The 57,671-nt window shown below is 42.5% G+C and carries 62 protein-coding genes (2 of these 62 running past the window's edge); 60 read left to right on the plus strand and 2 right to left on the minus strand.

Features of this window, described 5'->3' with window-relative positions; all coding sequences use genetic code 11:
• From DWB64_RS08100 to DWB64_RS08110, 3 genes are all read left to right on the plus strand, one after another.
• On the plus strand, nt 1–994 hold the 3' portion of the coding sequence (locus DWB64_RS08100; RefSeq protein WP_129487717.1) for an MATE family efflux transporter. The gene continues 371 nt to the left of window position 1, outside the view; the window shows 994 of its 1,365 coding nt (coding positions 372–1,365); the start codon falls outside the window, past its left edge; its stop codon occupies nt 992–994.
• A 341-nt stretch (nt 995–1,335) separates the two neighbouring features.
• On the plus strand, nt 1,336–2,250 hold the full coding sequence (locus DWB64_RS08105; RefSeq protein WP_129487718.1) for a phosphotransferase: 915 nt from the start codon (nt 1,336–1,338) through the stop codon (nt 2,248–2,250).
• 61 nt (nt 2,251–2,311) lie between these two features.
• Complete coding sequence (locus DWB64_RS08110) at nt 2,312–3,058, plus strand: GNAT family N-acetyltransferase (RefSeq protein WP_129487719.1); 747 nt, start codon at nt 2,312–2,314, stop codon at nt 3,056–3,058.
• A gap of 339 nt (nt 3,059–3,397) precedes the next feature.
• On the opposite strand, the gene DWB64_RS08115 is transcribed toward DWB64_RS08110, so the two are convergent.
• Entirely contained in the window at nt 3,398–4,690 is a 1,293-nt protein-coding gene (locus tag DWB64_RS08115) for a type II toxin-antitoxin system HipA family toxin (protein WP_129487720.1), read from the minus strand.
• A complete protein-coding gene (locus DWB64_RS08120) occupies nt 4,687–5,031 on the minus strand; it encodes a helix-turn-helix domain-containing protein (protein ID WP_129487721.1) in 345 nt (114 codons plus the stop codon). The genes DWB64_RS08115 and DWB64_RS08120 overlap by 4 nt, the downstream gene beginning before the upstream one ends.
• A gap of 434 nt (nt 5,032–5,465) precedes the next feature.
• On the opposite strand from DWB64_RS08120, the gene DWB64_RS08125 reads away from it, so the two are divergent.
• The 57 genes from DWB64_RS08125 to DWB64_RS08405 form a co-directional block, all read left to right on the plus strand.
• Nucleotides 5,466–6,326, plus strand: coding sequence for an RHS repeat-associated core domain-containing protein (locus DWB64_RS08125; protein ID WP_129487722.1), 861 nt, complete (start codon nt 5,466–5,468; stop codon nt 6,324–6,326).
• A 12-nt stretch (nt 6,327–6,338) separates the two neighbouring features.
• Entirely contained in the window at nt 6,339–6,704 is a 366-nt protein-coding gene (locus tag DWB64_RS08130; protein WP_129487723.1) for a hypothetical protein, read from the plus strand.
• 743 nt (nt 6,705–7,447) lie between these two features.
• Nucleotides 7,448–8,377: an adenosine deaminase gene (locus DWB64_RS08135; protein WP_129487724.1), complete on the plus strand. Its 930-nt coding sequence runs from the start codon at nt 7,448–7,450 to the stop codon at nt 8,375–8,377.
• Nucleotides 8,378–8,526: 149 nt separating this feature from the next.
• Complete coding sequence (locus DWB64_RS08140; protein ID WP_129487725.1) at nt 8,527–9,000, plus strand: NUDIX domain-containing protein; 474 nt, start codon at nt 8,527–8,529, stop codon at nt 8,998–9,000.
• Between the two features lie 173 nt (nt 9,001–9,173).
• Entirely contained in the window at nt 9,174–9,704 is a 531-nt protein-coding gene (locus tag DWB64_RS08145; RefSeq protein ID WP_129487726.1) for a 2-oxoacid:acceptor oxidoreductase family protein, read from the plus strand.
• Complete coding sequence (locus DWB64_RS08150; protein ID WP_129487727.1) at nt 9,704–10,003, plus strand: 4Fe-4S binding protein; 300 nt, start codon at nt 9,704–9,706, stop codon at nt 10,001–10,003. The genes DWB64_RS08145 and DWB64_RS08150 overlap by 1 nt, the downstream gene beginning before the upstream one ends.
• Before the next feature lies 1 nt (nt 10,004).
• Nucleotides 10,005–11,177 (plus strand): transketolase C-terminal domain-containing protein, encoded by a 1,173-nt coding sequence (locus tag DWB64_RS08155; protein ID WP_129487728.1) that lies wholly within the window; start codon nt 10,005–10,007, stop codon nt 11,175–11,177.
• Nucleotides 11,174–12,067, plus strand: coding sequence for a thiamine pyrophosphate-dependent enzyme (locus DWB64_RS08160; protein WP_129487729.1), 894 nt, complete (start codon nt 11,174–11,176; stop codon nt 12,065–12,067). The genes DWB64_RS08155 and DWB64_RS08160 overlap by 4 nt, the downstream gene beginning before the upstream one ends.
• A gap of 113 nt (nt 12,068–12,180) precedes the next feature.
• The gene (locus DWB64_RS08165) at nt 12,181–12,816 is read left to right on the plus strand and encodes a GntR family transcriptional regulator (RefSeq protein WP_164980313.1); all 636 of its coding nucleotides are present in this window, start codon (nt 12,181–12,183) and stop codon (nt 12,814–12,816) included.
• Between the two features lie 57 nt (nt 12,817–12,873).
• Nucleotides 12,874–14,058, plus strand: a complete 1,185-nt coding sequence (locus DWB64_RS08170; RefSeq protein WP_129487731.1) for a PLP-dependent aminotransferase family protein — start codon at nt 12,874–12,876, stop codon at nt 14,056–14,058.
• A gap of 106 nt (nt 14,059–14,164) precedes the next feature.
• The gene (locus tag DWB64_RS08175) at nt 14,165–14,881 is read left to right on the plus strand and encodes a gamma-glutamyl-gamma-aminobutyrate hydrolase family protein (RefSeq protein WP_129487732.1); all 717 of its coding nucleotides are present in this window, start codon (nt 14,165–14,167) and stop codon (nt 14,879–14,881) included.
• Nucleotides 14,882–16,804 (plus strand): RsiV family protein, encoded by a 1,923-nt coding sequence (locus DWB64_RS08180; protein ID WP_129487733.1) that lies wholly within the window; start codon nt 14,882–14,884, stop codon nt 16,802–16,804.
• 16 nt (nt 16,805–16,820) lie between these two features.
• Nucleotides 16,821–17,027 carry a hypothetical protein gene (locus DWB64_RS08185; RefSeq protein WP_129487734.1) on the plus strand — a complete coding sequence of 69 codons (207 nt, stop codon included), beginning with the start codon at nt 16,821–16,823 and terminating at the stop codon, nt 17,025–17,027.
• Nucleotides 17,028–17,116: 89 nt separating this feature from the next.
• Nucleotides 17,117–18,121 (plus strand): fatty acid desaturase, encoded by a 1,005-nt coding sequence (locus DWB64_RS08190; RefSeq protein ID WP_129487735.1) that lies wholly within the window; start codon nt 17,117–17,119, stop codon nt 18,119–18,121.
• A 150-nt stretch (nt 18,122–18,271) separates the two neighbouring features.
• Nucleotides 18,272–19,195: an FtsH protease activity modulator HflK gene (gene hflK / locus DWB64_RS08195; RefSeq protein WP_129487736.1), complete on the plus strand. Its 924-nt coding sequence runs from the start codon at nt 18,272–18,274 to the stop codon at nt 19,193–19,195.
• A complete protein-coding gene (gene hflC / locus DWB64_RS08200; protein ID WP_129487737.1) occupies nt 19,195–20,262 on the plus strand; it encodes a protease modulator HflC in 1,068 nt (355 codons plus the stop codon). Before hflK ends, hflC begins: the two co-directional genes overlap by 1 nt.
• A gap of 53 nt (nt 20,263–20,315) precedes the next feature.
• Nucleotides 20,316–21,368: a GNAT family N-acetyltransferase gene (locus tag DWB64_RS08205; protein WP_129487738.1), complete on the plus strand. Its 1,053-nt coding sequence runs from the start codon at nt 20,316–20,318 to the stop codon at nt 21,366–21,368.
• A gap of 108 nt (nt 21,369–21,476) precedes the next feature.
• A complete protein-coding gene (locus DWB64_RS08210) occupies nt 21,477–22,997 on the plus strand; it encodes a YifB family Mg chelatase-like AAA ATPase (protein ID WP_164980314.1) in 1,521 nt (506 codons plus the stop codon).
• Nucleotides 22,990–24,006: a DNA-processing protein DprA gene (dprA, locus tag DWB64_RS08215; protein WP_243118968.1), complete on the plus strand. Its 1,017-nt coding sequence runs from the start codon at nt 22,990–22,992 to the stop codon at nt 24,004–24,006. The genes DWB64_RS08210 and dprA overlap by 8 nt, the downstream gene beginning before the upstream one ends.
• 74 nt (nt 24,007–24,080) lie before the next feature.
• Nucleotides 24,081–24,620, plus strand: coding sequence for a cob(I)yrinic acid a,c-diamide adenosyltransferase (locus DWB64_RS08220; RefSeq protein ID WP_129487741.1), 540 nt, complete (start codon nt 24,081–24,083; stop codon nt 24,618–24,620).
• A 322-nt stretch (nt 24,621–24,942) separates the two neighbouring features.
• On the plus strand, nt 24,943–27,003 hold the full coding sequence (gene topA / locus DWB64_RS08225) for a type I DNA topoisomerase (protein WP_129487742.1): 2,061 nt from the start codon (nt 24,943–24,945) through the stop codon (nt 27,001–27,003).
• Nucleotides 27,004–27,021: 18 nt separating this feature from the next.
• The gene (gene codY, locus DWB64_RS08230) at nt 27,022–27,801 is read left to right on the plus strand and encodes a GTP-sensing pleiotropic transcriptional regulator CodY (protein WP_129487743.1); all 780 of its coding nucleotides are present in this window, start codon (nt 27,022–27,024) and stop codon (nt 27,799–27,801) included.
• 164 nt (nt 27,802–27,965) lie between these two features.
• Nucleotides 27,966–28,373 carry a flagellar basal body rod protein FlgB gene (gene flgB / locus DWB64_RS08235; protein ID WP_129487744.1) on the plus strand — a complete coding sequence of 136 codons (408 nt, stop codon included), beginning with the start codon at nt 27,966–27,968 and terminating at the stop codon, nt 28,371–28,373.
• Between the two features lie 4 nt (nt 28,374–28,377).
• A complete protein-coding gene (gene flgC, locus DWB64_RS08240; protein WP_129487745.1) occupies nt 28,378–28,818 on the plus strand; it encodes a flagellar basal body rod protein FlgC in 441 nt (146 codons plus the stop codon).
• A gap of 3 nt (nt 28,819–28,821) precedes the next feature.
• Entirely contained in the window at nt 28,822–29,118 is a 297-nt protein-coding gene (gene fliE, locus DWB64_RS08245) for a flagellar hook-basal body complex protein FliE (protein WP_129487746.1), read from the plus strand.
• Nucleotides 29,119–29,130: 12 nt separating this feature from the next.
• Nucleotides 29,131–30,669: a flagellar basal-body MS-ring/collar protein FliF gene (fliF, locus tag DWB64_RS08250; RefSeq protein WP_129487747.1), complete on the plus strand. Its 1,539-nt coding sequence runs from the start codon at nt 29,131–29,133 to the stop codon at nt 30,667–30,669.
• 67 nt (nt 30,670–30,736) lie between these two features.
• Entirely contained in the window at nt 30,737–31,747 is a 1,011-nt protein-coding gene (gene fliG, locus DWB64_RS08255) for a flagellar motor switch protein FliG (protein WP_129487748.1), read from the plus strand.
• Complete coding sequence (locus DWB64_RS08260) at nt 31,740–32,546, plus strand: FliH/SctL family protein (protein ID WP_164980315.1); 807 nt, start codon at nt 31,740–31,742, stop codon at nt 32,544–32,546. Before fliG ends, DWB64_RS08260 begins: the two co-directional genes overlap by 8 nt.
• 1 nt (nt 32,547) lies before the next feature.
• Nucleotides 32,548–33,849: a flagellar protein export ATPase FliI gene (fliI, locus tag DWB64_RS08265; protein WP_171831359.1), complete on the plus strand. Its 1,302-nt coding sequence runs from the start codon at nt 32,548–32,550 to the stop codon at nt 33,847–33,849.
• Nucleotides 33,850–33,866: 17 nt separating this feature from the next.
• A complete protein-coding gene (locus DWB64_RS08270; RefSeq protein ID WP_164980316.1) occupies nt 33,867–34,316 on the plus strand; it encodes a flagellar FliJ family protein in 450 nt (149 codons plus the stop codon).
• A gap of 2 nt (nt 34,317–34,318) precedes the next feature.
• Nucleotides 34,319–35,527 (plus strand): hypothetical protein, encoded by a 1,209-nt coding sequence (locus tag DWB64_RS08275; RefSeq protein ID WP_129487752.1) that lies wholly within the window; start codon nt 34,319–34,321, stop codon nt 35,525–35,527.
• Between the two features lie 9 nt (nt 35,528–35,536).
• Nucleotides 35,537–37,141, plus strand: a complete 1,605-nt coding sequence (locus DWB64_RS08280; RefSeq protein WP_129487753.1) for a flagellar hook-length control protein FliK — start codon at nt 35,537–35,539, stop codon at nt 37,139–37,141.
• Nucleotides 37,142–37,153: 12 nt separating this feature from the next.
• A complete protein-coding gene (locus DWB64_RS08285; RefSeq protein ID WP_129487754.1) occupies nt 37,154–37,606 on the plus strand; it encodes a flagellar hook capping FlgD N-terminal domain-containing protein in 453 nt (150 codons plus the stop codon).
• Nucleotides 37,607–37,614: 8 nt separating this feature from the next.
• Nucleotides 37,615–38,001 carry a TIGR02530 family flagellar biosynthesis protein gene (locus DWB64_RS08290; protein ID WP_129487755.1) on the plus strand — a complete coding sequence of 129 codons (387 nt, stop codon included), beginning with the start codon at nt 37,615–37,617 and terminating at the stop codon, nt 37,999–38,001.
• A 74-nt stretch (nt 38,002–38,075) separates the two neighbouring features.
• The gene (locus tag DWB64_RS08295; RefSeq protein WP_129487756.1) at nt 38,076–39,434 is read left to right on the plus strand and encodes a flagellar hook protein FlgE; all 1,359 of its coding nucleotides are present in this window, start codon (nt 38,076–38,078) and stop codon (nt 39,432–39,434) included.
• Between the two features lie 91 nt (nt 39,435–39,525).
• Nucleotides 39,526–39,744 (plus strand): flagellar FlbD family protein, encoded by a 219-nt coding sequence (locus tag DWB64_RS08300; protein ID WP_129487757.1) that lies wholly within the window; start codon nt 39,526–39,528, stop codon nt 39,742–39,744.
• A gap of 4 nt (nt 39,745–39,748) precedes the next feature.
• Nucleotides 39,749–40,540, plus strand: coding sequence for a motility protein A (locus DWB64_RS08305; RefSeq protein ID WP_129487758.1), 792 nt, complete (start codon nt 39,749–39,751; stop codon nt 40,538–40,540).
• Entirely contained in the window at nt 40,533–41,291 is a 759-nt protein-coding gene (locus DWB64_RS08310) for a flagellar motor protein MotB (protein ID WP_129487759.1), read from the plus strand. The genes DWB64_RS08305 and DWB64_RS08310 overlap by 8 nt, the downstream gene beginning before the upstream one ends.
• Before the next feature lie 12 nt (nt 41,292–41,303).
• Nucleotides 41,304–41,735, plus strand: coding sequence for a flagellar basal body-associated FliL family protein (locus DWB64_RS08315; protein WP_129487760.1), 432 nt, complete (start codon nt 41,304–41,306; stop codon nt 41,733–41,735).
• Between the two features lie 32 nt (nt 41,736–41,767).
• Nucleotides 41,768–42,772: a flagellar motor switch protein FliM gene (gene fliM / locus DWB64_RS08320; RefSeq protein ID WP_129487761.1), complete on the plus strand. Its 1,005-nt coding sequence runs from the start codon at nt 41,768–41,770 to the stop codon at nt 42,770–42,772.
• Complete coding sequence (gene fliY, locus DWB64_RS08325) at nt 42,765–43,982, plus strand: flagellar motor switch phosphatase FliY (protein WP_129487762.1); 1,218 nt, start codon at nt 42,765–42,767, stop codon at nt 43,980–43,982. Before fliM ends, fliY begins: the two co-directional genes overlap by 8 nt.
• Nucleotides 43,983–43,999: 17 nt before the next feature.
• Nucleotides 44,000–44,362 (plus strand): response regulator, encoded by a 363-nt coding sequence (locus DWB64_RS08330; protein WP_129487763.1) that lies wholly within the window; start codon nt 44,000–44,002, stop codon nt 44,360–44,362.
• Complete coding sequence (locus DWB64_RS08335) at nt 44,362–44,727, plus strand: flagellar biosynthetic protein FliO (RefSeq protein ID WP_129487764.1); 366 nt, start codon at nt 44,362–44,364, stop codon at nt 44,725–44,727. The genes DWB64_RS08330 and DWB64_RS08335 overlap by 1 nt, the downstream gene beginning before the upstream one ends.
• Nucleotides 44,724–45,476: a flagellar type III secretion system pore protein FliP gene (gene fliP / locus DWB64_RS08340; RefSeq protein WP_129487765.1), complete on the plus strand. Its 753-nt coding sequence runs from the start codon at nt 44,724–44,726 to the stop codon at nt 45,474–45,476. The genes DWB64_RS08335 and fliP overlap by 4 nt, the downstream gene beginning before the upstream one ends.
• Entirely contained in the window at nt 45,473–45,742 is a 270-nt protein-coding gene (gene fliQ, locus DWB64_RS08345; protein ID WP_129487766.1) for a flagellar biosynthesis protein FliQ, read from the plus strand. Before fliP ends, fliQ begins: the two co-directional genes overlap by 4 nt.
• Nucleotides 45,743–45,755: 13 nt before the next feature.
• The gene (gene fliR / locus DWB64_RS08350; protein ID WP_129487767.1) at nt 45,756–46,529 is read left to right on the plus strand and encodes a flagellar biosynthetic protein FliR; all 774 of its coding nucleotides are present in this window, start codon (nt 45,756–45,758) and stop codon (nt 46,527–46,529) included.
• 4 nt (nt 46,530–46,533) lie between these two features.
• A complete protein-coding gene (flhB, locus tag DWB64_RS08355; RefSeq protein ID WP_129487768.1) occupies nt 46,534–47,625 on the plus strand; it encodes a flagellar biosynthesis protein FlhB in 1,092 nt (363 codons plus the stop codon).
• Entirely contained in the window at nt 47,625–49,661 is a 2,037-nt protein-coding gene (flhA, locus tag DWB64_RS08360; RefSeq protein WP_129487769.1) for a flagellar biosynthesis protein FlhA, read from the plus strand. The genes flhB and flhA overlap by 1 nt, the downstream gene beginning before the upstream one ends.
• Nucleotides 49,661–50,848, plus strand: a complete 1,188-nt coding sequence (gene flhF / locus DWB64_RS08365) for a flagellar biosynthesis protein FlhF (RefSeq protein WP_129487770.1) — start codon at nt 49,661–49,663, stop codon at nt 50,846–50,848. The genes flhA and flhF overlap by 1 nt, the downstream gene beginning before the upstream one ends.
• Nucleotides 50,845–51,735: a MinD/ParA family protein gene (locus DWB64_RS08370; protein ID WP_129487771.1), complete on the plus strand. Its 891-nt coding sequence runs from the start codon at nt 50,845–50,847 to the stop codon at nt 51,733–51,735. The genes flhF and DWB64_RS08370 overlap by 4 nt, the downstream gene beginning before the upstream one ends.
• 15 nt (nt 51,736–51,750) lie before the next feature.
• Nucleotides 51,751–52,461: a flagellar brake protein gene (locus tag DWB64_RS08375; protein ID WP_129487772.1), complete on the plus strand. Its 711-nt coding sequence runs from the start codon at nt 51,751–51,753 to the stop codon at nt 52,459–52,461.
• Nucleotides 52,461–53,510, plus strand: coding sequence for a chemotaxis response regulator protein-glutamate methylesterase (locus DWB64_RS08380; RefSeq protein ID WP_129487773.1), 1,050 nt, complete (start codon nt 52,461–52,463; stop codon nt 53,508–53,510). The genes DWB64_RS08375 and DWB64_RS08380 overlap by 1 nt, the downstream gene beginning before the upstream one ends.
• A gap of 5 nt (nt 53,511–53,515) precedes the next feature.
• A complete protein-coding gene (locus DWB64_RS08385; RefSeq protein WP_129487774.1) occupies nt 53,516–55,603 on the plus strand; it encodes a chemotaxis protein CheA in 2,088 nt (695 codons plus the stop codon).
• 10 nt (nt 55,604–55,613) lie between these two features.
• Nucleotides 55,614–56,051 carry a chemotaxis protein CheW gene (locus DWB64_RS08390; RefSeq protein ID WP_129487775.1) on the plus strand — a complete coding sequence of 146 codons (438 nt, stop codon included), beginning with the start codon at nt 55,614–55,616 and terminating at the stop codon, nt 56,049–56,051.
• A gap of 13 nt (nt 56,052–56,064) precedes the next feature.
• Nucleotides 56,065–56,688, plus strand: a complete 624-nt coding sequence (locus DWB64_RS08395) for a chemotaxis protein CheC (RefSeq protein WP_129487776.1) — start codon at nt 56,065–56,067, stop codon at nt 56,686–56,688.
• Nucleotides 56,685–57,170, plus strand: coding sequence for a chemotaxis protein CheD (locus DWB64_RS08400; RefSeq protein ID WP_129487777.1), 486 nt, complete (start codon nt 56,685–56,687; stop codon nt 57,168–57,170). Before DWB64_RS08395 ends, DWB64_RS08400 begins: the two co-directional genes overlap by 4 nt.
• A 10-nt stretch (nt 57,171–57,180) precedes the next feature.
• A protein-coding gene (locus tag DWB64_RS08405; protein WP_129487778.1) for a sigma-70 family RNA polymerase sigma factor crosses the window boundary here: on the plus strand, nt 57,181–57,671 show its 5' portion. The gene runs 238 nt beyond the window's last position; the window shows 491 of its 729 coding nt (coding positions 1–491); the start codon lies at nt 57,181–57,183; its stop codon lies beyond the right edge, outside the window.

The raw sequence follows: 57,671 nt of genomic DNA on the forward strand, positions 1-57,671 counted from the left end.
TGGACCTATGCTTGATTATGGCTACTTGTACCTTGTAATTGCAGGTCTTGGACTGGGAATCAACCTTGCCATTTTCGTGTTTTCGTCCTACTTCAAGAGCATTGAAAAAACGAAAGTCTTATTCTATGGAACGTTGCTTTCATGTGGTATCAACCTGCTGATCGACTATTTGCTGGTTTTCGGAAAGCTGGGGCTGCCTAGATTAGGTGTGATGGGAGCTGCCATAGGTACTGTCGTGGGGCTGCTTGTCAATCTTTTCATCTTTGGATATGCCTTTGGTAAGTATTCAAGCTTTAAGCTTAGGGTGAGTGTCCACCCTGTGGAACTCAAAGAAATAATTCAAAGTTTTCTACCTCTTTTGGGGCAGGATTTTGCCGAATCAGCAGGCTTCTCGGTGATTGTCATGATGATGATTGCTCGATTAGGTGAAGTAGCCATCGCATCTTACGGTGTCTTGATCGTTCTCTTGCAGGTGCTTACACTTCCCGTATATGCCTATTCGACAGCTCTAATCAGCATCGCGTCGAATGCCATAGGCGCACAGGATTATGATCTGGTTGGAATACTGGCAAAAAAAGTACTGAAAAACCTGTTCCTTGTCTTGCTCCCTGTCGCCAGTCTGGTTTATCTTTTCAGAAATCATATAGGAAAGCTCATTACAGACAGTGGTGTTGTGGTAAACACGGTAGCTCAAGTAGTGGCGGTTGTGATTATCGTACAATTTTTAAATGCGGGTAATCAAATCTACCGGAGCCTGCTGAATGCAGTACAGGATGAAAAATGGCTTATGAATTTTTCTTTTGCTATGAGCATATTCACGCTGCTGTCAATTTATATAGCCTGTATTGCGCTTCGTTTTGGACTGATCGGACTATACGTCGCACTGGGTCTGTCTTATGCGATAAGCCATGTTTGGTGTAGAAGCAGGTATAGAAAAATCGAAAAAAGTTATGGTGAAACTTCTCAAAACACGATTCAATTGAACTCGGTTTAAGGACCAAATAGATCGCGCCAATTTTTAATTAGCGCCCAGGCCGTAGACAAAGTCCAATTTCTGCGTCAATTCAAAAACCCTGCACGCTTACGTATGTCTGTATACGCTGCGCCCGCAGGGTTTTCTTTTTCCTTGAACTTGAACTTTCTCTACAGCCTGCCATCCTGAAGACTTTGTCTTCAGTCTGAGCGTCAATTTTTAATTGGCGCTTTTTTAATTTCTTGACTTATCAAGACTGTACATTGACACCAACACAAAGGAAAAATCAAATTAAATCATATAGTCCCACAGTTAGCCACGCTTCATTGCTATACTAGAGATAAGAAGAAAAGGAGAATACAATGACAGTTCAGGAATATTTTAAACTTAATGAAAACCAAGCTTCTATCTATAAGTACGCACCTGTTTATAAGCACTACCTGAATGATCAGGATGTGATCATAAAAAGGACTAAAAAGCAAAAGGAAAGACTGGAGCCTCTGGTGAAGTGGCAAGAACACTTAGTTGAAAACGGCATTGCCACCCTAACACCTGTTCCTTACAATCATCAGCTGCATCACGCCATTGATAGCGACAATTGGGTGGTTTATCCCTATATTCAGGGTTCCGCTTATTCTGGCGAGAGGGGTCAAATTGAAAAGGCAGGCGAGCTTTTAGGCCGCTTGCACAAATTAGGAGAAGAAGGGTACTTCACCCACGGCTTCAATTGGCACCGCTATGATGATGAATTCTATGCGGATGTGGAAGGGGATATTAAAGGCATCCTCTCTAACTACTCTGACCTAACTGACCATAAGAACTTCAACGCCTTATTCAAAGCCATCAATGGCTTAAACCATAGCAAAAGTGCGAGCCTTCAATCACTTGATTTACCGATGGTTGATGGGCACTGGGACTATAAGGCGAGCAATCTGATTTTTAAAAGTGATGGCATTACACTAATCGACACGGATAATGCAGGTCGTATTCCCAGACTATTCGACCTTGCACTGGCCTTATTGCTCTTTCATACCGAATCAAGTGGCGCTCCCAACCGTGTGTTCACCACTGATGAGTGGCAGGTGTTCTATCATGGATATGCGAGACACGTGTCGTTAACTGAAAAAGAAAAGAACAATTGGCAAGACTTCTTGCTCTTTGTTTACATGGACGAAGTGCTTTGGGCAGTATCTGACCTTGAAGAGGACGAGCCGCAAAGGCAAAAGGACTTTATGAAGTCGCTATTGCTATTTGACTATCAGGCGTATAGCTTATAAATAATCATTCAAGCGGTGATGATATGGTCTTAATAAGCAATGATGATTCAGTGGGGATCTTATGACTAAAAATGAAATTTATAAAACATTATTAGAACAACTCAGCTACGACATGAACTGTTCACAAGATGAGTTGTTGAAAAGTGGCGTTACTCTGGTTGAAGCCGGCAATCATGACAAACGTAGAAAGTTCACGCAAGACCCAATCGTGTTTGGCATGTTAACGCTGGGAGAAGGGGCTGTCATGTCTGCCCGACCTGAACTATTAGCTGATTTAAACCAGTACAAAGCCTTCGAATACCCGCTTAGGTTATTTGAACACTTTAAAATGACTGAGATAGATCAACTCCTTAAAAAGAATGGCTTTAGTATGACGGGCCTATCAGAGTTTTACTTACCTGACCCAAAAAATCTACCGACCTTCACAATCAGTGATGACTATAGAATTGACTGGTATGAAGGGGATCACGTTGCAGAACTCTTTAAACACGAGGGCTTTCATAACGCCTTATCCTATTATATAAAAGGCCTTAGACCCGATGTGATCGCCGTTACTGCGAGCTTAAATAATCAGATTATCGGTATGGCCGGTGCCAGCGCTGACAGTGAGATGATGTGGCAAGTGGGGATTGATGTTTTAAAGGAACACAGGGGCATGGGTATAGGCACATTCTTAGTCAGTGAAATTACCAAACGAATCTTGCTCCTTGACAAGGTGCCTTATTACGGTACTTGGAATGCCAATATCGGTTCAAGAAAGATTGCTCTCAAGTGCGGTTATATGCCTGCTTGGACTGAAGTGTATTAGTAATTGAGTAATCATATAGAATGCTCAGCTAAACGACTGATGGTTTGTTTATTCAATAAAACGGTTATAAAGGTACTTTAATAAATTTAGTGTGAAATCAAAAAATCCATCTCACTTGTGGCGAATTAACATTTTAAAAACAATACGTTAGTTAACCCCCTCTAGTTCCTTATAATGGATTAGAGGGGGTTATGTAGGGATGTACGTACGTTTGCTTTTAACCTCTTTATTCATCTTATCAGTTTAAGAGGTTTGTAAGCCGTTTGAAGTAGCTTTTATATGCGGAACTTAATGAGCATAAATGTTTTATGATCACTTTAATGAGAATTGAGTTGCACATTAAAGTTTTCTAGATTGAATCACGCTCTCAATGGTCTCAATAGTCTTTTCACGAATTCCTACTGAACGAGCAAAGTTTTGAAAGTTCATAACGACACTGCGAACTTCTTCAATGATCTTTTTACACTTTGGTGCTCTTAAATCCATTTTTAAGCCGCACGTCACCAGGTCCTCCATGGTGAAGTCAGAAAGTTTACCATTGATGGTCATCTGGTGGGCTTTGAGCCAACGGTTACCAGGACTATAAGCGAAAGTAATGTCATAAGCAGGGGATAGGGACCATGACCCCTTTCGATCCATCAAGAAGGAAAAGTTCTTCACATGGTCATCCTGGTTAATTGCAATCACATTAAAGACCATTCTTCTGAAAAACTGTTCGATATCACTACTTGCGAGTCCTAGTTGTCTACCAATTAGAGCAGCACGTTCATAACTATGGAGGCCAGGAATATTGTAATCGGTATGTGTCAGAGCGCCTAGAGACTGCATATGCACCTTGGTACCATCTAAACGGTCGAAACGCCTAGTCATAAAGTGGTTCATATGTCCCTCGGAAAGTAACTGGCATTCACTCATAATGATCCCAGCTTCTAAGGCCATTTTGTAATAGGAGAACTCGATCAGAGTGTATTCAGGGACATCTTCTAGATTGTGGTCACCGTTTTTAGAAACCCCATCCAATTTGACCAACCAGTACTCAAACCCCTTGCTCAGGTCCACTTGACCTGACCTGATTTCCTTGGTGGTGGGGTTGTATGCAATAATAGCTTTAGCCCTTGCACCTCCAGCTGAGGTACCAAGCTTTAGAAGCTGTTTATAAGTGATATCGCTTTCTGAAGACAGGAAAATGCATTCTTTCTCCCTTAATATAGCTGAGGCGAAGTTAGACATTTTACTCATGTCAACGGGTTCGTCTATGTCTTTGTATTCGCTATGGTCTGGTTCGTACTCAAGGGCTCCCATACCTCTTTTGCCTGTATAGCACAACCTTTCGACTACATTGAAGGAGTCTGGCAGGCGACCTTGCTCATCGAGCCACTTGTCGATAACGGCGTTACCAAATTTATCGGGTAGAGAGTCTGCGATTAATCCAGGCACTCCGTTGAAGGAGGTTTTAATCAACTCAGGGAACTCATAAACCCTTTTGGAGAGTGGCATCATAATTGGAGAAACCTCTATTCCACTAGTGATAATTTCATCAGAATATTCAAAAGAGAGATAACCTGTTGTTGTATCAAGATGAAAAACACCAATTAGAGTACCCCATAGTTTCACTATTCCAGTTGTTGTCATGATTCATCTCCCCATTTGAAGGTGGTTTTGGCTTCTTTGTTTCTTCTTCCAACACGACTTCTATGGACTCTGATAGACTTGTTGTTCAAGTGGTAAGAAGGCCTTTTGGTCGGATCAGGCACAAGCATGTCTAGGTTTTGGTCAAGTCCAAGTGCCATAAGCACTTTTATGAGGGTGGTTAACTGTACATCCTCACCGTTTTCCATGTTTGTGATACTTCTTCTTGAAATTCCTGCCTTGTCAGCGAGTTCTTGCTGAGATAGAGGATAATCAATTCTAAATGCTTTGAGTCGTTTGCCTACCTCAGAAAGGGCAGCTGATGAAGATAAATACTTGCTCATGAAATCACCTCTCTGCTTCTATCTTCTTATGATCTAATTATACCGCTTCAGTTAATAATGTGCAATGTATTGCTCGTTAATAATATATATCGTCATAAAGAGCAATATAATGCTCATTAAAATGCGTTGGATTTTATGTTTCATCTGTTCTAAAAGCGGTTGAGACAGATAATAATTAAACATAGTAAACTGCATTTAAGAGAAACAGTACGTTCATAGGCAAAAACATTCATTGTTTCTGAAAGCTTTGCTCATAGGAACATTTAGAATAGATCCTTTTATGATTTGGTGCCTAAAAGAGTAAAGCTAGTAGTATCTGGCACCGAGGTGCTCTGAAAGTCTGGTTGCTAGATGATACGTCAAATGGGTATGATAAGAACAATAGGCTCACATGTCCCTTAGTCAACACTGTAAATGCGCAAGAAAACCTACTGATGAAAGTGGTCAGCAGGACAGGCACAAGTCATCCGATCTTCAAGTTCGCAGGACAGATAGGCATCATAGAAGACGCGAACGGTCTTCACTACATGAGAGCAAGGTACTACAACACGGACATCCTGCGCTTTATCAGCAGGGATACCTATGAGGGCATGCTCAGCAAGCCGCTTAGTCTGAACAACTATTCCTATGGGTATAATAATCCGTTTAGATATGTGGACCCTAGCGGTAACACTGCATGGATATTGAAATTAGGTCAATATTCGATAAAGTGTATAGCTGCACTACTGGGTGTATCAACACTAACTGTAACAGGCATCCTAGTAGGCGGATATAGAGCCTATAGAGCTGGAATATATCTAACAGATGGAGTTGCTGATAATGGTAAACCTTCAAATGTTCCAGCAGTAGGTAGAGGTAAATCAAGAAATTCTGGGAATGGCGGACCTCCGTCAGGACCTGATAACTTTATTACGACTATAGATATAGTTGATGCTGCTCATTCTAGAAGAAATGATTTCTTGACTCAGGAAGTTAATCAAATTTTTAACTGGACAGGTGATGATTTTGATGACATTGCAAGAAATGCTTCACCATATGACTTAATCACATCCCTTGAAAATTCAGGATGGCATAAGGTTATTGAAGATGGTGGAAGTAAAAGTGGTCCAGCTACAATTTTGACTGACCCAGTAACTGGTACAATAGTCAGAGTTCATGCAACTCCTGGTGAGGGAGCGCCGTATTTCAGAGTTCAGAATTCTGGTGGTGGTTACTTAGATTCAACAGGCGCCTTCCCAAGCGATGCAACTAGGCAAGAGTTGAGAGACTTGACACATTTCTACTTTGGAAATTAAGGAGTCATAAAAATGTTTAAGAATAATTTATTAAAAATTCTTAGTGAATATGATTTCACTGATAGTATAATAGTTGAAATTTCGACATCTAAATTATTGACAGAGTTAGTACTTGAAATTGATTATTACTGGGACTTACAAGAAGGAAAAAATGAAGCAAGAATGCTATTACTTAAGTTTGAAAACTGCAAGCGTATCGAATCTAGAATTCCAGTAGTAGCAATTGAATCATTGAAAAGCAGAGAAAATGTGGACAGCTATTTTACAATTGTGAAAACTTTGCAAGAGGAAGAAAGCACACTTTCGATATTCAATGGAATTGGTAATGACCCATTCTTAAGAATTGAATTTGGTAGTGTGGAACTATCTGAACAATAACTATACTACGAAGAAAAAATTGCATCGTAATTTTAGTGAAGCCCATGGTTTTGATAATCCAAGCCAGACCATGGGCTTTTAGGTTGTGTAGATATATCAAACTGTATAATCATTGTACACTCTTTGGTTTCACATCTGCTTGTATTTACTACTGCGTATTAAATTATACTTACATATCGCCGTCCAAAAGATCACTACTTGCCCAACTCAGCCTCGCGCGCAGTTGCTTCACCGTCCCTCTCATTTTTCCTGCATCTTTCCACCATCTTTCGAGAAATCGGTAGGGAAGGCGAGTGACCGACCGGATGAAATTCTTTTACTAGTATTATTTAATACGCAGTAGTATGTGGTATTTAAATATTGTAGTACTTCTGGAAAAGAAGGTTAATAAGTCTCGTTAACTACAAATAATAACGATAAATCGGAATTAAAGTATTCATTTCTACTGTTGTATTCACAGTTCCTTATTCAGTTGAATCCATTCCTCTTTTAAAATTACGTAGCTGAGAGAGTCATAATACTCACCTTCCACGATTCTCGCTTTTCCATTTGCTTACTTGAAGCTCTAATTCATCTTCACATAGTTTTTTGTAATACGGACCGTTATATTTATGAAATTCACGTGAAGGATGGTTCCATTGGAGGAAAAGGTATAGTAAAACTTTCCTAAAAACCATTCAAAAGACATGGTATGATTATGTTACGGTTTTAGACGATTAAATGATGGAGATAGGAGTAAATCGGTGGATGAGCTATTTAAAAAGGCACTGCTTGAGAACGATTTAGCACTTTTAATGCAGGTAGATAAGTCGGACCTGCATAACCATAGCACCAGAGGTGGAAACAAACGGTACATTGAACAGTGGACGGGTGCAAGTATTGAGGCGTGTCCTAAAATGAAGAGCCTGGATGAGATGAACGTATGGTATCAGAAAAACATAAAAATCCTATTCTCAGGTAGAATCGGTTATGAGAAACGTATCGATGCTGCGTTTATTCAGGCAGAACAAGACGGAGTCAAGGAACTGCATATGAGCGTGGGTATTGGTGAAGAAGCCATGTATGGCGGTTCGGTTTCCGACTTGGTTGAGAATATGAAAAGAGCTCACCTTCAATATGCTCCGAAAATAAATTTTGCGCCAGAAATCGCTTGGAGCACCTATGATGATTACGATCTATCAAATGAGAAATTGGATGAGTTTTTAGCGACAGGTTACTTCAAATCTTTTGATATGTACGGATGCGAGGAAGAGGTACCGACTTACAAGGAACTTTTCAGAAAGGTAAAAAGAAGCGGGCTTATTTTAAAAGCGCATGTTGGTGAATTTGGTAGTGCCGAGCTTGTGCAAAGAGCGGTGGAGGAACTGGAGCTCGACCAGGTACAGCACGGGATTGCTGTGGCAAATTCCCCAAAAGTGATGAACTGGCTTAGAGACCATAGGATTCAACTGAACGTTTGTCCTACGAGTAATGTACTGCTCTCAAGAGTCGCTGGTTATGAAACGCATCCGATTAAAAAACTATACGAACATGGAGTCAGAGTGACCATCAATTCGGATGATATGCTCATCTTTGACCAAAGTGTTTCTCAGGAGTATCTGAATCTTTACCGATCGGGAAACCTGGATGTGGAAGCGTTGAACCTTATTCGTAAATACGGATTGGGTTACTGATTCAAAAAAGTAAAACGGCTCGCATCTCCAAAGAGATACGAGCCCGCTGTGCAAGCGTTATGTTTCTAGATGAGTATAACACAGAACGGTTCGAAGGGATAGTCTTTAGCATAAGTATTATTTTGATGTATTGAAATAGGGGGGAGCATATGAGTAATTACCGGTTAAGTTCTAGAGGAATCGTCATACATGATGAACATATTCTATTAAATGAGTTTGATCATGGCGCTTATTACAACATACCTGGCGGCGGCGTTGAAGCTGAGGAAACATTACGTGACGCATGTGTTAGGGAACTGCTTGAAGAGAGCGGCTATACTGTTATCACCAAAGAGCTCTTGTATATGTTTGAGTATAATCCCGTCCGTGACGAGTTTTTATATGGATCACGCGGTGGTATTGGTTATGTATTCAGATGTGAGCTCGTTGATCCCACCAAAAGAGTGGAGCCTTCTGTAATAGATGGAGGTCCTGTAGGTTCAACTATTGTTTCTACAGGTGCTAAATGGATTCCACTGGACAAGTTAGGCAGTATTAACCTTGTACCACCGATCGCGCAGAAGATCATAAGCGATTACGAGAAGCAGGTTAGAATCACCCAGTTTTTAGAAGATATCCATTGATTGAGTCAAGCGGTGGCATGATTGGTGAGTGGATAGGAGTTGTTTTAAAAGGGCGTCGTTGTTGGGCGTTCTTTTTTTGTGGGAAAGCAACACGATAAAATAGGGTTGCTTAGCAAACGTTTTCATGATAACATACAAGTATACAACTGATATATCACAAAGGAGGACTTGCTGTGTTTGAGATTAGATGGCATGGCCGTGGGGGCCAAGGTAGTTTTACTGGAGCTAAGCTTTTGGGTGAGGCTGCGGCGATTTTTGACAAGCGTTATGCTCAGGCTTTTCCTTCGTTCGGTCCAGAGCGAAGAGGTGCACCTGTACTAGGATTCAATCGAATTTCGGATGTTCCTGTTACAGACAGAAGTGAACTCAAAGCATGTGATGTGATTGTGTTTTTGGATGACACTTTATGGTCGGAAGCGTATTTGTCGGATTTGAAAGAGGATGCTGTTGTTCTGATGAACACGACTTCTAGTGTGAATGATCCTAGAATCAAAACAATCGATGCGACAGGTATGGCGATCGATATTATTAAAAGACCGATTGGGAATACTGCGATGTTGGGTTTTTTAGCGGCATTGAAACCTGAGATTGTTTCTTATAAGGCATGCGAGGATGCGGTGGCTTCTTCTTTAAAGCCTTCGCTCGCTCAGATGAACATTGAACTGCTGAAAGCTGCTTTTGACTACGGAAAGGAGTACAAATAATGAAAAATTTTAAGATGTCTCCTAAACCTGTGTTAAAGAGTCTGAATGACTATCCGATGGGCTCGAGTATGCCGAGTTTTCACATTACTGAAGGGAATGCCGGTTGGAGGGTATACAGACCTGTGATCAACCATGAAAAATGTGTGAGCTGCTACCGCTGCTACTATGTTTGTCCGGATGGGGCTATCCATAAGGAAGAAGACAATTCCTTTCATGTCGATTACGATTTCTGCAAAGGTTGCGGAGTTTGCGCACATGAATGCAAGTTAAAAGCGATCGATATGGTAAAGGAGGCTTAACATGAACGATAAATTCTTAAATGGTAACGAAGCTGTCGCCTATGGCGTACTGCTTGCAAAGCCGCATGTGGTTGCTGCGTATCCTATTACGCCTCAAACCAAGGCGGTTGAAAAAATATCTCAGTTCGTGCAGGACGGCGATCTTGACTGCGAATACATGCATGTGGAATCTGAACACAGTGCGATGGCTTGTTCTATCGGCGCAAGTTCTGTAGGTGCCAGAACATTCACTGCGACTTCGTCACAAGGACTTTTGTACATGCTTGAGTGTCTTCCTTATGCTTCGGGTGCCAGACTTCCGATTGTCATGATGAACGCCAACCGTGCGATCGCGACTCCTTGGAACATTTATGGTGACCAGATGGACATCATGTACGCCCTCAACAGCGGTTGGGTGCAACTATTTGTAGAAGACGCGCAGGAAGCGCTTGATGTTACGCTTCAGGCATTTAAACTTGCGGAACATAAAGACGTGCTTGCGCCTGTTGTTGTCAACCTGGACGGTTTTGTATTGACGCATACCTACGAAAAGGTAAGCATACCTGCATCGTCAGAGGTGGATGCTTTCTTGCCGCCTATTGCTAAATACGACCATATCATGAGCGATGAGCATCCGATGAGCATGTGTATTTCTGCAGGAAACCATCAGAACCAAGGTTTCAAGCAGCTTCAACACGAAGCCCTTTTCAATGCCGAGGGTGTGTTTGAAACGATCGAGCGTGAGTTTTCGACTCAGTTCGGCAGAGCTTACGGCGGTGCTGTTGACAGTTACCGTATGGACGACGCTGAAATTGCGATGCTGACTACGGGTAGTGTCACAGGTACTGCAAGAGTGGTAGTAGACGAGCTAAGAAGAGAAGGAATCAAGGCGGGACTTATCAAACTTAGAATGGTAAGACCCTTCCCGACGAAGAGACTTTTGGAAGTCGTCGCTGATTTGAAGGGCTTGGTCGTGTTCGATAAGAACGTGAGTTTCGGTTATGAAGGCACCATCTTCACTAATGTGAACTCCGCGCTTATGCAGTCTGGCAAGATGCTTAAGGTTGAAAATGTCATCGGCGGTCTCGGCGGACGCGATATACCTCATCACGAGATTAAAAGCGCGTATATGAACCTGATTGATAAAAAGAACAGCAAGCAAGTAAGATTTTCTGATGAGGAGGTAACGGCATGAGTCAAAAGCTGAATGTAAGAAACATAACGGAAAACGAGTATTTTTACGGACATAAGGCTTGCGGCGGTTGCGGTGAATCCTTAGCGCTAAGACTTGCGCTTAAGGTACTGGGCGATGAAGCCTATTTATCACTACCAGCGGGTTGTATGGCTGCGGTGTCGTTCATCTACCCGAACATGGCATTCAAGAACAACGCGATCATCACTCCTTTTGCCTCTACTGCGGCTGTGACTACGGGTGTTGAAGCAGGCCTTAGGGCCCTTGGCAAGAAAAAGCCGCTCGCGGTTGGTTTCGCGGGAGACGGTGGAACGGCCGATATCGGTATCCAGGCCCTTTCAGGCGCTATCGACCGTGGTGAGAAATTCATCTATATCTGTACCGACAATGAAGCCTATATGAACACGGGTATTCAAAAGAGCGGACTTACTCCTTTTGGAGCTGCTACAACGACGACTCCCGCAGGTAGGGAGATTAGAGGGAACATCAACTTCAAGAAGAACATGTTCGAAATTGTAGCCGCACACGGTATTACCTATGCCGCCACAGCGTCTATCGGATACCTGGACGACATGATCAATAAGATCCAAAAGGCCAAAGACGCTGACGGTCCTTCGTATATCCACATCTATGCGCCTTGTCCTACGGGTTGGGGTTGCGGGTCTGAGATCTCTGTAGACCTTGGTAAACAGGTTGTCGACAATGGACTTTGGTATCTTGCGGAGTATGAGAACGGAGAGTTCAAGGTCAACAGGAATCCGGATACTTTTGAACCTGTAGCACCTTATTTAAAGCGTCAAGGAAGATTCAAGCACTTGGAAGAATCGGATATCACCATGATTGAATCGATCAGAGATCAGAAGTGGGAATATATCAGAAATAACTGGGTGTAAGAAAAGGCTTGGTTTCAGCGTTTTAATCCTGTATAATGTTGCTTGATATATTATTTTATTTACAATAATTATTGAGACTAACGCATACGCGTAGAAAATAGAGGATGAACGTATTGAAACAGGCGAATGAGATTATCTTTACAGAACTTCAAAACAGAATCATCAATTTGGAACTTGAACCAGGCACGGTGATCAATGAGAAAGCGCTCATGGAAGAGTTCGATGTCAGCAGGACACCGGTACGTGAGGCGCTGATCAAATTATCCCAAATCGGTCTGATTGAAACCAGACCGAGAGTGGGTACGTTTGTCACTCAAATCGAGATCAAGTCGGTGAAGAACGCCTACGAAGTGAAGAAAAACTTGGAAGGCCTTGCTGCCGAACTCGCTGCCAAAAGGGCGACTGATGAGGAAATTGAAGAACTGTTTGAAATTATTGAGCGATTTAAAGGCTATGACATCGTCAAGGATTACAAACTTTGTATTCAGGATGATCAGCGTTTCCATTATCTGATTAGACAAGCAGCTAGAAATGAAATTCTAATTGAAGTATTAGACATGCTTAACACGAAGACGGCACGTTTTTTACAGTCTATCCGATATGTGATCAGCGATTACGATTGGTTTAGCAATTCACTTGTTGACATTGCTGATGCAATTCGTGCACGTGACTCAGAAGAGGCGCGCAAACATACTGAAATTCATACAAAAGAATTCCTTGACCAAATGTCACGCCATTTCTTCGGGTAAACCGAAACAGCTCAATAGGGCTGTTTTTTTGTACAAAAGTAAAGGGAGAGGTATACTATGAATCAATTATTTGCAAGCAGGGCGAAGAAAATGCAGGCATCAGAGATCAGAGAAATTCTCAAACTTACCCAACAACCGGACATTATTTCTTTTGCAGGCGGTCTTCCTGCGCCAGAGATGTTTCCTATCAAAGAAATGAAGGCTGTAGCAGGCCGTGTGCTTGACGAAATGGGTCAGGCGGCTCTACAGTACAATCCTACAGAGGGATATGACCCTTTAAGAGAAAAAATCGCTGCTAGAATGTCGTTGACAGGCACGAATCTATCGAAGGACAACATTCTTGTGACAAGCGGTTCCCAGCAGGGTCTTGACTTTTCGGGTAAGATATTCCTCGACACAGATGATGTCGTACTTTGTGAAAGTCCGTCGTACCTAGGCGCAATCAACGCGTTTAAAGCATATGAATGTAAGTTCCACGAAATAAAGACCGATGAGAACGGCATGGACATGGAAGACCTTGAGTATGCCCTCAAGGTGCTTGACCGAGTCAAAATCATCTATGTCATTCCTGACTTCCAAAATCCGTCGGGAAGAACATGGTCTCTTGAGAGAAGAAACATGCTTGTGGAACTTGCGAATAAATATGATAAGATCATCATTGAGGATAATCCATACGGAGAACTCAGATACGACGGGGTGATGATTCCTTCTGTTAAATCACTTGATACGGAAGGTCGAGTGGTTTATCTAGGTACTTTTTCGAAGACGTTCTGTCCAGGTCTGAGAATAGGCTGGGTCGCAGCGGATGATGTGGTGCTTAACAAATACATCATGGTGAAGCAGGGAGCGGATCTTCAGACTAATTCAATGAGTCAGATGGAACTTTCCTTGTTCCTTGACGACTATGACTTTGACAATCACATCGAAAAACTAGTGACGCTTTATAGGACGCGAAGAGACATCATGATCAGCGCGATGAACGAGCATTTTCCTAAAGAGGTTAAATACGATGTTCCAAGTGGGGGATTGTTCATTTGGGCTGAAACTCCTCTTGGCATCGATACAAAAGAATTGATGATCGAAGCGGTAAAAGAAAAGGTCGCTTTTGTTCCCGGTGAGTCGTTCTTCCCTAATGGTGGTATAAAGCATACCATGAGACTTAACTTCTCGAACATGGGCGAAGAAAAAATAGAAGAAGGCATCAAAAGACTCGGTCTACTGCTTACTAACGCGGTAAAATAGGTTGACATAGTACTTTAAGAGGTTGTATCATTTGCAACTTCTTAAAGTATTTTTTTATTTTTGAGGGTATACTTATACTATACCAATAAAAAAAAGGCGGCTAAAGATGAAACGTATAGGTGTGACCACACATATTGAAAAATTACATAACATGCATGAACATGCAGTAAACATTGCGTACATAAAGGCCGTGATTCAGTCGGAGGGGCTTCCGATACTGATACCAGTCACCATCAATCATATGATGCTCGACGATTACTTGAACTTGATCGACGGACTTGTGATAACGGGTGGAGGGGACGTCGATCCGCTTCTTTATAAGGATGAGAACCATGGACTCAGCATGAATATTTCAGGTATAAGGGACGAGATGGAGCTTTATCTGATAAGACAGTCCATCAAAAGAAAGATTCCCATACTCGGCATCTGCCGCGGAATGCAGCTGCTTAACGTATACTACGGTGGAGACCTGTACCAGGACATCATGACGCAATATGATACGGATATCGATCATATCAACATGGAGGTAGAGGTGGACTATTTAGCGCATGATGTGACGTTCGAGGAGGATTCGATTATCGGTAAAATGATGTGCAAGTCTTCACTTAAGGTGAATTCAAGGCATCATCAGTCTGTAAAAAACCTTGGAATGGGACTGAGAATAACGGCTAGGTCGCAAGACGGTATTGTGGAAGCGATCGAGCACCAGTCGGATGATGTGATAGGCATACAGTGGCACCCTGAAGACTTAGTGGGTCTATGTATGTGTCACAAGAAGCTATTTACGAGTTTTATCGATCATTGTGATGCAAGGAGCAAATAGATGAAAAAAAAGATACTGCTGATTTTGTGCTGCGTATTTTTAGTAGCGTGTAAAAGTCGGGTCCTGGAAGATAAGCAAGTACCGGTTGAATCGGGCGTGGAAAATGAGAACGAAAACGCAGATTCGGGCAAGGAAGACGAGAATGCACAAATGGAGCAAGCCTTCATTTTTGTAAACAAGAACGACGGTATACTGAAATGGGGTATCCGTACATCTACTGACGAAGTGCTTGTAAGTCCAATATACAGCCAGATCACTCCTTTTGCTCAGGGTAAGTTCTGGCTGGCTAGTAATGACAATTCCTATGACGTGTTTACACGCTCAGGCGAACTGGTGGACTCATATAATGATTACGACGCACTTTTTAGTGCTGAAAAAGAGCTGCTTGCTTCTATGGATGAACTATACGCATTCTATGACGAAGAGACAGGAAGCTTCGGCTATAAAAAAGGCGATCGTATCGTCATCGAACCCAAATACGCGATCGCGGATCCCTTTATCGATGGAAGGGCTGTTGTCACGACGGGAGAATATCTACAGATTTTTTCTGTGATCGATGAAAAGGGTAGGATTCTGTTTACCCTAGAGGATCAACCTATCGTGAATCTTGGCCGCGGCTTCTTCGGTGTGGTGGAGGACGAGTATTACTACTCCGCTTATTTTGATAAAATGAAGATTTGTGACTCTAAAGGTGATACGGTCATTGGAGATGCGTATTACGATATCATCACTCTTGAAGATTCAGGTTTTTTTGTAAGCGATGCCGATAAGGGCTTCTTCTTGACAAGCAACGGCCAACTGGATAAGACGAAACCGACATTTGAAGGTTATGAGTTTTATGAAAGGGACGGACTACTGATCAAAGGTTATGCCAAGACTCAGCAGGATGCGAGACTCGTTTATTTTGACCAACAGGGTGACATCCTATGGCATAAGGACTGGCAAGATGATTTTGTCGAGATCGAAGCCGGTTTGTACGTTAAAAATGTCATTCATGCGATGAACAGGTTCAATAAGGTTGCCTATCCACAAATACTACTTGAGGATGATGAGGCAACAAGCGAAGCCGTTAACCGTAGACTCGAAGCGTCGGTTGGCGATATTAGCATGTTCCATCAAGAAGAGAGAATCGTACAAGAGGTCGGTTACCGAATCGAATATAGGAATCGGATGATAACCATCGTTGAAAGCTATTACATGTATCCTGTAGGGGCTGCACATGGCTCGTACAATGAAGTGCTTTCACACTATGACACTCGCTCCGGCAAGTGGATCACATTTGCTGAGCTCTGGTCTGTTCCGGGAGCGATGGAAGCTCTTGAAAAGCTTGCAAATCTGCTGATCGATCCTTTATATCTTTATGATGATGGAGTAGAGGTTCCTATTTACGCAGACGTGAACTTTATGCTGACTGACAAGGGGATTCAGGTCATCTATCAGGAATATGAGATCGGTCCCTATGCTGTCGGCATGCCGGTGGTGGAGCTTCCTTATCTGTTAATCAGAGACTACCTTTCTGAAGATTTTCCAAATCGGAAGACACTTGATGATACGATGGTAAAATCAGGTGAGATGAACGATCAAGTCGTTCAAAAAGTCAATCTTCTGTTATCACAAATCAAGTCTGATTTTGAAGCTGTAAACGCTGGCGCTACTGAACAGGATGCTTACGCACGGGAACCATTTAAGTCGCTCTACGACTGGATGGACATGGCTAAATCAGAGGGATTTGAGAAATTGTTTGTTGAAAAGGTAGAAGTTGAAGCGATTCAAAGTTATGTGGGAGGTTACGGCGCACTCGTTTGGGTGGATGCTATCTTAGTGGATTCCGAGTCGACAGGCTACGAAACCGGTCTTCGTCTGTATGTTGAATTCGGCGGCGCAACTGAAGGTGAACTGAGTAAAGTGGTGCTTCTCGATTAAAGTGAGGTGACTGGCGATGAATAGCTTTATAGTCTTAATGATCATCTTGGTAGTTGTCATTGTATTCTTGTTTCAGCTGGCAAGCATCAATTCAAAATACAAGGAAATGCATCCTACTCATTATGACCACGAAATGCCACATCTGGATCATGAAAAGCAGGAACATGTCTATGATCATTTGCATAAAAAAGATGACGGTATTTATAATGATCCCAAGTTTTAATCTTGAACCCATTGCCTTTCCTCTCTAAAAAGTGTACACTAATGATAATCAATATCATTTAAGTACGTCTAATTTGAAAAGAGGATTTTATGATCACAAATGAATGGCGACAACGTCTTAAGCCCTTTGCTAAGCCGAAACTCAGCAAATCGATTGTTCAGATAGTAAATACTGTACTACCATATTTCGCCCTATTGACTCTGATGGGAATTGGCATTTATTTTCATGTGCCTTATATTCTCATCTTACTACTAGCCATACCGACAGGGGCTTTTATGGTAAGGACTTTCATTCTGTTCCATGACTGTACCCATCTGTCATTTTTTAAGAGTATGCAGGCGAATCATATTTTAGGACACTTGCTCAGTATTTTGACCTTCACACCTTATACGATTTGGCAATCCGAACATAATCAGCACCATGGTGCCGTGGGGAATTTAGACGAAAGAGGCATAGGAGACGTCTGGACGATGACGGTGGACGAGTACTTGGATAGTTCTCGTTTAAAGAGGTTCTTATACAGGTTGTATCGTAATCCTCTATTTTTATTTTTCGTCGCACCTTTTTTCTTGTTTGCGGTACTCAATCGGTTGCCGTCGAAAAGATATACGGCTAAGAAACATCATTTGAGCCAATGGATTACAAATACTGGAATTGCAGCTGTAGCGCTACTGGTAAGTTTGAGTTTTGGAATCAAGTATTATCTTATGATACAGATTCCGGTCTTGTTCTTCGCCAGTGTGATGGGTGTTTGGCTTTTCTTTGTTCAACACCAGTTTGAAGAAGTTTACTGGGAAAGACATGGAGAGTGGGATTTTCTTAAGGCGGCGATTGACGGAAGTTCCTTCTACAAACTACCGCTTGTGCTGGAATGGATGACAGGTTATATCGGATATCACCATATCCATCACCTGAATCCTAGAATTCCAAACTATAATTTGAAGGCCTGCTATAAGGAAATCCATGAGTTTAAGAACGCAAGGACAATCACACTTTTTCACAGCTTCAGGTTGGCACTTTTAAACCTCTATGACGAAAAGGCAGGAAAACTGATTCGCATCCGTGACTTGAGAAGAAAGCTGAATTATAACTAAGACCCCAAAATCGACATCTACCTAGGTGTCGATTTTTATATGTCAATTCTTAAAATTAGCTTAAAATGCACTGTTTTAAATGCGTGAGCGATACTAATCCATTTATTTGTGTTAGAATGATAGGGAAACATTTACATAAGGGAGGTAAATATGAAAGGACTAGCAAATTTCATTATAGTACTAGTGATAGTAGGTGTCATTGCTGCTAACGGTATCTATAAGTTAGAAGATGGCGAACAAGCGGTTATTACAAGATTTGGTGAATTTTTAAAAAATGAGACACAGAGTGGTCTAAAGTGGAAAATTCCAGTTGTCGATCAAAAGTATGTTATCAGAGTATCTGAACTACGTAGAATGGAATTCGGTTACGTTACAACAGATAGCGGTGGAACGAACCGCTATGCTGAGTATCAGGATATCACTTCAGATTCCTTGATGATTACAGGTGACGAGAACCTTGTGAACGTCACTGCCAGCATTCAGTATAAGATCAGCAATGCCAAAGATTACTTGTTCAATGTCGATGACCAGTTGGGCACGCTCAATATCATTGCTGTTTCGACAATTAGAAGAAGTGTGGCAAACAACTCGTTGGATGACGTACTTGCAGATAACAAGTTTGCAATCATGCAAGAAATCAGAACAGACCTACAGCAGATTTGTGATGATTATAAGTTAGGTGTTCAAATTACGGATGTACTGCTTCAAGATGTCGACCCGCCTGCTGAGGTTGATGATGCTTTTAAAGATATCGTGAGAGCTCAACTTGACAAGGAAAGTAAAATCAATGAAGCGATTTCATATGAGAATCAAATTATTCCAGAGGCGAAAGGTTTGGCTTCTAAGCTGATCTCTGATGCGGAAGCTTACAAAGCGGAACGTATAAGCGAAGCAAAGGGTGATGTAGCCAGCTTTAATGCTGTATACGAAAAGTATGTCGACGCCAAGGAAGTCACTAGAACAAGACTTTATTTAGAGACTATGGCTGAAATACTGAAAAATGTAGAGATATTTGTAACGAAAGAAGATGGCAATACGCTTAAGTTCTTGCCTCTACAAGGAGGTACAAACTAATGTTAGATAACAAAAACAATGGTCCAGTTGAAGTAGATGAAAATGGAAATCCTATACCAAGAAAATCAAAACAGCCTCAAGCGATAAAAATCGATTTTGATTTTGGTAAGTTGTTGAAAAGGGGTTTCTTCCCAATTTTGATTTTATTGCTTATTGTCGGTTATTTGGCTACAGGCACCTATACTGTCAATGAGATGGAACAGGCAATGATAGTTAGGTTCGGTAGTATTCAAAAGGTAATCGTATCTAAAGATGCGGATATAGTAAAAGCTCAATTGTCAGCCACAGATCAGTTTAAGGGTGTTAAAGTAATCCAAGGAAAAGGACTTTTCTTCAAAGTTCCATTTATCGATCAAGTTGAAAAATACACTTCTCAACTACTGACTTACAAAACACTTCCAGGTGAAGTTACGACTCTAGATAAGAAGAAAATTGTTTTAGATAACAATGCTCAGTGGAGAATTGTCAATCCAGCACTTTTCAAAATATCTATGGTTACTATTGATGATGCCAACAACAAACTTGATGACCTGATTTTTTCCGGTTTACGTGAGCAAATAGGTAAGACGGATGGAACAACGCTAATATCTGATAAAGAGTTTGTTTATAGCTTGACTTCACTAGTTAAGGATCAAGTAAATGAGCAGGTATATGAATCAGGTATCGAGGTGTTCGATGTTCGTATCGCTAAAACTGAATTTCCTGATCAGAATAACGCTAATATCTTCACTAGAATGAGAACGGAACGTCAAAAGATTGCTAACAAGCTTAGAGCTGAAGGGGATGAGCAGTATCAGATCATCACAGCCAAAGCGGATAAGGAAGCGACTATCCTAAAGGCTGAAGCTTATGCTACTGCTGAAGAAAACAGAGGACAAGGTGATGCTGAAGCGCTTGCGATTTATGCATCGGCGTATAACAAAGATCCTGAATTCTATCAGTTTTTAAAAACGCTTGAGACCTATAAGGAATCCTTGGGAAGCAATGCAAAAATCGTAATCGACAGCGATTCTGAATTTGCCAAGTACCTCTTCCAAATCAACGCTCCAAGTGTTACTGTAGAATAATAAGAGTTTAGGCACGTACCTACTATGGTACGTGCCTTTTTTAAGGAGCGGTTATGAAATTAGGACAATACATAAAACGGATGGAAGAGCCGTCATTTGAAGAGCTTATCGCAGTGATCAGGCCTGCGTTTGAAATACCGTTTATAAAATATGGATTAGATCAGTATAGGCATAGTGGATACTATTACAATAGAAACGATTATCAAAATGCCTTAGATGAAGGTGCGATATGGTTTGGCGCGTACGACAAGGGGGCGCTGATCGGTTGCGTGTCCGTTTTGAAAAAGTCGGACGTGAAATGGAGGATAGGAAAACTAGCCGTCCACCCTGATTTTCAGCACTGCGGATTAGGTAAATCCTTGCTCAGTGAAGCGGAGCGCTTCGTATTTAATCGTGGAGCAAGCAAGTTGAGTTTGTCGTGCCTGAAAGACGATGCGGACCTGGTTAAGTTTTATGAGTCGAAGGGGTATTTGTCTGATGGGCAAAAGGTCTACAAGAAAACCGGATTTACGATAGGTTTTTATGTTAAGAAGATGCACCACCTGATCGATCTTGTCACAAATCTTGCTGACCGTTACCCTGTCGACCCGATTGTCTGTGATGAGACACTCTACCTAAAGGATCAGATCCTGCTGATCTATCATCCGGATGAGGTTGACAAGAAAACCAATACAGGGCATCTTCTGGGACGGTTGTTGCCTGAACATGTTAAGGAGTGGATCTGGCACCGTAATACAGTGGAGAGCTTTGTGGACACCTTGTCAGAGGGTTTCTTGAATGTTCTCGTTTATCCAAGTGACGACGCGTATGAGGTTTCTGAGTACGTCTCCAATGTGGATTCGAGAATAAGGTGGATCTTCATCGATGCAACTTGGCAGCAGTCGCAAAAAATGCTGAATCAGAGCCCTAGTCTTATGGCGCTTGATAAAGTGCGGTTGTCGAGTGATTACATCAGTCGCTATACGCTCAGAAAGAACCAGCGTGCTGAAGGATTATGTACACTTGAGTCCGCCAGTCATGTGTTAGGTGAATCTGGATTCGACACGTTGAGAACGCAGCTTGACAGCAGGTTGGAAGACTGGCTGAAGACACTTAGCTGTAAATAAAAGGATGATGCAGGGAGCAGACTGCCATTTGCGAATTTTAGCAAATGGCTTTTTTTATTGCCTCTATTTGGTAATCTAAGACAAGTAGATTAAGTCTAGGAGGTCATGATGGTCACAACACTACCCTCGTCCGTATTGATAGGCATGTCGGGGCATGTCATTGAAGTTGAAGTCGATATCGCAAGAGGATTTCCGGCTTTTACGATAGTCGGTCTACCGGACACGATTGTAAAGGAGTCAAAAGAACGGATAAGAACTGCGATAAAAAACGCTCATCTCGAGTTTCCTGAACGGAGACTCACTGTCAATTTTGTACCTGCGAATCTTAAAAAGGACGGGAGCCATCTTGATCTTCCTATCGCTTTGGGCGTTTTAAGGGTTGGGGATGATGCGCCCGGGCTTAAGCATATAGGCGTACTGGGGGAGTTGGGACTCAGTGGTCAGGTCATCGGTGTAAAAGGCGTCATACCGCTTCTGATCGCCTTACAGGAGCAAGGGGTCACGAGGGTTATTATACCGAGGGCGAATCTTGATCAGGCAAAACTGCTAAAGGATATGACGGTTTATCCGGTGGAACACCTTCAAGAAGCCTACAAGCTATACGAGTCGATCGATAGGGTGGAAGGCGTATTCTGTAATGGAGACTTTAAAAAGACGATGCACAGGCTTGACGACTTCAGTGAGGTCTCCGGCCAGGAACACGCGAAAAGGGCGCTTGAAATTGCCGCTTCAGGAGGTCATCATGTGCTTATGATGGGACCGCCTGGTAGCGGTAAGACCATGCTTGCCAGAAGGGTTCCTGGAATCATGCCTGACCTTGCCTATGAGGAGGTTGTCGAGTTGACGAAGGTGTACAGCGTTTCCAACAATATCGCACCGTCAGGCGTAGTCACTGATAGGCCTTTCAGATCACCGCATCATACGATTTCGAGTGTGTCCCTATGCGGCGGTGGGACCAACCCGAAACCAGGCGAGGTGACGCTTGCCCACAGAGGGGTTTTGTTTTTGGATGAGCTTCCGGAATTCAAACGGTCCGCGATTGAAAGCTTAAGACAGCCGATCGAGGACAGAAGAATCCAGATTTCGAGGTCTACAGGGACTGTGGATTTTCCGTGCTATTTTACACTAATCGGCGCCTTTAACCCTTGCCCTTGCGGGTATCTTGGTGATATTGAAAGGCAGTGCAAGTGTTCGCCGATTCAAGTCATCCGGTATTTGAGCAAATTGTCAGGACCGATGATCGACAGGTTCGACATGCAGCTGATTTTACCAAAGGTACCCTATGAATCTCTTAGGGTCGTTAAAGAGAGCGAGCCGTCCAGGACGATAAAGGAACGGGTTGAAAAGGCAAGGCTGATACAGTTTACAAGGTATGGTGATGTGTTTAAACTGAACGCCCATATGTCGACTAAGGACATCAAAGTTTACTGCGACCTAAATGACGAAACAGAAGCTTTCTTAAAAAAGGCGTATCATATCATGAAATTGTCGGCTAGGAGTCTGACAAATATATTAAAGCTTTCAAGGACGATCGCAGATATGGACGGGGCCGAGGAGATTAGACTCGAACATGTAAGCGAGGCGCTTCAATACAGACGGATCGATAAGGAGGTGCTTAGTGATGTATGATGTGAGGGATTTGCTCTTATGGCTTCATGAGTTCGGCAAGGAGACCGATAAGAAGCTGGTTCGAAGTTATTATAATTTTGGAGATAGGCAAGCTGTCGGCTATTATATTGTAAAACTGACTGAACTGATGAAAAGCGACTGGAAAGCGTGGGTCTTGGAATTTAAGGATGAAATGAAAGTCAAGGGAATCGAGGTTTGCACCATCATCGACGACGCCTATCCGGAGAGGCTGCTCACCATTTTTGATTACCCGCTTGTGTTCTATTATATAGGGGATATTTCCTGCATTGCCGTGCCTGATGTCATCAGCATCGTTGGGACAAGGAAACCGACATATGACGCGATTAAGATGTGCGATCTGGTCACCAAACACCTTGCCAAAGGGAATGTGACCGTTGTCAGCGGCTTGGCCTTTGGTGTGGACGCGCTTGCCCACAGGGGCGCGCTCGCGTACGGTGCGAAAACTTCTGCTGTACTGGCTTCTGGACTTGACCATATCACCCCAAGGAGTCATGTCAAACTTGCTAGACAGATTCTGGACAGCGGAGGACTTCTCCTTAGCGAATATGCGCATGGCATTAAACCCCTCAATCACTATTATGTAGCACGAAACCGTATTGTAAGCGGTCTGGCAAGTAAGATTTTTATCGTAGAGGCAGGTTTGAATAGCGGAAGTATGACTACTGGAAGGCATGCGCTTGATCAGAACAAGGAATTATATGTCATGCCCGGTTCGATATCGAATGCGGTCGCTCAGGGGACGAATTCGCTATTCAGACAAGGTGCGTATCCTGTTATCGACCCAGAAGACTTACACCTACATGATCAAGAAGAAACGCGTGTGTGCAACCATCCTATCGTGATGCGCCTTAAAGAAGAAGGTCCAATCATGGTCGAAGTGCTTTCTGATATACTGGATATGCCGATTCAAGTTCTGATGAGTGAGCTGATGGTCTTGGAGTGCGATGGTTTTATCAGAATTGACGAGCAGATTGTGAGGGCACTATAACTTAATGAAAAAAATTATCATTTGAGTTTAGGGATATGTCTTTTGGGTAACTCATATATTGGAGGTGCAATTCTATGAAGATATATACTAAAACAGGTGACAGTGGTCAAACAAGTCTATACGATATGCACAGAGTTTATAAGGATGATATTAGGGTTGAGTCTTATGGGACTATCGATGAACTGAATTCGAGCTTAGGGCTTGCTAAGAATTTTATCAATGACGAACCGATTTTTGAACATATCGAATGGATTCAGAGAATGCTTTTCGATGTAGCAGGTGAGCTTGCCACTAGAGAGGGTTCTAAGTTTCCGGAACGGGTGAATGCGGCAGATATTCAAAAGCTTGAATCATGGATTGATGAGTACATCGATAAAATGGGTAGAGATAGCGCATTTCAGTTCATTTTACCGGGATCAAACAAAGCATCGGCATCGCTGCATGTAGCACGTACCGTATGCAGAAGGGCTGAACGCAGAATGATATCTTTGAGTAAGGAGGCTGACATCTCTGTCGAGGTGATGAAATTTGTAAACCGTCTGTCGGATTGCATCTACACCTTTGCAAGGTTCCTTGAAGATGACATCACACTAATCGAATTTAAGACTGAGTAAGACAAATTTTTATAATTTACCACTAAAAAAAAGCCTGAGTTCAATAATCGGGCTTTTGGTGTTTTTTGAGCGGGTCGATAGATAAAAGGATTTGGTGATTTTAATTCGAGTATCTTAATAATAAATTGTAATAATAAATATTTTGGTACTATTATCATTGATTTTACATAAAAACTCTGCTATCATCACTACTTGGAGTTTGTTTAGAATTAAATAACTGTTTAGAAAGTTCAGAAAATTAGTTTTGTAAAGAAATAGTTCTCTGTTATAATAAACCTATTGTCATGCTCAAGAGCGATGACTGTAACTATTGGAGGCTCAAATGTCAAAATTTCTAGTGATTGTAGAATCACCTGCTAAGGCGAAAACCATTGGTAAGTTCCTTGGTAGAAATTATAAAGTAAAAGCATCTGTAGGTCATGTAAGGGATTTACCTAAGAGCAAGATGGGTATTGATATTGAAGACAATTATGAACCTCAGTACATCACCATTCGTGGTAAGGGCGAGGTAATCAAAGAATTGAAAGCCGCTGCTAAAAAAGCGGATAAAATCTACCTTGCTACCGATCCAGACCGAGAAGGCGAAGCGATTGCATGGCATTTGCAGACACTTCTCGAAAAGCAAGGAAAGACTTTTCACCGTATCGCGTTTAATGCGATTACAAAGGATGCGGTCAAAGGTGCGCTTAAGGAAGCCCGTGATATCGATATGAACCTTGTCGATGCGCAACAGGCGCGAAGAGTGCTTGATAGACTTGTGGGTTACAGCATCAGTCCTATCCTATGGAGAAAAATCAGAAGAGGTCTTTCCGCCGGTAGGGTTCAATCTGTCGCAACTAGGATGATATGTGATCGTGAGAATGAAATCGAAAAGTTTGAGAATGAAGAGTACTGGACGATCAAAGGTGACTTCAAATCCAATGATTCGAAATTTGAAGCAATGTATTATGGATTAGGCAGTGAGAAGACCGCTCTTCCAAATGAAGAAGCGGTTCAAAAAGTGCTTGGAGAACTCTCTGATGAGTTTTTAGTAGAGTCGGTTGTCAAAAAGGCAAAAAGACGTCAAGCTTATGCTCCGTTTATCACTTCGAGTCTTCAGCAAGAGGCGGCAACGCGTTATGGTTTTTCGACAAAAAAGACAATGATGCTTGCACAGCAGCTATATGAAGGTGTTCAGGTAAGTGATGGAACTGTAGGTCTGATTACGTATATGCGTACGGATTCTACAAGGATCGCTCCTGAGGCAAGTGATGCGATTTTAGCCTTTATCGACGAGACTTACGGATCGGATTATAAGGGAAAAGTACCAAAATCCAAAACGAACAAGAACGCACAGGATGCCCATGAGGCAATCAGACCATCTTATGTGGAGAGAACTCCTGAGTCCCTTGAAAAGTACCTTACGAAGGATCAGCTTAAGTTGTATCAACTTATTTGGGAGAGAGCGGTTGCTTCTCATATGACCGATGCTGTTTTCGATCAGACTTCGATTGTTTTGAACAATCAAGGACATACGTTTAAAGCTTCTGGAAGCATCATGAACTTCGATGGTTTCTTGAAAGTATACAGCTTTACCAAGACTAAGGAGAGCCTGCTTCCTGAAATAGAAGAGGGAACCTCTATGAGCGCTAGTTCGATTGAACCGGAACAGCACTTTACACAGCCGCCTGCAAGGTATACAGAAGCATCGCTTGTTAAGGCGATGGAAGAGCTTGGTATCGGCAGACCAAGTACTTATGCTCCGACTATCTCGACGATCCTGTCTAGAGGTTACATCGAGCGTGAGAAAAAGGCGCTTAAACCGACTGAGCTTGGCGCGCTCATCAACGACATCATGGTCAAGTACTTCGACAAAATTGTGGACGTCGGTTTTACCGCATCTATGGAGCAGCAACTGGATGAGGTTGAAGCTAACGGTACCCAGTGGAAAAACATTATTGCGGGATTCTATGGCGATTTCAAGTCAAGCCTGGATCATGCGGAAGAAGAACTCGAAAAGATCGATGTGGTAGAAGTCACCGACGAGATATGCAACGTATGCGGATCGCAGATGGTTATCAAATATGGTAGATTCGGCAAATTCCTCGCATGTGCGAATTATCCGGAGTGTGAGCATACACGACCTCTTCTAAAGCGCATTGGAGTTAAATGTCCTGTGTGCAAAGAGGGTGATGTGATTGAACGTAAGACCAAGAAGTTCAAGAATTTTTATGGTTGTTCGGCATTTCCAGATTGTAATTTCATGAGTTGGCACAGACCTACCGGTGATCCATGCCCTACATGTGGTGATCCACTCATTGAATATAAAACTAAACGGAAACATGAGATATCATGCCTTAACAAAGAGTGTGATTATAAAAAAGCAATCGCTCAGGAAGAGTAATTGTCAGAGGAGGAAACAATGGCTAGTACATTATTAGAAAAAACGAGATTGTTGAATAGAGTGCTTCAAAATGTTGGCGACAAAGCGGTGTCTTTCAACGAACTTGCTATTTTACTTCGTCAAACACTGAATTCAAACGTTTATGTGGCTGGTAAAAAAGGTAAAATGCTTGGTTACAGTCTGGATATCGAAGAGGATAGCTCTATCATCATCGATGAGACTTCAGGAACGCAAAAATTCCCTGACCACTACAACGAGAGTCTGCTTACGCTTCACAACACGATTGCCAATCTGACAGGTGAGAAATTACTTGAAATTTTGACAAATGAGACAAACAGCGCCCATAAGTTCATTACGATCGTTCCGATTTATGGCAATGGCGAAAGACTTGGAACTTTACTTCTTGCAAGACATGACGACTTGTTTACGGATGAGGATCTTGTCCTTGCAGAAATAGCCGCTACGGTTGTCAGTATGGAAATCATCAGATCAAAATCTGAGGAACTTCAAGAGGAGTTGAGAAAATCAGCTGTTGTACAAATGGCTATCGGTACGCTTTCTTATTCTGAACTTGAGGCGATTGAGCACATCTTTGCTGAACTTGACGGTGATGAGGGACTACTTGTTGCAAGTAAGATTGCAGACCGTGTCGGAATCACTCGTTCTGTCATTGTAAATGCACTACGTAAGTTCGAGAGCGCAGGCGTGATCGAATCGAGATCGCTTGGTATGAAGGGGACGCATATCCGCATACTTAACGATAAGCTGATGCCTGAACTCAGTAAACCAAGAAGATAAGCTATTGAGCCTTCCACATTTGGAAGGCTTTTTTTATTACAACAACATGTAGTCGAATCTACGCAAAACTTTCATAGATGTGGTATAATTAAATTTAAATAGGCTTAAACTGAAACAAGTCTATCAAATAGACGATAAATGATTTAACGAAAGGGGGACTTGCTATGTTAAATAATGCTTTTCAGGCGATCGACCTGCAAAAAAAAGCCTTGGATGCAAGTTGGCTCAGACAGGATATATTATCTAACAATATTGCGAATGTGAATACTCCGGGATATAAACGACAAGACGTGGAGTTCGAAAACCTTTTGGAGGACTACTTGAGCGGAAAGCGGTTCAGTATCAACGCCACGCATCCTGGTCATATCACCGACGGCTTCTCGGGTCTTGATTCGGTCAGACCGCGTGTGATAACAGAGGAAAACACAAGCTTAAGGATTGATGGCAATAATGTCAATGTGGATACCGAGATGGCCGAACTTGCGAAGAACAGCATCAAGTACAACGCAGTGGTCACTGACGTGAACTCGCAGTTACGAAGACTGAAATCTGCAATTAGTGGTGGGAGGTAAGTAGATGAGCTTTTTTAAATCGATGAGTATCAGTGCGTCAGGGATGACCGCTGAACGCCTTCGCATGGACGTGATTTCAAGAAATATCGCCAATGCAAATACGACTAGAACGGCTGCAGGAACACCCTACAGAAGACAGATGGCTGTAGTCAATCAAGTGAATGCCGGCAGTTTCGAAGACATGCTTTCTCAGGCGACGGGCAGTATCGTCACCGGATCTGGTGTCGAGGTTTCAAACATCGTGGAGGATCAATCTCCTTTCAAAATGGTCTACAACCCTGGACATCCCGATGCGGATGAGGACGGTTATGTCGAAATGCCGAATGTGGATACCGTCACAGAAATGATCAATATGATTTCGGCGACTAGAGCCTATGAAGCGAATGTCACAAGTATAAACAGTGCGAAAACAATGGCGATGAAAGCACTTGATATTGGGAGATAATAAATGATGAAGATTAATGGCTTAACTCAGCCGACAAGACTGATCGACAAGACTCAAGTCAATAATATCGGGGTAAAAAAGGCAAACTTCGGCGAACTGTTAAGTAACGCGATCGGACAAGTCGATTCTGCGGAAAAAGTTTCTCAGGAGTATGACATGATGGTCGCCACAGGTGAGGTCGATAATCTTCACGATGCCATGATTGCGGCACAAAAAGCTGAAATCACTTTAAATTTCGCCTTGGAAATTCGTTCTCAGGTACTGGATGCATATAAAGAACTTATGAGAATTCAGGTATAATAGGGGGCATTTATGGGAGAATTGATCAATAAACTCAGAGATCAGGCGGTTGCCTGGTTTAATAGCATGGACCAGAGAAGAAGAATTCTGGTTATCGGCGGTGCGGTCGGTTTTGTTTTGGTTGTCGCTGTGCTGCTCATCATGGTCACCAGACCCAACTACGTAGCGATCAATCGTGGTCTTACGGCCCAACAGGCGGCTGGTATCACCGCGAAGCTTGAAGAGGAGAATATTCCTTGGAAAAGTGAGGATAATGCCACAACCGTTCTAGTGCCGCAAAACCAGGTCGATCAGGCGAGAATGGCTTTGTCGCTTGCCAATCTGACTTCGAACGACGGTTTTACATATGACGATGTATGGGCGCAGATCAGCTTTACACAGACTACCGAAGAAAAGAACAAGATGTTCCTGATTGCCCAGCAGACCAGCATTGCCAACTCGCTTAAATTTATCGAATCGATCGATGAGGCGAAGGTGATTCTAAACGTTAAGGAATCGAGCAGCTTCTTGAATCTTGAAGAAGATGTTTCAAGCGCTTCGGTGTACATAAACGTCAATCCGAACAATCAACTTAACGATTCACAGGTAAAGAGTATTGTCAACTTTGTCACTACCGCTGTGAAAGGTCTGACTCCCGATAAGATTACGATCATCGACCAGACGGGAATGCAACTTAATAATTATGAGCTGTCAAGCGAACAGGGGTCGTCTTCAAAACAGGATGAGCTCAAAGTTGAAGTGGAGCAGAGGCTTGATAAGAACATCAAAGAATTTTTAGCGCAGATCTATGGCGATAAGAATGTCAATGTCATGACTAGCGTGACGCTTGATTTTGACAGTCAAACGACAAACACCATTCAGTTTTCGACGCCTGTCGAAGGTGCTGAAGATGGACTTTTGAGATCGGTGGCATCCCTAAAGGAAAATGTTGTGAACAACGCTTCTGGCGGAGTAGCAGGTACGGACACCAACACGACGGAAACCCCTAATTTTACGACGACCGACAGTGGTTCGTCTGATTATACTAAGTCGCAGGAAACTCTGAATTACGAGCTTAATGAAGTGCAGCAGACCATTGTGAAGTCAGAGGGCCAGATTTCAGGGATCTCAATCGCGGTCATCATCAATAAGACGGCACTTGTCGACAGCGAGCTGTCGGATGAGGATAAACTTAGACTCACAAACCTGGTTTCAGCAGCAGCAGGCTTTGATGACACAAAATACGTTGAAGTGTTCACCGGCGACTTCCAAGTGGAAGCGGTTGTTCCTTTGACGCCTGATGTTGCGACACTCTTCAATATACCGATCTGGATATTCGCAGTCGTTCTGGGAATATTCGCAGTCGCAGGCCTTGTGACCTTCCTGATGATTAGAAGAAGAGCGTCGAACCTTAAGGCAGCTCAGGAAATCATTGAGGAACGCGAGGAATTCGAAGAGATCGACACTGAGTTCCAGGATAGATCGAGTCCGAAATATCAAATTGAGAAATTTATCGATTCCAAGCCAGAAGCTGTCGCACAGTTATTACGTTCTTGGTTGAGTGAAGATTAACTAAACAAATAGGTCCACATCCATATGGACCTATTTTCTTACGAATATATGTACTAGGGGTGCAATAATGGCGAAAAAGAGTGGATTGACCGGTAAAGAGAAAGCAGCTATCCTATTGATTGCTTTAGGTCCTGATAAGTCGGCGACTATCTTCAGTCACCTGCAAGATGAGGAAATCGAAGAGCTTACTTTGGAAATAGCAAATATGAGAAAGGTTTCTCCAACGGAAAAAGAAGAGATTCTTGAAGAGTTCTATCAGATCTGTCTGGCACAGGAATTCATATCCGAGGGTGGTATCAACTATGCGAAGGAAGTCCTCGAAAAAGCGATGGGGTCTCAAAAAGCGCTCGAAATTATCAACAAGCTGACTGCGTCGCTACAAGTCCGACCTTTCGACTTTGTACGAAAAGCGGATGCCGCACAGCTTCTAAACTTTGTACAAAACGAACATCCGCAGACACTGGCACTGATCCTTTCGTATTTGAGTGCGGCACAGGCAGCTACGATTCTATCTGCGCTACCGCAAGAAAAACAGGCGGATGTAGCACAACGTATCGCTCAAATGGAATCGACATCACCAGAAGTCATCAAAGAAGTGGAACTGGTTCTAGAAAGAAAACTTTCTTCGATGGTAACGCAGGATTACGCTGCGACGGGTGGTATACAGTCTATTGTTGACATTCTTAACTCAGTCGACCGTGGAACTGAGAAGTTTATTATGGAAACGCTTGAAATTCAAGAAGCGGATCTTGCCGAAGAAATCAGAAAGCGTATGTTCGTATTCGAGGACATCATCAATCTGGATTCCGTATCGATCCAAAGATTCCTTCGCGAGGTCGAAAACAGCGAACTTGCGATAGCGCTTAAAGGTGCTACGGATGAAGTGAAGGATATGATCTTTGGAAACATGTCCAAACGTATGGCTGAAATGCTTACGGAAGATATGGAGTTCATGGGACCTGTTAGAATTAGGGACGTTGAGGAATCACAACAGAAAATTGTTAATATCATAAGAAAACTAGAAGAAGCTGGAGAAATTATCATTTCTCGTGGTGGAGGAGATGAGATCATTGTCTAAGTTAATTAAATCATCGCGTATCATACTCGGTGATGACAGGTTTAAGATCTCAGCTGAAATCACCATGCCTGTCGATCAAGGGTTTCACCCGAGCGCTTTTAGTGAGGACCGCAAGGAAGTTCATGGAAATATCCACGAGGATCCGGATGCCGCATCGCCTGAAAGCCTGATCGAACAAGCTGAGGATACAGTGATGGCCATGCTTGACCAGGCGCAGGTGGAAGCTGATCAAATAATTCAAAATGCTAGAATGTCAGCTGACCAGATTGAGAATGAAGCGCTTGATAAAGTAAAGGCCATCTTTGAAAATACAAAAGCTGAAGCCATGGACAAGGGGTATGCTGAGGGATACAACGAAGGTCGAGCTGAAGCGCAGGTTCTGATAGATGAAGCCTTAATGATCAAAGAGGAGCTTAGGCTCCAAAAGGAAAGTCTTGTGAAGGACCTTGAAATCGAATCGGTGCAGCTTGTACTTTCGATTGTTGAAAATATCCTGGGTAAGGAAACCGAAAATAGAGGGATGATCATAGGACTTGTTGAAAAAGGACTAAGTCATCTTACGTATACGACACAAGTAGCCGTTCGCGTAAGTGAGGACGATTATGAGTTTGTTGTAGAAAGCAAGCCCAAAATACTTGCTATGGTTGAAAATGTGGATGATGTGATTATAAAAAAAGATATGTCTTTGAAGCGCGGCGACTGTATCATCGATGCGGATGCTGGGAGTATCGACGTTAGCCTAAATTCTCAGGCGGAACAGGTCAGGTCGATATTTGAAGCGCTACTGGCGAGTGAGTGATATGTTAGAAAAATATATTGATGCACTGAATAAATCGACTCTTGTTAAGTTCGTAGGAAGAGTTACAAAAGTAATCGGTCTTACCATCGAAGCCAACGGGCCGCAGGTGAAAATCGGAGAAGTCTGTCTTATCATTCCTGTTGTCGGAGAAAAACCGGTGGTATCAGAGGTGGTCGGTTTCAGTCATGACAAGGTCCTGCTGATGCCTCTTGGAGATATGGTGGGTGTCGGTCCTGGCTGCAAAGTGGTCGCTACGGGATATGAGCTGAACGTGAAGGTAGGATTTGGACTTTTAGGTCGTGTGATCGACGGTATCGGTGAACCCATTGACGGCATGCCGACAATCGGTTCCGGGCAGACTTATACGGTGAACAACCAGCCCCCGAATCCTCTTGTCAGACAAAAGATTGAAGATGTCATGTCCTTGGGGATCAAGGCTATCGATGGTCTCTTGACTGTCGGCAAGGGCCAAAGAGTAGGTGTGTTCGCGGGTAGCGGTGTCGGAAAATCGACTTTATTAGGCATGATCGCTAGAAACACTAGGGCGGATATCAATGTAATCGCCTTAATTGGAGAGCGTGGTCGTGAAGTCAGAGAGTTTATCGAACATGATCTAGGAAAAGAAGGATTGGAACGTTCGGTGGTAATCGTGGCGACTTCGGATAAACCTGCGCTTGTTCGTGTTACCGGAGCGCTGCTTGCTACTGCGATCGCTGAATATTTTAGGGATCAAGGCAAGAATGTGATTTTGATGATGGACTCTCTTACTAGATTTTCAATGGCCCAAAGGGAAATCGGATTAGCGGTAGGCGAACCACCTGTGACCCGAGGATATACTCCGTCAGTTTTTGCCATGCTGCCCAAGCTCTTGGAAAGGGCGGGTAATTCAGATATCGGGTCGATTACCGGTCTTTATACAGTACTGGTGGATGGTGATGATATGAATGAACCTATCGCCGATGCCGTACGGGGGATCCTTGACGGGCATATCGTCCTGTCAAGAGACCTTGCCAATAAGGGGCATTACCCTGCGATAGATATTTTACAAAGTATTTCCCGTGTTATGCCAAATATCATTTCGAACGATCATCTGATGGCTTCACGTGTGGTCAAGGAATGGATCGCCACCTATCGTTCCTCAGAAGATCTGATCAACATCGGGGCATATGCAAAGGGTTCCAATCCCAAGATTGACTTGGCTATTGAAAAAAACGAGCAAATCAATAAGTTTCTGATGCAGCTTGTAGAAGAGAAAATCGATAGCGATGACACGAAGAAACTTTTGTTAAGTCTAGTGGGGTAACCAGTTAGAGGTTGATGATGGCATTTAAATTCAGATATGAGAACGTACTTAAGTTAAGGGAAGACGAAGAGGAACAAGCAAAAAACCGTTTGGCTGTCGCGATTAATCGGCGAGAGACATTGCTTCAAGAAAAACAGCGGCTTCAGGATGCGAAACAGGATTTTGAGGAGCATAACAGCGAGCATTTTGCAAAGGGAATCAAGGCGTCGGACTTTGCTATCTTAAACGCCAACAAACTGTGGTTTAAAGACGAGCTTAAAAGATATGAAGCATCCATCCATCAAGTGGAGCTTGAAATGGTCTCGTTAAGGGTTGCGCTTGTGAAGGCGACTCAAGAGAAGAAAAAAATGGAAAAGTTAAAGGAACGTGCGCTTAATCTTTATCTGGATAAGGAAAAACACATCGAAACCGAGATGAATGACCAGATTGTTACTTACCAGGCGTCGAAGAAGAAACTTAGGGGATGACAATGAAAAATTTCTTGATTGGTCTTATATTGATAATTTTAATACCGGCTATGATTGTGACTGGTCTATATTTCTTATTACCTGATTTTCAAGCTACTGCAAACGATTATCTGAAAGTGCTTCCTGGAAGTGCAGGTGCTTACTTCGAATCGATTCCTACAGAAACCGAAACCGAAGAGCAGGTGTCTCAAATCGCGTCCTATCTGCTGCAGATCGATCTTGAAAGAGCGGTCGACAAGCTGAACTTGATTGAGAATGAAGATGGACGTACGATGGATCTGGTCGTGAAGAGCATGCTTCGTATGGATCCGAATAAAACAGAGAAGATACTTGAAGAAAAAAGAAGACAAAGCCTGAAGGAAAATGTCGTACTTAGCACGCTTGAGCAAATTACGGAAGAACAATCCGAAGATGCGAAAGAAAAAGCCGCATATCTCAAGGAGTTGTCGGGTGTTGCTGCAATTGAAGAAATACAACAGATTCTTGATAACGAAGTGGATGCCTATGCGATTGTCGCAAAACTTTTTGATAACATGACGGATGAAACGGTGGCTCAGATCGTGCCCTATTTGAACGAGTCGGATGTCAATGCTATTTTCAGTCTGTTGACACAAGTAAGGGTGCTCGACATCAAGACCCTTCTATCCAACTTGGAAGTAAGCAATCAATCGCTTTATAATACGGCGGTGATCCTAAACGGAAAGACGACAGAGGAGCTTGTCGATGCGATCGGTACGACCAATAGCTATACGATGGATGAGCTTGTGAAGATCTATGAGAATATCGGCCCGAAAAGGGGTGGACAGATCCTTTCGCGTGTCTCAGACGACGAGTTCATTTTTAAACTTGTCAATGCGATTAAAGACAGTCAGCTGCTTAATTTGGGCATTGATAATTTTACAGAAGATCTTTTAAAATCGCTAAACATTTACAAGGCATATGACGATAATATAAGTGAGCTCGTCAGTATCTACTCAAAAGTAGACGACGGCAGGACTGCAGAGGTCATTAAGCGTTTATATTGGAATACCGGAAACGTAAACAGGTATCCACTGAACAATGGTGATGAAATCATCATTTCTGACGCTAATCTGGCAATTGATTTGTTAAAGTCCTTCCCGACGAAGAAAATCGCTTCAGTATTATCGTACCTTGACAATAGCATTTCTACAGAGATTTCAACAAAGCTCGCTTTACCCGACCTCAACTAGGAGGTTACTATGTCTATACTCAATGTAGGCACTCGTGGTAATTCGTTACAGTCTACTATGCACAGACCCAATACGACTACTACGAAAACAGAAACACCGTTCGGGCAACTCATGTCGGCTCAACGAAGAAGAATACCGATAGGACATGAAGGACCACCCCCTGCTACTGATGAAAAGGATACTCGAAGATTTCCTAAAAAGGAACTACCGGTCAATAGCAGAGCACCACTGCATAAGGTGGAAAAACCGAAGTCAAATGGTGAATCCGATAAAGCCGCCAAGCCGAAAGAGGATTCGAAGTCGCCCGCTCAGACAACTGAGCCTACACCGATACCAGATCGAATCAAGACTGACGGTGAAAAGGTCGACGACAAGGTTGTAATTGAAGAAAGCGCTGAAACCGGCGAAACTAGTGAGATTAAAGAGCTTCCAGCTGATGCTGTTGTTGAATTACAACACGTTAATTTGGAAGCTGTTTTGGCTTTAATCGAAAGTATCGCACAAGAGCTAAATTCAGACGTGACTTCAAGTTTGGAGACCACAAATGCGATTGAAGGAGTCGACCAGGCGCTTGTCGAACTGATCGATTCGTCACCTCTTGACAAACTTGCTACAGAAATTGAACTGATGAGCTTGAAGATGGCCGTAAAAGATATCCTGTCTAAAGATTACAACGAAGACGGCGTATCGGAAGTGGCGGTTAAAGATCTGGAGCAGATTGTTCAAGGATTAACTGATCTGATTGGAACATTATCAGCAGCTTCTGAAAACGAAGTCGGTGTGAATCCAGAAAAATTGGATATGTTGGCTAAGTTTGTCGCTAAAATGGAAGGTCAGATTGAAAAGGTGACTGTGCAGACAGAAACTGCTAAGAATGATTCGCAGGAACTTAAAGGCGAAGCTGATCTTGCAGTCGAACCAGTTGTAGACGCTTCGACAGGTCAAGGAAACGCCTCTGAACAAGAATTTACTCAGAATCAGAGTCAAAGCCAGCAATCGGAAACATCAGAAGTTGTTCAAACGGCATCTGCCGAGTCAGAGAAACCCCAACATCTCATGAAGGATGAACCTGTTTTGAAGGTTCAAGAAGTCAAAATCGACGGTCAAGTCACCGAAGCACAGAAATCGGTAGACGAGGTAAAAGTGATAGAGACTTCGAATGACAGAATGCAGTCGTTGAGACAAATGACTAGGGACAGTGTTTTTGAACAAGTGAAAAGCGCAATCATGAAACAAAGTTTTAAAGCAGGCGATCATTCAGAAATGATCATAAAGTTAAAACCAGAGGAATTAGGTAAGGTAGAGCTGAAAATTGAAGTGCATAAGGATTCTGTGATCGCGAAGTTCAATGTCGCATCACAAATGGTCAAGGAAACGATAGAAAGTAGTTTGAGCGATTTACGAAACAGCCTCAAAGATAAGGGGTTTAGCGACATGGCGTTTGATGTGAATGTCGGAAAAGGGAAGTCTGAACAAAACAAGCAAAGCGGTCAGCAAAATGCTAGAAGACAAAGACATATGCTGCAAAGCGTATCGCTAGAAGAAAGGGATATGACCTACGTAAGGTCGCTTACAGCGATGGTTGGTGGGACATCCTTTGAACATTTAGCCTAGGAGGTGAATCGAATGGCAATCGGATCAGCAACTTCTGCTGTGATCAACGGTTCTTTTACAGAACAACAAATCAAGTATCTCGAACAGATAGAGCAGAAAGCGAAAACAGATAAGTTGACGCAAAATCAGGACATGGGTAAAGATCAGTTCCTGCACATACTCTTAACCCAGTTATCCAATCAAAATCCAATGGATCCACTACAAGATAAGGATTTTATCGCTCAGATGGCACAGTTCAGTTCTCTTGAAAACATGCAGGCGATGAATGAAACGTTTGGAGAAGTTAAAGAAGATTTAGGTGATATCAAACTATTGCTTCAAAAACAAGCGAGCTCGACTGTCTCAACAGAGCAGACCGATGTTTTGAACACCATAAACGAATCTCTTGGAGTCATACAGAATACTCAACTCGCGCAGTTGAATCTACTGATGAACCAAGCGAGTGCTAATGAAGCATATGAGTGAGGTGAATAATGAATAAGCATGTGAACAATGCCTATATTCTCAATCGTGTGAACAGCAACACTCAGACGAAACAACCTCAAACTACTGTGTATAAGCCAAGCGGACAATCGTTTGAAGACGTGCTTAGAAGCATACAAAAGAGTGAAGTTGTGGTCAGCAAACACGCGATGGAAAGACTTGACAGCCGTTCGGTGAAGCTGAACGATGTCGAACTGAAATCTGTCTCTGACGCAATGGACAAAGCAGCGGAAAAAGGTATTAAAGATGCGGTGATTATCATGGGAGACAAGCTTTTGATCGCAAATGTTCCCAACAAGACAATTATTACTGCGGCGTTTAAAAATGACATGAAAGAAAAAATAATCACAAAAATTGATGGCGCGATATTCATATAGCTGGACCAAACGGAAGCTATGACTCCCCGAACGACAGACGGGAGTCGCCGCGCAGACTCTAGGAGGTCAATATTATGATGAGATCTATGTTTTCCGGTGTATCTGGTTTAAGAGCACACCAGGCGAGAATGGATGTAATCGGTAACAACATTGCCAATGTTAATACAGTTGGTTATAAAAGCAGCTCTGTACAGTTTGCTGAAGTGTTTTCTCAGACGATGCAAGGTGCAGGATCGCCTCAAGAAGGGCGGGGCGGCACCAATCCACGTCAGATCGGACTTGGTGTAACAATCGGCGCTATTGATGTAAACCATACGAAAGGTTCAACTCAACGTACGGATAACCCAACAGACCTGATGATTGACGGAAACGGCTTTTTCGCTGTGACTAACGACGCGAATTATCAGAATCGATTCTTTACGCGAGCTGGTAATTTTTCAATCGATAAGCTTGGAAATCTTGTCACACCAGGGGGTTTCAAAGTTTTGGGGTCGGATTTCAAACCGATCCAGATTGATAGATCTACTACAAAGACAGCAACAGAAACAAACGAGATTGAAATCGGAAGCAACATCAATTTTGCCGAGGAAGTGGATCCGACAACCAATATCGCATACACGACATCATTTGATGCGTATGATAGTATCGGAAATATCCACACTGTGACGATGAATTTTGGTGAGAAGATCCTATTCGACGATGGTACTAACAAAGGATCATTTAGAAATATTGAATTTACCAATCCGAACTTGACTGGAACAGTCGGTAGTTTGAATCCGATAAGTTATACACCACCTACTGAAAATGCGAATGCGCTTTATGCGAAATTCGATGACAGCGGTGTGTTTCAAGGAATTTTCACCATAGCTACAGCAGATATCGACGCAGGCGGCTTCGCGACAGGTGGAACACAGCTTAACACCTTTGGACTTTCTCTATCTGTTCCGGGTGCAAGTGATATCGATGTAACCTTATACAACGATACGGTAGTGCCGGTGAATAATAGTTTTGCAAATCTGACTCATTATGCAGCCACTAGCGATGCAAAAGGAAAGACGATTACCGGTAACTCTTCTGGCGCAATCGACAGCTTCAACGTATCTCAAGCGGGTGAAATTGTAGCGACATATACCAATGGTGAACGTGAAATTCTCGGCGTTATCGTTCTTGCTGATTTTGACAATCCTGCTGGTCTTACCAAAGTTGGTGCCAACATGTTTGCGGATACGCCCAACTCAGGAAGTCCGAAGTACGGAGAACCGGCATCCGCAAGTTTTGGAGCTTTAGCTCCAGGTGCGCTTGAGATGTCAAATGTCGACCTATCCGCGCAATTTACGGATATGATCACGACTCAAAGAGGATTCCAGGCGAATTCGAGAGTAATTACAACAACAGATGAAATGTTACAGGAATTGGTTAACCTAAAACGTTAGTGGGTAAACACTAACTGATGGCGAACTGATTTAGCATAGCTGAGTTTACCCAGCTGACGCGATTGTCGGCTGGGTATATTAAGGGGTTTATATGATTAAGGTAAGTAGATTGAATGGAAAGGAATTTATTGTAAATTGCGATTTGATCGAATTCATTGAATCGACTCCAGATACTGTGATCACCTTGAGTACGGATAAGAAAATTATCGTCAGCGAAAGTATTGACGAAGTTATTGAAAGAATAGTACAATATAAGCAGAAGACTAGTATTTTACCCAGTTCTGGGCTGATTTATAGAGACGAGGTGTAATCTTTTGGATATAGGTACTATAGGAGGTATTGTCGTCGGACTTGCCTTACTTGTTTGGGGGATTCTCTCGGGTGGATCGGGGATGGGAGATTTTATCGATCCAGGTTCGATTGTTATCGTTGTTGGGGGTACTTTCTCAGCAATTTTTGTCGCGTTCCCGATGAGCAATGTGCTTGGAATAGGTGGCATACTTGGTAAAGCCATAGGAAACGCACCCAATAACGCAGGTGAAATAATCACAAAGGTCATCGATCTGGCAAACGTCGCAAGACGTGAGGGACTTCTCGCTCTTGAGGAGGCTGTGGACCAGGTGAACGATGACTTTTTAAAAAAAGGAGTTATGCTGATTGTAGATGGTACGGACCCTGAACTTGTGAAGTCCATTCTAGAAACAGAACTCGCTTACATAACTGGAAGGCATTCATCAGGTAAGAAAATGTTTGATGTTCTTGGCAGTTTCGGACCGGCATTCGGCATGATCGGAACACTGATCGGACTTGTTGCCATGCTTAACGCGCTTGATGATCCATCTTCTATCGGGCCGGCGATGGCTGTGGCCCTGCTTACAACATTTTATGGCTCAGTCCTTGCCAATCTGTTTTTTATTCCGATTGCCAACAAACTCGATGTGAAAAGTGGAGAAGAATTACTTGTAAGAGAGATAATGATCGAAGGGTTATTGTCTATTCAGGCTGGAGAGAACCCAAGAATTATCGAAGAAAAATTAAAGGCGTTCTTATCACCTAAGGTTCGAAAAACATTATCAGCTACTGAAGACGGTGGACGAGATGAGTAAGAAGCAAAAGAAATGTGAAGAAGGCGGAGGCGCTCCCGAATGGATGGCCACCTACGGTGACCTTGTAACACTTCTGATGTGTTTCTTTGTACTGCTGTTCGCCTTCTCAGAAATCGATGCGCAAAAATTCGATGCTGTAATGCAGTCTTTCCAAGGCTCGGCTGGCGTTCTTCAAAGTGGTGAATCCATGAGTCCTTCTGAACTTTTGTTTGACGGAATGCCTGAAAACAAGAAAACCGAGGATGGAGAAAGCAATAAGAAGAACCAAGAAGTAGAAGCTCTAAAGGAAGAAATAGAAAAATTTAAGCAAGAAAGCGGTGTTGATTTTGAAATAGGACTGGTCGTTGAGGAAAGAGGACTTAAAATAACTTTTCCTGACAACGCCTTATTTGATTCAGCGAAGGCCGATTTAAAACCGGACGCGCTTTTGACATTGGATTTTATGAGCCAGGTGCTCAACGAGGATATGTTTAAAGGCAGGCAGATCCGTATCGAAGGACACACGGACAACGTGCCTATCAATACGCTAAGGTTTCCTTCAAACTGGGAACTTTCAACCATTAGGGCAACTACCGTACTAAGGTACTTCACAGAAATCAAAGCTATGGAAGACAGTCGCTTTATGGCATTAGGGTATGGCGAATACAGACCTGTTTCCACAAATGATAGTAGCGAAGGCAGATCTCAGAACAGACGAGTCGATATTGTGGTACTAACTGAAGAAGAACAAGAAAAAGAGCCAAGCAACTAAAGAGGTGGAGCAATGAAAAAAATCATTATATTTGGCGGTATAGGTTTGGTAGTGGTGATCATCGGTGTGGTAGTCGCAATCGTGGTGTTGGGTGGAAACAAAGAACCTAAAGTCGAACCCATCGTCTATTCGGAATTCCCTTTGGGTGAGCAATATACGAACATCGTGACTGAAGAAGGCGCCGCGCGTAAGCTGATTTTAAAATATAATCCTGTGATCGAGTATACGGAGATCGATAAGGATGTGGATTTGCTTCAACTGATCACCGATAGACAAACCCTTATCAAAAACGAATTCAGAAAATATTTTATGACTAGGGACGTCGAACAGTTGAATCGTCTTGACAGGGTGCAAGAGGACCTTACAGAAAAGGTAATCGAGATTTTGGAGTCGGATACGGAGTCCATCACAAACGTTTATTTCCTGGAATTTATTATTCAGTAACAACTACTTGACTTATAAAAGGAGGTGACGTCATGTCGGATGTATTATCCCAAAATGAGATAGATGACCTGCTCAACGCCTTAAGTGCTGGTGAAGTTGACGTCGCTGAGATAGAAGAGGATACAAAAGAGAAGAAGGTCAAGAAGTACGATTTCAGAAGACCGGACAAGTTTGCCAAAGAGCAATTACGTACTCTCGAAATCATACATGACAACCTTGCAAGACTGATTAACAATTTTCTTAGCGGATATCTACGATCTGTTGTTGAAATCGATGTATTATCGACTCAGAGTATGGTCTATAGTGAGTTTAGCAACTCGATCTCCAATCCTGCTATTTTAGGTATCGTAAACTTTTCGCCGCTTGAAGGGCAGATCATCGTGGATATTTCGAACGATGTCGCTTTTTCGATGGTAGAACGTCTACTTGGCGGAATGGGTAAGAACCCGCTTTTAAAAGAAGCCAGGGCCTTGACTGAAATAGAGGAAGTCCTGATTCGCAATATCATCGTAAAATTTATCAACTTGATGAGAGAATCATGGGCAAATATTATTGAACTTAAACCAAAGCTTGAAAATATCGAAACGAATTCTCAATTTGCACAAATCGTGTCACCAAGCGAATCCATCGCCCTAGTCACGTTCAATTTGAGGGTTGGAGATACAGAAGGAATGATCAACATCGCCATTCCTCACTATGTTATCGAGCCGATCCTACCGAATCTATCGTCTAAGCTATGGTTCAGCGGTGGAACAAAACGTGAGAAGACAGTCATTGAAAGGCAATCACTCGAAGAAAGACTCGAAAGATCGAAAGTTCCTGTCAAAACGATCGTGGGACGATCCACAATCAGTGTCAGCGAACTGCTTACTTTGTCTGTAGGAGATGTGGTAGTGCTTGATAATAACGCTAAATCCGAATTTGAAATATATGTCAAAGACGAGCTGAAATATTTTGGGAAGCCAGGCACGCATAAAAACAGAATGGCAGTTAAAGTATCTAGAATAAATGAGGAAGGAGCGGATAATCATGGCTGATATGCTTTCGCAAGAAGAAATTGACGCTCTACTAAACGGCGGTGGCGATTCGTCAGATGACAGTCAATCAGTTGATATGTCGCTTCTAACAGACGAGGAAAAAGATGCACTTGGTGAAGTCGGCAATATCAGCATGGGAACTGCTGCGACTACACTATTTACTCTACTTAGTCAAAAGGTGACGATTACGACTCCAAAAGTTACCGAAACGTCAATCAAGGAATTAGTTGCGCGTTTTGATGCTCCATGTGTTACAATTAACATTCAATATAAAGTTGGCATCGAAGGCGTCAACTTATTGATTATTAATGAAAAAGACGTAAAAATCATCACAGATCTGATGATGGGCGGCGATGGTACCAATGTACCTGATGAGCTGAACGATCTGCACCTTAGTGCGATTGGCGAAGCGATGAATCAAATGATTGGATCGTCTTCAACCTCACTTTCTGAGATGATCGGTCAAAAGGTGGATATTTCTCCGCCAGAGGCTATCTATGAGGATTTGGGAGATCTTACTGAAGAAAGAATAGGACTTGATCCTAATTCCACTTTAGTTATGATATCGTTCAGAATGACAGTCGGTGACTTAATTGATTCAGAGATTATGCAGTTGATGCCTATCGATGTAGCAAAGCAGCTTGTTGCTAGCCTGATGGGACCTACTGAAGAACCTGAACCTGTACAATCCACTGCCCCACCTGCACAAGCACCTGTTCAGCAGGCCCCACCTGCTCAGCAACCGCAAATGCAGCAGCCGCAGATGCAACAACCGCAGATGCAGCAGCCACAAATGCAATACGATCAGTCAAATGCTCAGCAAATCCCTATGCAGCAACAGGGATATCAGCAGCAGGCTTATCAACAACCTCAAATGCAACAAAGACCTCCAGTCAATGCACAAAATGTACAATTTGAAAGTTTTGATGGGTCAGGTCAGATTGGTGGTATACATAGTGATATAAGTTTAATTCGCGATGTACCTTTAGAAATTTCTGTTGAGTTGGGACGAACCACTAAGAAGATTAGTGAGATACTTGATTTGACAACAGGGTCTGTGATTGAACTTGATCGCCTGGTAGGCGAATCACTGGATATACTGGCAAATGGAAAAGTGATTGCAAAGGGTGAAGTTGTTGTAGTTGATGAAAACTACGGTGTGCGAATCACAGAGATTGTTGTACCACAACATCGATTGAATTCTAATTAGCTTAAGGAGGAAACAAAATGGCAAATCGCATTTTGATTGTAGACGACGCGGCATTTATGCGAATGATGATCAAGGATGTTCTTACAAAGAACGGATATGATGTAGTAGGTGAAGCCGAAAATGGACAAAAAGCCATTGAAAAATACAAGGAATTGACACCAGACTTAGTTATCATGGATATCACAATGCCTGAAGTAGACGGTATCCAAGCCGTAAAAGAGATCAAAGCTTCAGATCCGAGCGCGAAAATAGTAATGTGTTCTGCGATGGGACAACAGGCGATGGTTATCGAATCGATTCAAGCTGGAGCTAGAGATTTCATTGTAAAACCTTTCCAAGCTGACAGAGTCATTGAAGCTGTTAAAAAAGTTATTGGTTAATGGATATTCTAATCGGCACATCTGAATGGTCGAAGGGCACATTTGGAGTGGTTTCCTATTTCATGTTTATTGTAGCGGTAGTCGTCCTTGCTTTTGGTACGACTCGCTACATTAGTACGATGTATGCAAAAGGCGTCCAATCACGCAATATAAAAATTATTGAAAAAGTCAATTTGGCTGCAGACAAAAGTTTGTGGCTTATTGAGCTTGGAGAGAAAGTCTATTTTGCTTATTCCGACAAGAACGGCATGCAAATGCTTGATCAGGTTTCGCCTGAGCTTCTAAACTTACAGGCCAAAGAAAGTACGCAGTCCTTCTCCAATGTGTTGAAGAAAGTCATGAATAAGAAACAGGAGAAACTATGAAAAGGCAATTGATCTCATTCGCCTTGTTGGCGTTAATACTCATTGCATTTGGAGCAGTGTTTGCGGATGCTCCTTTTCAAATTCCAAATATCGAACTTAAAGTAGGGGATGATACGACAGGGTTGACTTCAACCGTTCAGGTAATCATCCTTTTAACTGTACTCACACTGGCTCCGTCCATTATAATCATGACGACTTGTTTTACTCGAATCATCATCATTTTTTCCTTTATGAGAAAAGCGCTTGCGCTTCAATCGACGCCACCAAATCAGATTTTAATCGGTCTGTCGCTTTTTTTGACCCTTTTCATTATGGGTCCGGTTTTTACAACAATTTACGATGATGCTTATATTCCTATGGCTGAAGGTACAATTTCGCAAGATGAGGCGTATGAGAAAGCGATTAATCCCTTAAGGGATTTCATGTTTAAGCAAGTCAGAACCGAAGATCTCGCGCTTTTTGTCAAGATAAGCGGCGAAGGTCCTGTGACCACATTGGATGAAGTGAGCACTACGGCCTTAATTCCTGCTTTTGTTATCAGCGAAATGAAAACAGGATTCATCGTAGGATTCCTACTGTTCATACCTTTCATTGTAATCGATATGGTAGTCGCATCGACGTTGATGGCTCTAGGGATGATGATGCTACCGCCGGTCATGATTTCTCTGCCGTTTAAGATCTTGCTCTTTATACTTGTAGACGGATGGAATTTACTTATCAAAGCGATTATTCAGGGGTTTAACGTATGAGTGAAAGTATGGTTATCGATTTATTCAGGGAAGGGGTTTCAACGATCCTAATGGTAAGCGCTCCGATGATGATCACGGCCTTAGTTGTCGGTTTGATTATCGCAATATTTCAGGCGACTACTCAAATACAAGAGCAGACGTTGGCGTTTGTCCCTAAGATCATCTCTATCTTTTTAGTGATGTTGCTCTTGGGACCATGGATATTGAGCACTATTGTCGGCTACACAGAAAATATATTTGAGAATTTAGTGTTATTCTTGAGATAGATGGGGACAAATCATGGATGTGATCTTAACTGAAGGCCTAGTGACATGGTTGCTCATCTTCTCCAGATTAGGTGCCATGCTGATGCTGGTTCCACTGTTTGGAGCTACCAATGTACCTATGCAGGTGAAAATTCTCTTCACCGGTTTTCTAGCACTTATCTTTTATACTTCTGGACAATACGAAGTCGGGATCTCGCTTACTAGATTCGATGTGATCACCACAGGAATCATTTTTGAGATTGTCAACGGACTATCCATAGGTTTTGTTGTGGTGGCGATCATGAATGCGGTGTATATCGCGGGTCACATCATCGATATGGATATGGGATTTGCCATGGTAAATGTAATCAGTGCTCAGGATGAATCAGAAATGCCGATCACAGCCAATTTCTACTATTTGCTCATCATGATCATCTTCGTAACGATGAACGCGCATCATCGTATGATTGAGGCTTTTATCAGGTCGCTTCAGATAGCCCCTCTCGGTATCTTGTCATTTTCGGGTTTTACTGTAAGCACCTATTTTGAGTTGATCAAAGAAACATTCATTATCGGTTTTCAAATGGCCATGCCTGTCATTACGACAATCATGATCGCAAATATCATCTTAGGCATGCTCGCAAAAGCAATGCCGGGAATGAATGTATTTATGGTGGGAATGCCCTTTAAGATTCTCATCGGTATCTTTACGATTTATATCGTTTTTCCTGTGACTGTGAAAATGATGGTTCATTTACTCGACAGGTTGATGTATTATATGGAGCAAGTCCTACTATTTATGCGGTGATCATATGGCTTATATAAAATATAATCTACAGTTCTTCCAAGGTGAGAAAACCGAACAGGCAACCCCTAAAAAGCGACGAGAGTCAAGGGAAAAAGGACAAGTAGTACAGTCGAAGGATATCGGTTCTTCAGCTGTGCTACTTGTCGTGTTTCTCGTGATCTCGTTTTTTTCTGACTATTTTGTAGAAAAGATCTACGGCATTTTTTTTTATGTAATGGAAATGGCATCGAATACCGGCAATGGTCTCTTACCAAGAGATGTCTTGTCATTGGGCAACTACATGATTTTCACCCTAATCACGATTATCGGACCATTACTGCTTGCAGCACTCATAACCGGGGTTCTTATCGACTATATGCAGGTAGGTTTCCTATTCACGATGGAACCTCTAAAATTCAAGCTTGATAAGATCAATCCGCTAAAAGGGTTTAAGCGACTTTTTTCACTAAAGTCAATGGTTGAGATGATTAAGTCTATCCTAAAGGCTGGTGGAATACTGATTCTTAGTTATCAGTTTGTAGCCAATAGGCAAAATGAGCTGATGGAGGTCATGGGATTTGGAATCGAGGCCTCGGTCGCCATGCTATGGTCATTCATCTTCGGCATCGTTTGGAGAGCCGCAGTTTTTCTATTTGTGATTTCTATCTTCGATTTTATCTATAAGAAATGGGAAAACAACAAAGAACTTAAGATGTCAAAACAAGAAATCAAAGACGAATACAAGCAAATGGAAGGTGACCCGCAAATCAAATCAAAAATTAGGGAGAAGCAACGTCAAATGGCAATGAGCCGAATGATGCAAGATGTTCCGGGAGCCGACGTTATTATTACAAATCCTACACACTATGCCGTCGCTTTGTTGTATAATAGAGAAGAGAGTATGGCACCTAAAGTTGTTGCCAAAGGTCGCGACCTTATCGCTCAGAATATCAAGAAGATCGCAAAAGAAAACGATGTGCCTGTCGTTGAGAACAAACCACTCGCAAGATCGCTATATGCAGCTGTAGAAATCGGTGAATATATTCCATCGGAGCTATTTGAAGCTGTGGCCGACGTTCTTGCCTATGTCTATAAACTAAAAAACAGGAGTAGCTGATGAGATTTACTGATATTCTAGTTCCAATAGTAATTGTTGGAATCATAATGCTAATCATTATCCCTGTGCCGAGTTCTTTTATCGACTATCTGTTAACGGTGAATATCGCAACCGCCTTATTGATACTGTTGATTTCGATGTTCAATCAAGAACCGTTGCAGTTTTCCATATTTCCATCATTGCTGCTTGTTACGACCGTATTCCGGCTAGCGCTCAATATATCGACTACAAGACTTATTCTGACTGAAGCCAATGCCGGAGGTGTTATCGACGCCTTCGGAAATTTTGTTATTCAAGGGAATGCCATAGTCGGATTCATCATTTTTGTCATCATCATCATCATTCAGTTCCTGGTTATCACCAAGGGTTCCGAGAGGGTATCCGAGGTTGCGGCGCGTTTTACACTGGACGCGATGCCGGGTAAGCAGATGGCGATTGATGCGGATTTGAACTCAGGACTGATTTCTGAAGCGGATGCTAGATCCAGAAGGACAAAAATTCAAAGGGAAGCGGACTTCTACGGGGCGATGGATGGTGCCTCGAAATTTGTAAAAGGGGACGCTATCGCAGGTATTATCATCACGGTCATCAATATTGTCGCCGGTTTCGTTATCGGTGCAGTTAACTTCAATTTGACGCTTTTACAGTCCCTTCAGCGATTCACCATTTTAACTGTCGGTGATGGACTTGTGTCACAAATACCGGCACTGATGATTTCTATCGGTACCGGTATTGTCGTTACCAGAGCGGCCTCGGAAGGCAGCCTGGCAAGAGACATGGTGGATCAGCTTTTTGCCACACCTGTCGTTTTGATGATCGTTTCAGGAGTGCTATTTGTCCTTGGACTTTCTCCACTGCCTACTGTTCCGCTTTTCGCTCTTTCGGGATTCTTCCTTTACATCGGTCTGACGCTAAGATCAAGCGCTAAAAAGACTTCGCTTGAGGAAGAGGGAGGCGAACCGGAGGACCAGGGATCTGAAAGTGAAGATATGAGGCGACCTGAAAATATCATTCCATTACTGCAGGTCGACCCTATCGAACTCGAGTTCGGATATGGAATCATACCACTTGCCGATCCCAACCAGGGTGGCGATTTATTTGACAGACTTGTAATGATCAGAAGGCAGATCGCTCTCGAGTTCGGTGTGATCGTTCCGATGATCCGTCTTAGGGACAACATACAGCTTGAACCGAATCAATACAATATTAAGATCAAGGGAGCAAGCGTGGCTTACGGTGAAATCCTATTTGACCATTTCTTAGCGATGAGTCCAGGACATGTCGAAGGGGAAATCGAAGGTGTCGATACGATTGAGCCTGCATTCGGACTTCCGGCAAAATGGATACGTGGTGAAGACCGGGAGAAAGCCGAGATACTAGGCTATACGGTAGTGGATCCATCTTCTATCATCTCGACCCATCTGACTGAAATCATCAAAAGGCACACTCATGAACTGCTTAGCAGACAAGATGTCAAGCAGCTGATTGAAAATGTGAAGGAAAACAACGATACACTTGTCAACGAGCTGATACCAAGCTTGATGTCCATTGGAGATGTTCAAAAGGTACTTGCAAACCTGTTAAGAGAATTTGTCTCGATCAGGGACCTTGTAAGCATACTGGAGACTCTAGCGGATTACGCGAGTGTCACTAGAGATACCAATGTTCTTACAGAGTACGTCAGACAAAGTCTTAAAAGACAGATTTCAGGTCAATATATTCAAGGTAAACAAGCGAAAGTGATCACGTTGAATCAGGACCTTGAGGATCTTTTGATGTCATCCATCAAAAATGGAGAAAACGGAACTTATATCGCTTTAGATCCGAGGACGACGAACGGTATTATCAACAGCTTGGCTGTTGAGATACAGAATCTGCTGTCTCTGGGAGAGCAACCTATCGTTTTAACAGCACCTATCGTAAGATTCTATTTTAAACAATTAACCGAAAGTACTATTCCCGATTTAATCGTTTTATCCTATAACGAAATCGAGGGAGACATCGATATTCAATCAGTTGGGGTGGTGAGCATATAATGAATGTGAAACGATATATCGCAAAAGATGTTCAAGAAGCGATGCAAAAGGTAAGGCTGGAGATGGGCCGCGACGCGGTTATTCTTCACACGCGAAAGATCAAGCAAAAAGGGTTAAAGGGCTTATTTACTAAACCACTTGTTGAAGTCGTGGCCGCTGTCGACGAATCGGAAAAACAGGCGAAGATGGCATCTATTCAAGCCGCACTTGAAAAAAAGAAAGAACTCGATAGAATCAGGGAAATCGAGGAAGAAGAATCCTTAAAGAAGGAAGTAAAGAAAGATACAGGCGAAATCCTACTGCTTAAAGAGCAGATGGCTACTATCACGTCTATGTTGAATACTGTGATCGATAAGGTAAACAATCCATCTGAGGTGCGTGTCGAAGAAGCTGTCGTTCAAAAGAACATCGACCATCCGCTTGTAGAACGGTTAAAGAGCAACGATGTCACTGAAAGCGTCACCGACAAAATCATGTCGATCGCGAAAAGACAGATTACCATGAGTGATAAGAATGATCCTGCGATTAAAAACGCCTTTAGGATCATTATCAGAGACATGATCGGTCTTCCTTATAAAATTGAAGATCCCAGCGATGGGCAAAAGGTCTACTTTTTTGTTGGGCCTACTGGTGTTGGAAAAACAACAACACTAGCAAAAATCGCAGCGAAGCTTTCCTTAGTGGACAATAAGAAGGTGGCCCTTGTCACTGCCGATACCTATCGTATCGCCGCGGTAGACCAGTTGAAGACATATAGTGAGATCTTAAGCATTCCACTTGAGGTGATCTATGAACCGACTGAACTACAGCCGATGATTAAGAAACACAAGGACAAGGATTATATTTTGGTGGATACCGCTGGTAGAAACCATAAGAGCGAAGCCCTTGAAAAAGACCTTTCAGGTTTGATCGGACAATTCGATACCGCTGATATTTTTTTGGTGATCAGTCTGACGACAGGGTTTAAGGATGTTCAGAGCATTCTCAACTCGTATAGGTTTTTAAATGATTACAAACTCATTTTCACCAAGCTGGATGAAGCTGAGTCTTATGGAAACATATTAAATGCAAAGGTTGCAGCAAATAAACCGATTGCGTTTGTCACCAACGGTCAGAGCGTTCCAGATGACATTGCGGTTGCAGACGGCGAAAAAATTGCTGACTTACTACTAGGTGACGCAATATGAAAGATCAAGCGCAAAGATTAAGAGAACTTATTCAAAATACAAGAGCTTCTAGAAACTCGATTGAGAAGGCGAAAAACACCAATAAGAAAAACGACGCGAGAGTCATTGCGATCTCGAGCGGCAAGGGTGGAGTAGGTAAGACAAACGTCACCGTCAATCTAGGGATAGCGCTCAGCAAACTGGGTAAAAGAGTCACTATCATCGATGCGGACTTAGGTCTTGCCAATATCGATGTGGTCTTGGGCCTAGTACCAAAATATAATTTGTTCCACATGCTAAGAGATGGCAAGACGCTTGAAGAGATAACCGTATTCGGTCCACATGACATTCAAGTGATTTCTGGAGGTTCTGGCGTGATGGATCTTGTTAACCTCGCAGACGAGGAAATAGCAGTGCTTATCGACAGCTTTGAGACGCTTAACGAAACTGCGGATTACATCTTGATCGATACGGGGGCCGGGATCAACAGGTCCGTGATGTCCTTTATCGAGGCAAGTCATGAAGTGATCATGGTTGTCACACCCGATCCGACAAGTATCACAGATGCCTATGCCGTCATTAAGAATATTGCCATTACCGATAAGGCTATACGGGTGATTATCAACAAGGCGGAATCAAACAAGGAAGGATTTGAAGTTTTTCATAAACTAAATTCGGCCACACATAAGTTCTTGAATCTTGAACTGGAAAGCTTAGGTTTTATTCTGGATGATCCGAATGTCAAAAGAAGCGTCAAGGTTCAAAAACCGTTTCTTGTAGGATATCCCAACGCTTTGGCTTCAAAAGGGGTTGAGCTGATCGCATACAACCTGGACCATGATAGCCATTACGTAAGTAGCATGAACTCTTTTGGAGTGTTTATTAAACGTTTGTTTACGTCTATTTAACTAACGGAGGCGCTTATGTCAGATGGATTTTCAACGATGCTTGAAGAAGGCGCTACGCTTTATGCGGAAATTTTCATAGAAGATACTAAACAGAAGCTGAAGTCAGAGATTCTTGAGATTGTCAATGACAACAAGGTCATTATCTCGTGTCCGATTTATAAAATGAGACTGATTCAATTAAACGTTGGGGAAAGATTTCGATTTGAATATCAGAACCCTGAGAGCGGATTGTTTCAGTTTGTAGCGCTTGTTGTGAACAAAGATAAGCTAGGACCGATTGTCAGACTGCATCTGTTGAAGGTCAGCAATGTAAAAAAAGAGCAAAGACGTGAGTTTTTCCGTTTACCTATCATCGAAAATGTTATACTTAAAGTTAAGATAGGCGAAACAACAGAGACCTATATCGACAGCGGTAAAAAGATTGAAGTGATCGTTCCTGAATTCGAAGAATATGTAGCGACCGCACTTGACTTAAGCGCAGGTGGTTTGAAGGCCATATCCAAGATACCCATAAGTGTCGGAACCCCCATCTACTCTAAATTTGAACTGGATGGATCGGCTTATGAACTTGAAGGTACTGTTTTAAGGTGCTTTAGGATAGAAGATGTGGTTGAACGCTATGAATTGGGTATAAAGTTTAAAAATATAGAAAATACGACACAAACTAACCTGATCGCTGTCATATTCAATAAGCAGCGTAAAATGTTGAAAAAGGGAATGATCTAATGAAAAAAATTAAAGTTTTAGTTGTAGATGATTCAGCTTTTATGCGAAAAGTCGTTTCAGACATCATCAATGCCTGTGACCATATCGAAGTTATCGCCACTGCTAAAAACGGCAAGGAAGCATTGGAGCTTCTTAAAACACTTAAACCCGATGTGGTCACAATGGATATAGAAATGCCTGTCATGGATGGTCTAACAGCCCTTGAAAAGGCGATGGACACGACTCCAGTGCCGATTGTCATGCTGAGCAGCTTGACAAAAGAAGGTGCCGATGCCACGCTAAAGGCTCTTGAGCTTGGCGCTGTCGATTTTATCACAAAACCAAGCAGCGTCTTTAAAATCAATGCTGACGATGTTAAGACTCAACTGATAGAAAAACTGGAAATAGCATCTCGGATTCGTATTCCTAAAAAGAGAAAGCAAGTTTCAACGGATGTTATCAGACCCAAAACCAGCCGTTTTGTCGGTCATAACGATATTAGGAAAATCATCGCTATCGGGACATCTACAGGTGGTCCCAAAGCGCTTCAGTCAGTTATTCCACTTATACCGAAAAACATCGATGCGCCTGTGCTTATCGTACAGCATATGCCACCTGGATTTACAAAATCTTTGGCGGAACGTCTGGACAGCATGAGTGCGATCAGCGTTAAAGAAGCTGAAGACGGCGACATGCTCCAACCGGGCTGGTGTTATGTTGCACCAGGGGACAAGCACTTACGTGTTGTAAGGGATGTGAAGGGCTTTAGAATCGCTTTAGGGTCAGACGGCCCCGTAACAGGGCATAGGCCTTCTGCTGATGCAATGTTCGATTCACTTGCTCAACTTGATCTACACAATATAGTCGGGGTGATTATGACAGGTATGGGCGCTGACGGCGCTAAAGGCCTTGTCAATATAAAGAAAAACAGAAATTTTGTTATCGCACAAGATGAGGATTCCTGTGTCGTGTTTGGTATGCCGAAATCGGCGATCAAGCTTGATGCAGTTGATAAAATAGTATCACTTGAAAACATTACAGATGAGATCATCAAAGCTATGGAGGTGTAATCAATATGGATATGAGTCAATACATGGAAATCTTTATTGATGAGTCAAAAGAACACTTGCAACACATGAACGAGATACTGCTGGTTTTAGAAAACAATTTTGAAGATGTGAACTTGTTGAATGAGATTTTTAGAGTCGCACATACCATTAAGGGCATGTCAGGTACGATGGGCTTTACAAAAATCGCTAGTCTGACACATGAGATGGAAAACGTATTACATATCTGTCGAAGCAGGGAGATGGCGGTGGATAGCATTATCATCGATATCTTATTTGAGTGTTTTGACGGACTTGAAGAGTATATCAACAATCTGATCAACACCGGTCAAGAAGGAGAACTTGATACATCCGATCTTGTGAATCGATTGAAGTTTATCGCAAAACACAAGACGACCGACGGTTTGACTGGCGACACAGCAGCTAAACCAACAGAAGCCATTCAAGAGGTAGCTTCGACTCAAAGCGAAACTGAGTTTCATTTAAATACAAGCGACATCTCTCCAAGTTTGATTTCAGAGGCAAAACTTAGCGGCCTTCAGGCAATAAAGGTGAAGGTGATCTTAGCTGAAACCTGTATGCTACGAGCAGCACGCGCCTTTATCGTCTTCAATACACTCGAACAGTTCGGTGAAGTCATTAAATCCCATCCGTCTGCAGAAGATATTGAAGATGAAAACTTTGAGTATTCGTTTGAACTGCTCTACATGACCAAACTCGATCCAGAAACTACCATCGCTGAACTAATGAAAATTTCAGAGATTGAAAAAGTGATAGCAGAAGTGGTGGGGATCGGTGAGTTCTCCTACGATACCTATGAAGATGAATTTGAATCAGACGTTGAAGAAGTCATGACAGCGTCTAGCAATGAGCCCGGCAGCATGGCAAAAGCTCAATTGCAGCCTGCAGGCAATGATAAATCTGGCGCGAAAGAGAACGATAAGGCGAAGACAAGCAAGACCGTAAGAGTGGATATCGATAGACTTGACAACTTGATGAATCTTGTCAGTGAGCTGATCATCATCAAGACTAGGCTTGATGATCTTGATACTCTCGAGTCGAAGCAGAACATGTCTGAAGCTGTGGAATACTTGGAAAGAATCACTACAAGCCTTCATGATGCTGTAATGAAAGTTAGAATGGTACCTGTTGAAAGAACGTTCAACAGATTCCCTAGAATGGTCAGAGACCTTGCGAAGGAACTTGACAAGTCGATCAAACTTAACATGAGCGGCGAGGAAACTGAAGTAGATAGAACCGTTATCGATGAAATCGGCGATCCGCTTATTCACCTTATCAGGAACTCGATCGATCACGGAATTGAAGGCATGCAGGATAGAGTCGCAGCTGGAAAAGACGAGACGGGAACGGTATTCTTAAGAGCTTATCCGGATGGCAATTCGGTTGTCATCGAAGTTGAAGATGACGGTAACGGCATCGATCCAAGTAAGATTTCAGCAATCGCTATTTCAAAAGGACTGGTAACGGCTGATCAAGTGGATATGATGAACGACCATGACATCATCAACATGCTATTCTTGCCTGGATTCTCAACAGCTGAGATCATTACCGATTTATCAGGCAGGGGTGTCGGTCTTGATGTTGTAAAAACAAAAATTGAAGCACTCTCCGGTTCAGTTGAAGTGGACAGCGTTATCGGCAAAGGTTCGAAGTTTACGATCAGACTGCCTCTGACACTTGCAATCATTCAGGCGCTTATGGTCAACTTGGGCAATGAGAAATACGCGCTGCCTCTTAACAATATCAGGATTATCACTACAATTGAGAAGAAACAGATCAGTATGGTTCAAAATCAGGAAGTCGTATTATATAGAAATCAGACCTTGCCTCTAGTTCGTCTGCCTGAAGTCTTAGAAGTTCCTGGTGCGAATAGGGATAGTGAGACACTGACAATCGTAATCGTCAAAAAAGGTAATCAAGAAGCAGGACTAGTTGTTGATAGTCTAATTGGACAGCAGGAGATTGTTATTAAATCGCTAGGTAAATACTTAGGTGGTGTTAGGGCAATCGCAGGTGCGACTATTTTAGGTAATGGTGGCGTTGCACTGATTGTAGATCCAAACCAGCTATTCTAGGAGGCATAGGATGAATGATATTAGAGAATTTGTAATCTTCAAGTTAAATGGCGAACACTACGGCCTTAATATCCACAATGTCGAGAACATTGAAAAGCAAGTGGAGATCACGCGTGTTCCTCATACAAAAGGTTATATCAAAGGTGTGATCAATTTAAGAGGAAATGTGATTCCAATCATTGATTTACGTGAAAGGTTTTCGCTAGCACCAAAGGAAGCGAATGACGACACGCGAATCATCATTATGAATCAATCCGAACTTAAGATTGGTATGATTGTCGATTCATCTTCTGAAACTTTGCAGCTGAACGAGGAGAACATCGATCCCGCTCCTTCTGTAAAGGCTTCTGTAGAGGATGATTTTATCAAAGAAATTGGAAAGCATGACAATCGTATTATCATGTTGTTGGATATTAAGAAGGTTTTAGGACTTATTGACGAGGAGTAATCCGGGGGCTAGCATGTCAGACTATTTTGATCGAGTGAATAACAACGTAGTACTTGATGTACTCAAGGAAATTGGAAATATCGGTGCTGGTAACGCAGCGACAGCACTTGCTAAAATGATTAATAAAAAAGTGGATATGACGGTTCCAAAGGTTAATATCATGGATTTTGCCACCGTGCCGGAAATGCTTGGTGGCGAAGAGACAGAAGTGTGTGGAATTTTCTTTAAAATCGAAGGAGATATGGATGGAACCATCATGTTCGTTCTCAGTTCGGTTTCTGCACACACGCTTATCAATCTATTGATGCCTGGAATGGGTACTGGTGAATTCGATGATTTTAGCTTGTCAGCGCTACAAGAAATCGGCAATATTTTATCAGGTTCCTATATATCTTCACTTTCGATGCTGACGGGGCTCAACATTCAGATATCCATTCCTTCACTAGCTGTAGATATGGCGGGCGCTATCCTTAGCGTCCCTGCCATCCAGTTCGGACTCATCGGTGACAAGATACTGATTATCGAGAATGACTTTATTGAAGAAATGGGAGGAGAGTCTGTTCAAGGCTATTTCTTCTTGATACCTGATATTGACTCTTATGAAATTATGTTCAAGAGTCTTGGAATCGAGATATGAGAAGTTTGATAAAAGTCGGAATGGCGGATTTGAAGGTGACTAAAAATCCGGGTGTTCTGACAACTTTAGGGCTAGGATCATGTATAGGAATCTGCTTATATGATCCGATTTCGAAAGTTGCAGGAATGGCACACATCATGTTGCCCGATTCAACGGCAATCAGAAATAATGCAAATCCTGCGAAATTCGCAGATACTGCCATGGTCATCATGCTTGATGACATGGTGAAAAACGGTGCAGTCAAATCAAGGCTGGTTGGCAAAATCGCCGGCGGCGCTCAAATGTTCTCTTTTTCCAGTAAAAATGATATGATGAAGATAGGTGAAAGAAATGCTGAGGCTGTCCGCTCACTGTTAAGGGAGTTTAAAATACCATTAAAGGCGGATGATACCGGTGGAAACTTTGGTCGTACCATTGAGTTCGATTCGGATAACGGAGCATTATTGATTAAAACAATCGGACATGGTATTAAAGAACTGTAGGGGAACTCACATGTCAATGGATAAAACCTGGATCAACTACAAAGATAAGCATGATAAATCAGCTAAAGACGAACTTATTGTCCATTATGTGGAATTGGTTAAAATTATTTCAGGACGGTTGTACACGGATTACAATCATCATGTAGAATATGATGACCTGGTCAGCTATGGAATCTTGGGACTTATTGATGCCATTGAAAAATTTGATTATACGAAGAATGTGAAATTTGAAACTTATGCCAATATCAGAATACGTGGTGCGATCATAGACCAATTGAGAAATCTTGATTGGGTGCCTCGAAGCCTAAGGCATAAGTATAAAAGATTGGAAGAAGCGATGGACATGCTTCATAACGAAGGTGGAAGCGATTACACCGACTTTGAACTTGCCGATAAGCTGGAAATGACGATCGATGAATTAGGTAGATTCTTGAGCGAGGTATCCACGTTCTCTATCGTCTCACTTGAGGAAAAGTTTGAAGAGCATGTCGGATTCGACAT

Source organism: Fusibacter sp. A1, from assembly GCF_004125825.1.
In the GTDB taxonomy this organism is placed as follows: domain Bacteria; phylum Bacillota; class Clostridia; order Peptostreptococcales; family Acidaminobacteraceae; genus QQWI01.

Bases quoted from the DNA above. Each gene is read 5' to 3' on its own strand.
- DWB64_RS08105 (WP_129487718.1), top strand. From the start codon at position 1,336: ATGACAGTTCAGGAATATTTTAAACTTAATGAAAACCAAGCTTCTATC.
- DWB64_RS08110 (WP_129487719.1), top strand. From the start codon at position 2,312: ATGACTAAAAATGAAATTTATAAAACATTATTAGAACAACTCAGCTAC.
- DWB64_RS08115 (WP_129487720.1), bottom strand. From the start codon at position 4,690: ATGACAACAACTGGAATAGTGAAACTATGGGGTACTCTAATTGGTGTT.
- DWB64_RS08120 (WP_129487721.1), bottom strand. From the start codon at position 5,031: ATGAGCAAGTATTTATCTTCATCAGCTGCCCTTTCTGAGGTAGGCAAA.
- DWB64_RS08125 (WP_129487722.1), top strand. From the start codon at position 5,466: ATGAAAGTGGTCAGCAGGACAGGCACAAGTCATCCGATCTTCAAGTTC.
- DWB64_RS08130 (WP_129487723.1), top strand. From the start codon at position 6,339: ATGTTTAAGAATAATTTATTAAAAATTCTTAGTGAATATGATTTCACT.
- DWB64_RS08140 (WP_129487725.1), top strand. From the start codon at position 8,527: ATGAGTAATTACCGGTTAAGTTCTAGAGGAATCGTCATACATGATGAA.
- DWB64_RS08150 (WP_129487727.1), top strand. From the start codon at position 9,704: ATGAAAAATTTTAAGATGTCTCCTAAACCTGTGTTAAAGAGTCTGAAT.
- DWB64_RS08155 (WP_129487728.1), top strand. From the start codon at position 10,005: ATGAACGATAAATTCTTAAATGGTAACGAAGCTGTCGCCTATGGCGTA.
- DWB64_RS08160 (WP_129487729.1), top strand. From the start codon at position 11,174: ATGAGTCAAAAGCTGAATGTAAGAAACATAACGGAAAACGAGTATTTT.
- DWB64_RS08170 (WP_129487731.1), top strand. From the start codon at position 12,874: ATGAATCAATTATTTGCAAGCAGGGCGAAGAAAATGCAGGCATCAGAG.
- DWB64_RS08175 (WP_129487732.1), top strand. From the start codon at position 14,165: ATGAAACGTATAGGTGTGACCACACATATTGAAAAATTACATAACATG.
- DWB64_RS08180 (WP_129487733.1), top strand. From the start codon at position 14,882: ATGAAAAAAAAGATACTGCTGATTTTGTGCTGCGTATTTTTAGTAGCG.
- DWB64_RS08185 (WP_129487734.1), top strand. From the start codon at position 16,821: ATGAATAGCTTTATAGTCTTAATGATCATCTTGGTAGTTGTCATTGTA.
- DWB64_RS08190 (WP_129487735.1), top strand. From the start codon at position 17,117: ATGATCACAAATGAATGGCGACAACGTCTTAAGCCCTTTGCTAAGCCG.
- hflK (WP_129487736.1), top strand. From the start codon at position 18,272: ATGAAAGGACTAGCAAATTTCATTATAGTACTAGTGATAGTAGGTGTC.
- hflC (WP_129487737.1), top strand. From the start codon at position 19,195: ATGTTAGATAACAAAAACAATGGTCCAGTTGAAGTAGATGAAAATGGA.
- DWB64_RS08205 (WP_129487738.1), top strand. From the start codon at position 20,316: ATGAAATTAGGACAATACATAAAACGGATGGAAGAGCCGTCATTTGAA.
- DWB64_RS08210 (WP_164980314.1), top strand. From the start codon at position 21,477: ATGGTCACAACACTACCCTCGTCCGTATTGATAGGCATGTCGGGGCAT.
- dprA (WP_243118968.1), top strand. From the start codon at position 22,990: ATGTATGATGTGAGGGATTTGCTCTTATGGCTTCATGAGTTCGGCAAG.
- DWB64_RS08220 (WP_129487741.1), top strand. From the start codon at position 24,081: ATGAAGATATATACTAAAACAGGTGACAGTGGTCAAACAAGTCTATAC.
- topA (WP_129487742.1), top strand. From the start codon at position 24,943: ATGTCAAAATTTCTAGTGATTGTAGAATCACCTGCTAAGGCGAAAACC.
- codY (WP_129487743.1), top strand. From the start codon at position 27,022: ATGGCTAGTACATTATTAGAAAAAACGAGATTGTTGAATAGAGTGCTT.
- flgB (WP_129487744.1), top strand. From the start codon at position 27,966: ATGTTAAATAATGCTTTTCAGGCGATCGACCTGCAAAAAAAAGCCTTG.
- flgC (WP_129487745.1), top strand. From the start codon at position 28,378: ATGAGCTTTTTTAAATCGATGAGTATCAGTGCGTCAGGGATGACCGCT.
- fliE (WP_129487746.1), top strand. From the start codon at position 28,822: ATGATGAAGATTAATGGCTTAACTCAGCCGACAAGACTGATCGACAAG.
- fliF (WP_129487747.1), top strand. From the start codon at position 29,131: ATGGGAGAATTGATCAATAAACTCAGAGATCAGGCGGTTGCCTGGTTT.
- fliG (WP_129487748.1), top strand. From the start codon at position 30,737: ATGGCGAAAAAGAGTGGATTGACCGGTAAAGAGAAAGCAGCTATCCTA.
- fliI (WP_171831359.1), top strand. From the start codon at position 32,548: ATGTTAGAAAAATATATTGATGCACTGAATAAATCGACTCTTGTTAAG.
- DWB64_RS08270 (WP_164980316.1), top strand. From the start codon at position 33,867: ATGGCATTTAAATTCAGATATGAGAACGTACTTAAGTTAAGGGAAGAC.
- DWB64_RS08275 (WP_129487752.1), top strand. From the start codon at position 34,319: ATGAAAAATTTCTTGATTGGTCTTATATTGATAATTTTAATACCGGCT.
- DWB64_RS08280 (WP_129487753.1), top strand. From the start codon at position 35,537: ATGTCTATACTCAATGTAGGCACTCGTGGTAATTCGTTACAGTCTACT.
- DWB64_RS08285 (WP_129487754.1), top strand. From the start codon at position 37,154: ATGGCAATCGGATCAGCAACTTCTGCTGTGATCAACGGTTCTTTTACA.
- DWB64_RS08290 (WP_129487755.1), top strand. From the start codon at position 37,615: ATGAATAAGCATGTGAACAATGCCTATATTCTCAATCGTGTGAACAGC.
- DWB64_RS08295 (WP_129487756.1), top strand. From the start codon at position 38,076: ATGATGAGATCTATGTTTTCCGGTGTATCTGGTTTAAGAGCACACCAG.
- DWB64_RS08300 (WP_129487757.1), top strand. From the start codon at position 39,526: ATGATTAAGGTAAGTAGATTGAATGGAAAGGAATTTATTGTAAATTGC.
- DWB64_RS08310 (WP_129487759.1), top strand. From the start codon at position 40,533: ATGAGTAAGAAGCAAAAGAAATGTGAAGAAGGCGGAGGCGCTCCCGAA.
- DWB64_RS08315 (WP_129487760.1), top strand. From the start codon at position 41,304: ATGAAAAAAATCATTATATTTGGCGGTATAGGTTTGGTAGTGGTGATC.
- fliM (WP_129487761.1), top strand. From the start codon at position 41,768: ATGTCGGATGTATTATCCCAAAATGAGATAGATGACCTGCTCAACGCC.
- fliY (WP_129487762.1), top strand. From the start codon at position 42,765: ATGGCTGATATGCTTTCGCAAGAAGAAATTGACGCTCTACTAAACGGC.
- DWB64_RS08330 (WP_129487763.1), top strand. From the start codon at position 44,000: ATGGCAAATCGCATTTTGATTGTAGACGACGCGGCATTTATGCGAATG.
- DWB64_RS08335 (WP_129487764.1), top strand. From the start codon at position 44,362: ATGGATATTCTAATCGGCACATCTGAATGGTCGAAGGGCACATTTGGA.
- fliP (WP_129487765.1), top strand. From the start codon at position 44,724: ATGAAAAGGCAATTGATCTCATTCGCCTTGTTGGCGTTAATACTCATT.
- fliQ (WP_129487766.1), top strand. From the start codon at position 45,473: ATGAGTGAAAGTATGGTTATCGATTTATTCAGGGAAGGGGTTTCAACG.
- fliR (WP_129487767.1), top strand. From the start codon at position 45,756: ATGGATGTGATCTTAACTGAAGGCCTAGTGACATGGTTGCTCATCTTC.
- flhB (WP_129487768.1), top strand. From the start codon at position 46,534: ATGGCTTATATAAAATATAATCTACAGTTCTTCCAAGGTGAGAAAACC.
- flhA (WP_129487769.1), top strand. From the start codon at position 47,625: ATGAGATTTACTGATATTCTAGTTCCAATAGTAATTGTTGGAATCATA.
- flhF (WP_129487770.1), top strand. From the start codon at position 49,661: ATGAATGTGAAACGATATATCGCAAAAGATGTTCAAGAAGCGATGCAA.
- DWB64_RS08370 (WP_129487771.1), top strand. From the start codon at position 50,845: ATGAAAGATCAAGCGCAAAGATTAAGAGAACTTATTCAAAATACAAGA.
- DWB64_RS08375 (WP_129487772.1), top strand. From the start codon at position 51,751: ATGTCAGATGGATTTTCAACGATGCTTGAAGAAGGCGCTACGCTTTAT.
- DWB64_RS08380 (WP_129487773.1), top strand. From the start codon at position 52,461: ATGAAAAAAATTAAAGTTTTAGTTGTAGATGATTCAGCTTTTATGCGA.
- DWB64_RS08385 (WP_129487774.1), top strand. From the start codon at position 53,516: ATGGATATGAGTCAATACATGGAAATCTTTATTGATGAGTCAAAAGAA.
- DWB64_RS08390 (WP_129487775.1), top strand. From the start codon at position 55,614: ATGAATGATATTAGAGAATTTGTAATCTTCAAGTTAAATGGCGAACAC.
- DWB64_RS08395 (WP_129487776.1), top strand. From the start codon at position 56,065: ATGTCAGACTATTTTGATCGAGTGAATAACAACGTAGTACTTGATGTA.
- DWB64_RS08400 (WP_129487777.1), top strand. From the start codon at position 56,685: ATGAGAAGTTTGATAAAAGTCGGAATGGCGGATTTGAAGGTGACTAAA.